The following is a 53,129-nucleotide window of genomic DNA, read 5'->3' as shown; positions in this document are numbered from 1 at the left end:
CCTGGCTGCACGCGGGCCAGCCCATCACGCCCGAACGCCTGCTGGAAATCGGCTGGCGCCTGAATGGCTGCCCCGCCGGCGGGCCACGGGCGCGCACGCGCGAATTCCAGCGGCTGGCTGCCGGCACGGCCGGGGCCACGGTCTTCGGCGACCCCGGCGTGCCCACGCCCAGCTCCTTCCTGCCCGGCCCGGGCGAGCAGCGCAGCTATCCCATGGCGGCATCGCTGCCGCGCCATCTGGAAACGCTCGCGGCCTGGCTTTCGCCGGCCACGGCCGTCTATCCCGCACTCACCCGGCTGGAAGCCGTGGAGCGCGCCGCGCGCCTGTACCAGGCCCTGGTCAGCCTGCGCCCGCTCGACGAAGGCAACGCACCTGCCGCCCTCATGGCCATGGACTGGGCCCTGCAGCAGCATGGCCTGCCGCCTGTCGTGCTGGAGGAATCGGTGCTGAGCCAGGCCGTGGTATTTGCCGAAGAGCTGCCCCACCAAGGCCCGAATGCCCTCGTCACCGCGCTGGTGGAAGGCATGGAAGAACTGGTGAACACCCTGTGCCCCGGCAGCCTGCGGCTGCTCGCCTGACCGGGCGCTGCATCGCATGCCACGCGAGTGCTATTGAATGAATAGCAATGTCCCCTAGGGGAATATGCACTGGAGGGCTTTTTGGCCCTGCAATGCTTCGACGGGCCGGTGCGTTGCCCGCTCAGCCGCAGGCGCGCAGCGGCCGGCTCGCCAGCAGGGCGCGCATCTGCGTCTCGGCCTGCGTGCGCAGCGCCGGGGTCGCGGCTGGCAGCCGCAGCACATAGCCCGTGGCGTCGGTGCGCTCTTGCACCACCCGCGCGGTGCGAACGCCTTGCGTGCCCAGCGTGGCCAGCGCGCGCTCGGCGGCCTCCTCGGTCGAGAAGCGGCCCAGCGACAGGCCCGGCTCCAGCGCGGTGCCCGGCCGGTCGTAAGGCACCTTGCGGGCGCGCAGTTCGGTGCGTTTTTTCTCCAGCGCCTCCTCGTCGGCGAAGCGGCCCATATAGACCATCCAACGGCCGGTGAGCGAAACAGGCTCCAGCACCCAGCTGCCCTGCGGCAGGCTGGCAGCCGCCATGCGCAGCGCGTCGAGCTGGCCTCTGTCGAACGTGCCGGCCTGCAGGCACGCGGCCGGCTCGGCCGGTGCCGCCGCCACGGAAGCGGGCTCGCTGGTGGCGGGCGCGGGCGCTGCCACCGGCGCGGCGGGTGACGCACCCGATGCGGCGATCTCGCTGCCCGCGCTGGCCGCGCCGGCACCGCCTGCGCCACTCGCGCCGCCGTTGCCGGGGCCATTGCTGGCGGTGCCGCTGGCACGCCCCACGCGCAGGTTTTCGGGCTGGATCTGCTGCTCCAGGCGATGCGGCTCGGTCTGCTCGGGCGGCGCCCAGCCCCACGAGCGCAGCAGCCCCTGCGCCCACGCGTAGTACCCGGCATTGGCGAGCAATAGAACCAGAACGGCGGCGCGCAGCATGGCGGTGGGCTTTCTCGTTCAGCGCGGCAGCGGCTGGCCGGCGGGCCGCACGCTGACTTCGGAGCTGGTCACGGCCTGCATGCCGTGCGCGGTGTGCACCAGCAGTGCGCCGTCTTCGCCCACGCCATGGGCCGTGCCCGTGGTGCCGTCGGTCAAGACCACCGCGCGGCCGCTGAGCACGTCGCGCTGGTGAAAGCGCGCCTGCACCGGCGCGAAGCCATACGCCTCGAAGTTCTGGAGCATGGCGATCAGCGGGGCGGCGATGCGCAGCAGCGCGGCGGGCGCATCCAGGCCCGGCTCCACGTCCTGCAGGCTGCCGGGCGGGGTGTTCATGCCGTCCGCCTGCGGCGGCTGCACGTTGATGCCGATGCCCGCCACCACATAGCGCGTGGCGGCCGGGACGTCACCGCCCGGCGCAACGAGGCTGGCGGTCTCCACCAGGATGCCGCCCAGCTTGCGGTCGCCATCCAGCCACAGGTCGTTGGGCCATTTGAGGCCGATGCGCGCGGCACCGGGGTGCACCGCAGGCTGCAGGCTTTCGGCCACGCTCACCCCCACGGCGAGCGACAGGCCCGACCAGTCGGCCGGCGCCAGCGGCATGCCCAGCGAGAACATGAGCGCATCGCCCACTGCGCCACGCCAGGGCCGGCCCAGCCGACCGCGCCCGGCGGTCTGCAGCTCGGCCACGAGCAGCGTGGGCTCGGCCAGGCCCGCACGGGCACGGCGCATGAGTTCGGTGTTGGTGGAGTCCACGCTCGGCAGCACCTCGACGGTGAAGCCCGGCAGCACCGGGGCCACGGCCTCCCAGATGGCCTCGGCGGGCCAGCGGATGGGGGCGGCGGGGGCGTGGCCGTTCACCGGCGGGGGCTCCGCGCCTTTCGGGCCGGCGGGGGCGGCAAGGCGGTTTCGGTGGCGGGCGATGCCTTGGCCCTGCGGGCGGACTGGCCGCGCTTCGCGTCCTTGGCCGTCTTGCCTGCCTTGCCTGCCCTGGCCGGTTTTTCAGGCACCAGGCCCGGCGGCGCCCAGCCGCGCTTGGGTGCCAGCAGCGTGCCGCGGCAGTTGGCGCTGCCGCACCAGCAGGGGTATTCGGCCTTAAGCTTGGGGGTGTAGCGCTCTTCGATGATCAGGCCGTAGTCGTAGTTCAGCTCGTCGCCTGCGGCGATGTCGCGCAGGGCGGTGATGAAAATGCGGCCGTCCTGCTCGTCGGCGAAACAGTTGGGGGCGCAGCTGTGGTTGATCCAGCGCGAAGAGTTGCCGGCGAACTTTGCGTCGATCACGTGGTCTTCATCCACGTGGAAGTAAAAGGTATGGTTGGGCTGTGCGGGATCGTGCGGGTGCCGGTCCTGGGCCTCCTGCCAGGTGATGACCTCGCCGGTGTATTCGATCAGCACCTCGCCTTCGGCGATATCCTGCACGGCGAAGACGCCCTTGCCATGCACGCCCGAGCGCCGGGTCTGGAGGCGGCGCCCCGGTGCGGACGGGGGGGCTGCGGGCGATGCGGTGCGGGGCATGGCAAAACTCTGTTAGTTTGAATAGGCACACAGGCGCATGCGCGTGTACGCGTGTGAAGAAGCGGATTGTAGAAGCGCCTTTCAATGGCGAAACCCACAACATGACCAAGACACTGGTAATTGCAGAAAAACCCTCGGTGGCCCAGGACATCGTGCGCGCGCTCACTCCCGTGGCGGGCAAGTTCGACAAGCACGAGGACCACTTCGAGAACGACCGCTACGTGGTCACCAGCGCGGTGGGCCACCTGGTGGAGATCCAGGCGCCCGAGGAATTCGACGTCAAGCGCGGCAAGTGGAGCTTCGCCCACCTGCCCGTGATCCCGCCGTATTTCGACCTGAAGCCCGTGGACAAGACCAAGAGCCGCCTGTCGGCCGTGGTGCGCCAGGCCAAGCGCAAGGATGTGACCGAACTCATCAACGCCTGCGACGCGGGCCGCGAGGGCGAGCTGATCTTCCGCCTGATCGAGCAGTACGCCGGGGGCTCCAAGCCCGACGGCAAGGGCCTGGGCAAGCCGGTCAAGCGGCTGTGGCTGCAGTCGATGACGCCGCAGGCCATCCGCGACGGCTTCGAATCGCTGCGCTCCGAGCAGCAGATGCAGGGCCTGGCCCACGCCGCGCGCAGCCGCTCCGAGGCCGACTGGCTGGTGGGCATCAACGGCACGCGGGCCATGACGGCCTTCAACTCGCGCGACGGCGGGTTCTTTCTCACCACCGTGGGCCGGGTGCAGACGCCCACCCTGTCGCTGGTGGTCGAGCGCGAGGAAAAGATCCGCAAGTTCGTGAGCCGCGACTATTGGGAAGTGCACGCGGGCTTCCATGCCGAGGCGGGCGAGTACCTGGGCAAGTGGTTCAATCCCCAGTGGAAGAAAAGCGAAGACCCCGAGGCCAAGGCCGACCGCCTGTGGAACCACGCCGATGCGCTGGCCATCGCCGAGGCCGTGCGCGGCAAGGCGGCGAGCGTCACCGAGGAATCCAAGCCCACCTCGCAGGCATCGCCCCTGCTGTTCGACCTGACCAGCCTGCAGCGCGAGGCCAACGGCAAGTTCGGCTTCAGCGCGAAGACCACGCTGGCCCTGGCGCAAAGCCTGTACGAGCGCCACAAGGCCCTGACCTACCCGCGGACCGACTCCCGCGCGCTGCCCGAGGACTACCTGCCCGTGGCGCGCGACACCTTCGGCATGCTGGCCACGAGCGGCATGGGCCACCTGGCGCCGTTCGCCCGGCAGGCGCTGGACGGCAACTACGTGAAGCCGACCAAGCGCATCTTCGACAACAGCAAGGTGAGCGACCACTTTGCCATCATCCCCACGCTGCAGGCGCCGAGCGGCCTGTCCGAGGCCGAGCAGAAGCTGTACGACCTGGTGGTGCGCCGCTTCATGGCCGTGTTCTTCCCGAGCGCGGAATACATGGTCACCACGCGGGTGAGCCAGGTGCTGAACCACAGCTTCAAGACCGAAGGCAAGGTGCTGGTGCGCCCGGGCTGGCTGGCCATCTACGGCAAGGAAGCGGCCGACGAGGTCGAAGGCGCCAAGGACGGCGACAAGGGCCAGAACCTCGTGCCCGTCAAGCCCGGCGAGATGGTGCGCACCGAATACGCCGAGCCCAAGGGCCTCAAGACCAAGCCGCCCGCGCGCTACTCCGAAGCCACGCTGCTGGGCGCCATGGAAAGCGCCGGCAAGCAGATCGACGATGAAGAGCTGCGCTCTGCCATGCAGGAAAAGGGCCTGGGCACGCCTGCCACGCGCGCGGCCATCATCGAAGGGCTGCTGACCGAAAAGTACATGCTGCGCGAAGGCCGCGAGCTGATCCCCACCGCCAAGGCCTTCCAGCTCATGACGCTGCTGCGCGGGCTCGAAGTGGAAGAGCTGTGCCGCGCCGACCTCACGGGCGACTGGGAGTTCAAGCTCTCGCAGATGGAAAAGGGCCTGCTCAGCCGCGAGGCCTTCATGGCCGACATCGCCAAGATGACCGAGCGCATGGTCAAGAAGGCCAAGGAATACGACCGCGACACCATTCCCGGCGACTACGCCACGCTCTCCGCGCCGTGCCCCAACTGCGGCGGCGTGGTGAAGGAAAACTACCGCCGCTACGCCTGCGTGGGCAAGGCCGGCGACGGCTCGGACGCCTGCGGGTTCTCGTTCGGCAAGTCGCCCGCCGGCCGCACCTTCGAAACCGCCGAGGCCGACCGGCTGCTGCGCGACAAGAAGATCGGCCCGCTGGAAGGCTTTCGCTCCAAGGCCGGCTGGCCGTTCACGGCCGAGGTGGGCATCGTCTATGACGACGAGGCGCACAACTACAAGCTGGAGTTCGATTTCGGCGACGACAAGAACGCTGAAGAGTCGGGCGAACTGGTCGATTTTTCGGATCAGGAAAGCCTGGGCGCCTGCCCCGTGTGCGGCGCGCCCGTGTACGAGCACGGCAGCAACTACGTGTGCAGCAAGGCCGTGCCCACGGCGGCGCAGCCCACGCCCAGCTGCACCTTCAAGAGCGGCAAGATCATCCTGCAGCAGCCCGTGGAGCGCGCGCAGATGAGCAAGCTGCTCGCCACCGGCAAGACCGACCTGCTCGACAAGTTCGTGAGCATGCGAACGCGCCGCGCGTTCAAGGCGTTCCTCGCCTGGGACAAGGAGGCCGGCAAGGTGAACTTCGAGTTCGAGCAGCGCGACAGCAAGTTCCCGCCGCGCAAGACGTTCGCTGCAAAAACAGGAGCAGCCGGCGCAGCGAAGACGGCGGCAGCGGCCAAAAAGACCGCAAAGCCCGCCGCCAAGACCACGGCCGCGCCCAAGTCGGCTGCGGCCAAGAAGGCCCCGGCCGCGCCCAAGGCGCCGCGCAAGCCCGCTGCCGGCAAGGCGCCCAGCGCCGCGCTGGCCGCGGTGATCGGGCCGGAACCGGTCTCCCGGCCCGAGGCCGTGAAGAAGATGTGGGACTACATCAAGGCCAACGGCCTGCAGGACGCGACCAACAAGCGCGCCATCAACGCCGACGCCAAGCTGCGCCCCGTGTTCGGCAAGGACCAGGTCACCATGTTCGAGCTGGCCGGCATCCTGGGCAAGCACCTGGGGGGCGAGGCATGAGCGCGCTCGCCCGCATCGGCCGCCGTCTGGCGGCGGTGGTGGCCCTGGCGCTGCTGGGTGGCCTGGCCGGCTGCGCGGGCGGTGCGCCGTCCGAAGCGCCAGCACGCGGCACGCACGGCATCGGCGGCCAGGGCGCGAACGGCGTCACCGTCTTCGGCGAGATCGACGTGAGCGCCGAGCGCCGGCGCTGAGGCCCGCCCCTTTCCTTCGCTTTGCGCCTGCGCTGCGCGCCCCGGGGCCTTTCGGCCGGGGCCGGGGCGCGGGCCACGCCTGAAAAGAATCCCTTGGCGACCACCCCCGCTCCCCTGTTCCAGGCCAAGCAGATCGTGCCCACGGCCGAGCAGCAGGCGATCCAGCAATCCGCCGCGCGCACGCTCGTCATCGAGGCCAACGCCGGTGCGGCCAAGACCACCACGCTCGCCCTGCGCATGGCAGAGGCCTGGGCGCGCGGCGTGGCGCCCGAGCGCTGCCTGGCCCTCATGCACACGGCCACCGCCTGCCAGGCGCTGCAGGCCGCGCTGCGCAAGATCGGCGTGCCCGCGCCCGTGGCGCAGCGATTTCGCATCGCCACGTTCGACGCCTTCTGCGCCGAAATGCTGGCCGACCAGTACGAAGCCGCCGTGCCGCACTACCGCCACCTGGAAGAGCTGCGCCCCTTCGTCTGGCAGGCCGTGCAGCGCGTGGAAGACAACGAGCACGAGCGCTGGCGCGACGAGCTGCTGCTGCCCACGCTGGGCGATGCCGGCTTCGTCGAGGAATTCCTGTCCACCAGCGTGTGGCTCAAGGGCACGATGAAAGACGACCTGGAGCGCGACGGCAGCCCTGCATCGCCCGACCATGCCGGCAACATCGGCGTGGGCTACACGCCGCTCAAGGTGTTTCTGGCCTACGAACGCATCCGCCGGCGCGAACTGGCCGACGAACCGCTGTTCCGTGGCCCGTTCGACGCCACCTACGACCTCGCGCGGCGCCTGCACGGCGGCGACACAGCGGCCAGCCTGCCGCGCTGGCCGCGCGCCGTGCAGGCCGTGCTGGTCGATGAGATGCACGACATGAACGAGGCCGCCTTTCGCGTGCTGCGCGAACTGCTGGACACCACGCAATGCACCTTCTGCGGCGTGGGCGACCGCGACCAGGTCATCTACGGCGCCCACGGGGCCGACGCGGCCTTCATGGGCGATGCCATCGCCGCGCACACCGGCCGCCCCGTGGCGCGGCTGCGGCTCACGCCCAGCCACCGCTTCGGCAAGAAGCTCGCCGCCAAGGCCGGTCGGCTGGCCGCCAAGCCCTACGACTCGCTCGCCGGGCACGACACCGCGGTGGAACTGCTCTCGTATGCCGATGCCGCCGACTGCGTGGACCAGGTCGCGCAGGCCGCCGCGCAGTGGCGCGCCCGGCCGCGCGCCAAGATGGCCGGCTTCGCCGTGCTGCTGCGCCACTCCAACCAGTCGGTGGGCATCGAGAACCGGCTGCTGGCCGACAACGTGCCCTACACCGTGAGCGGCTTCGACAGCTACCTGCTGCGCCCCGAAGTGCTGCTGGTGCGCGGCCTGCTGGCCGTGGCCACCGACAACTTCGACAGCGTGGCCGAGCCCCGCACCCGCGAAAAGCTCATGCGGGCGCTGGTGTTCTTCTGCGGCGCGCGCATCGTCGTGGCCGGGCGCGAGCACGAATCGCAGCAGGCCCTGCTGGAAGACGCCATCCGCAGCGTGACCGACAACCCGCTGTTTCTGCAGAACTTCTTCACCCACCAGATCGTCGCCAACGTCGAGCCCGCGATGCAGCGGCGTCTGCGCAACGCGCTGGAGGTGGCGCGCGAGGCCGGCGGCCAGGGCACCCTGGCGCGCCTGCTGGAGGCGCTGCAGATCGACGCCGTGATCCGCGAGGTGTTCGTATCGCGCCAGCGGCGCGAAGACGCCCTCGCCAATCTCGCCGGCCTGTGCAGCGCGGCCGAAGGCTTTGCCAGCGCGCGCGATTACTTCCTGCACCTGAACCGCGCCGAGCAGCGCCAGCGCGAACTGCGCAGCACCGCCAGCCTGGTGCTGGCCAACATCGAAGACGTGAAAGGGCTGGAGTTCGACCACGTGGTCATCCCGTTCCTGGAGCAGGGCGTGTTCCCCGTGCCCCAGGCGCCCTACGCGCAGGAAAAGAACACGCTCTACGTCGGCATGACACGGGCGCGCCAGCAGCTCACCCTGCTGTGCCACCGCTCGCGGCCGGGCGTGTTTCCGGGGCAGCTGGGGTACGCGCCTTCGGCCTGAAGGGGCGGCCTTCGTGCCCGCGCACGGCCCTCGATGCCACCGATCCGTCCGTCCCCTATCCATCCACTCATCCATCCAATCCCATCCCTTCAGCGAGCGACACCACCATGCAACTGTCCGAACAATGGGTCCTGGTCACCGGCGGCGCCCGGGGCCTGGGCGAATCGATCACCCGTGCGCTGGCGCGCGAAGGCGCCGGCGTGGTCATCAACTACCTCACCAGCGACACCGCCGCGCAGGCCCTGGCGCAAGAGTTGGGCCCGCGCGCCATCGCGTTGCAGGCCGACGTGACCGACGCCGCCACCGTGCAGCGCCTCTTCGCGCAGGCGCACGAGCGCACCGGCCAGCCCATCAGCGCGGTGGTTAACAACGCGCTGGCGCAGTTCCGCTTCGACGGCGACGCGCGCCCGCAGATCGGCACCATCGCGTGGGAGCGCTTTCAGCAGCAGATCGACGGTGCGGTGAAGGGCGCGCTGAACACCCTGCAGGCCGCGCTGCCCGCCATGCAGGCCCAGGGCTTCGGGCGCATCGTGAACGTGGGCACCAACCTGTTCCAGAACCCCGTGGTGCCCTACCACGACTACACCGCCGCCAAGGCCGCGCTGCTGTCGCTCACCCGCACGGCGGCCAACGACCTGGGGCCGCACGGCATCACCGTGAACATGGTGTCCGGCGGCCTGCTGCGCACCACCGACGCCAGCCGCGCCACGCCCGAGGCCGTGTTCGACCTCATCGCCGGCATGACCCCGCTGCGCCGCGTGACCACGCCGGCCGAGTTCGCCGACGCGGTGCTGTTCTTCCTCTCGCCCTGGTCGCGCGCGGTGACCGGGCAGAACCTGATCGTGGACAGCGGCCTGGTGAAGGGTTGAGGGGCTGAACCGAAAAATCCCTAGCCGCAGATGCCGCGCTGCGAACGGTCGGCGCCGGATGGGCCGAATCGCGCAGGGGTTACTGCCCGCCGGGCTGCGTCCCGTGGAGCCAGGGGGTTTAATCAAAACCCCTTTCGCTTCCCCCCGGCCGTTCGCCTGCGGCCCAAAGACCATGACCCCGCAAAACCCCGCCTCCGCTCCTGCCGCCGCTTTAGCCATCACCCGCCCTATCACCCACCCCATCGCCGCCAAGTGGCCGGCGAGCCACCCCGAGCGGCTGCAGCTGTACTCGCTGCCCACGCCCAACGGCGTGAAGGTCTCCATCCTGCTGGAGGAACTGGGCCTGCCGTACGAGCCGCACCTGGTGCGTTTCGACACCAACGACCAGCTCTCGCCCGAGTTTCTCTCGCTCAACCCCAACAACAAGATCCCCGCCATCCTCGACCCCGACGGCCCGGGCGGGCAACCGCTGGCGCTGTTTGAATCGGGCGCCATCCTGTTCTACCTGGCCGAGAAGACCGGCCGCTTCCTGCCGAAGGACCCCGCTGCGCGGTATGAAACGCTGCAGTGGGTCATGTGGCAGATGGGCGGCGTCGGGCCCATGTTCGGCCAGCTCGGGTTCTTCCACAAGTTCGCCGGCAAGGACTACGAGGACAAGCGCCCGCGCGACCGCTACGTGGCCGAATCCAAGCGCCTGCTGGGCGTGCTGGAGCAGCGCCTGTCCGGGCGCGCATGGATCATGGGCGACGACTATTCCATCGCCGACATCGCCGTCTTCCCCTGGGTGAGCAACCTCATCGGCTTCGGTGAGGCGCGCGATCTGGTGGGCTTCGGTGACTTTCCGCAGGTGCAGCGCGTGCTGGATGCCTTCGTGGCCCGCCCCGCCGTGGCGCGCGGACTGGAGATTCCGCAGCGCGGGTAACCCGCGCGGGGCAAGGCGCTGCGGCTTCATTCGGGGCGGGGCGCCGGCCCCGGGCGGCCCCGTGTCGCCGGCCTGTCACGCACTTGCCACGGGTTTGCCATGCGCCACTTCTAGAGTGCGGCCTTCGCTCCATCGACGCTGTTGTCGACACAAGAAAGAAGACGCCCCCATGAAACGAATCTCCCTGCTGGCCTCCGCCCTGTGCCTGTCCGCCCTGTCCGCCCTGTCCCTCACGGCCTGCGGCGGCAACGACGACGCGCCACCCGCCCAGCCCCAGGTGATCGCCCACCGCGGCGCCAGCGGCTACCTGCCCGAGCACACCCTGGCCGGCTATGAACTGGCGATTCGCATGGGCGCCGACTTCATCGAGCCCGACCTGCAGATCACCAAGGACGGCGCCCTCGTCGCCATCCACGACGACACGCTCAACCGCACCACCAACATCGCCACGCTGTTCGCACAGCGCAACGGCGGCTACAAGGTGGCCGACTTCACCCTGGCCGAAATCCGCACGCTGACCGTGGTGCCCACCGGCACCGGCAAGACCAGCTACCCCGGCTTCGCGCCCAGCGCCGCCAACCCCTTCCAGGTGCCCACCTTCCAGGAAGTGGTGGACTTCGCCAAGAAGCAATCCACCGCCGTGGGCCGCGAAGTGGGCCTGTACCCCGAGGCCAAGCAGGCCGACCCGGTGATGGAAGACGGCATCCTCAAGACCCTGAAAGACAACGGCTACAACGCCGACAGCAAGGTCTTCATCCAGTCGTTCAGCGACGCCACGCTGCGCAGCCTGCGCACCAAGCAGAACGCGCAGAACAGCAAGATGCCCCTCATCCTGCTGGGCGTCGCCGCCAAGGCCGCCGACGGCACGCCGCGCATGGGCGTCATCTCCGGCAGCACCGTCACGCAGCTCACTTTCAGGGAAGTGGCCGGCTTCACCGAAGGCATCGGCGTGGTCATCAGCACCGCCGCCTACCCGATCACCAAGGACTACATCGACCAGGCCCACGCCGCCGGCCTCAAGGTGCACGGCTGGACCTTCGCCCAGGCGAGCGCCACCACGGCCGCCACCGAGTTCCGCAGCTACCTGGACATGGGCATGGACGGCATGTTCGCCAACTACCCCGACCTGGCAGTGGCGGCGCGCAACGCGTTCGTGAACAAGTAAGCCAGCCGGTCCTCATGGCAAGCTACCAACAGGCAGCGCTGTCTGTGGTGGCCTGCTCGACTGTTTGGAGTCTGTCGGATGTCGGCGGTGGCGCCCACCGGTGCGGCGAAGCATGGGCCGCCTGTCTGGGCAGAATATGGGCTGTATTCCTGTTTGATGCATGGTCCCAGGAGGTGCCGCTTTCAGGTGCTTTCGCAGAGCGCGAGCGCAGCATCCAGCCGTGGATGACTGATTTCTAGATAGCTGCCACATAGCCCTCGGGACGGTCCTTTTGGGACCTGCTTGACCATTTCGAAACTGCGCGACATGACATGGCCAGTCGCACCATCACGCTCACTGGCGCTTGACTCTCAAAGCGCTCCGGCAATCTTTCCACATCCGTAGGCCTTCCCCTTGCTCTTTAGAACGCAGAGGTCGCTTCTTGCCGCCGGCAACATGGATGAATCTTAGAATCACGAGAAATGGAGGAGAAGCATGTCCAATCTGACACCCGTGCAGACCGCACAGCCTGCGCCCGGTGCCGCCGCGGCAAGCACCTTTCAGCTAACCCCACCCGAGGTGGTGCAGCCCGTCAGCAACGAGGTGGCCAGCACGGCCGTACCCCTGCCCCCCGAAGTAGCGCGCGCTGTAGAGGACCAGGTGAGCCGTTTTGTTGACAGCCTTATGGCCGAGGACGTGCAGAGCGAAGGCTTTCGCGCCAAGCTCGACAGCGCCTTTGCCCTGGGGCGTGAAGAAATTTCGGTGGCGGCCAGCCTGATGCAAGGGCGCTTCATGGAGCGAAATTTTGTGGGCGTGGAAGACGGCACCGCTTTTCGGGCCATCCAGGACATGCGCCGCCAGCTCGATGCGCTGAACCCTGGCAAAGAGGGCGACCTGTTCCAGCCGCAAAAGTTGCTGGGCTTCATCCCGTTTGGCAATCGGCTGCAGAACTACTTCCGCCGCTTTGAGGGCGCAGGTAGCCAGCTGCAAAAAAGCATGGAGCAACTCTACGCCGCGCGCGACGACATGCAGCGCGATGTCGTCGAGATCGAGGCCACCCGGACCAAGCTGTGGGATGCCATGCAAAAGCTCACTGGCGCCATGCACTTTGCGCAATTGCTGGATGAGCGGCTCATGGCCAAGGTGGATGCCCTCAAGGCCAGCGACCCGCAACGCGCCAAGGCACTGGAGCAAGAGGTGCTGTTTTACGCGCGTCAGAACCTGCAAGACATGCTGACCCAGCAGGCCGTTTGCACCAATGGCTACCTGGCGTTGGACGTGCTCAAGAAGACTGGGCGAGAGATCATGAACGGTTGTTCACGCGTTGCTACCACCGGCATGAGCGCCCTGACCGTGGCCCAAACCGTGGCCCGCGCCACGGGCAACCAGATCAAGGTGATGGACATGCTCACGGGCGTGAACAGCACCATCGAAAATCTGATTGCCGAAACCGGCCGCCAGCTCAACAGCCATGTGGACAAGACTACGCAGTTTGCGCAAAACCCCATGGTTGGCATCGACAAGCTCAAGGAAATGTTCGAACAGACCTTCAAGGCCATGGATGCGATGGACGACTTCCGCTCCAAGGCCATTGTGGTCATGGGGCAGAACAACGCCATGATCGCGTCCGAAATTCAGCGGGCCGGGCAATATATCGACAAGGTGCGCATGGAGCAGGTCAAGAAGGCCACTTCTATGGAGCTCAGCGGCCCCGTGAAGCTGTGAGCATGCTAGTCATCCTGCGTACCTTGGCTTTTAACTTGATGAAGGAAAACTGAAATGGCATCCCGTTACATGGTTCAACGCGACACCACCGCGTGGCGTCTGCAAGTACGAATCTCTTTTGCCCTGTCTGTGCTTTGCACTGCCATTGGCGTGATCAACCTTCCCGGCCAGGAGCTAGACCGTGCCTTTCTCGCCATCGGCATGTTCTTCTGTCTGTTCAGCACCTTTTCCGTGGCCAAGACTCAGCGCGACAACCGCGATGGAGTCGTGGACACTTCGCAGTGGATCATCACCGTGTGGGTGGCGTTTGCGGCCGCTATTTTGCTGACTGGCTGGGGCCTGTGGCGCATGAAGATCGAGGAGTGGCAGCGGTATTACATGCTGGTGAGTTGGCTGTTCTTGGTCAGCTCTACCTTCACGCTATCCAAGACCGTGCGTGACGGACAAGAAGCCGATCTGCTGGAGCGCCGCGCCGCGCGCGCCCGTGAAGGAAGCGACGCGTCCTGAACCACAGTGCAGCCAGTCTTCAGTGAATAGGCGGGCGCTGCTCTCAGCGCGATTTCTTGGATTCGAGAAACCGCTGCTGCCTTGTCAGCACCTCGGCTGCACTTCGGCCGATTTTGTTTTCCCGGACCTGAATTTCAGTTTGCAACAGTGCCAGTTGCTGTAGCAACCCGTCGTCGGCCGAAAGCTGGCCGTCGTGCAACGTTTGGCGGCGTTGCGCGGGGGGCACACGAAGATAAGCCTGCAGGGTGTCGGGAAGGTAGCGGCGCAAGCATTCGCGCAGAAACAGGCGGTCCTCCACCGTGAAGTGCTCGTCGTGCGTGGGACGCTCGTGGCCCATGCGTTTGAAAGCCATCTTGATCTCCAGCATGCGCTGCGTGGCTTTCTCGTCCAACTCGGGCGCGGCGGCCTCCAGGCAGCGATCAAAGGTTTGCAGGGCTTCCGTATCGAACAACGCAGCCGCTGGTGGGGAATTACGGGCGGGTTGAGCGGGGCGTGTACGCCACCAGCCCACGGCACCCAGCAGGGTGACGCCCGTACCCGCCGCCAGTGGCAGTAACGCGGATTGGATCAAGCCCAACAAGGCCACGATCGCACCGCCTGCTGCCAGCACGCTTGTGGCGATATGCAGCGACGATGGCGCCACATGCGCCTGTGGTGGCGTGGCAAAGTACTCAGCCAGTGTCGTGCCCAATTGGGTGCGGGTATGCGCTCTGTGCAGCCGCTCGGTCAGTTGGGTGTCGGCTTGGGGCTCGTCGGTGGCGCGGGCTTGGCGCTCCTGCAGCAGCGCCGTGCGCCGGTTGACAGGACCGTCACCGGCCACAAAGCGCGAATCGTTGTTGGGAGAGTTCATCAAAAGGGCCCTGACAGGTGGAAGCGGGCAGTTGCAAGAGCGAAGGGTACAAGAGCGCCGGACTGTAAACGCAAACACGACGCTTCAGAGGGTTTGGTCTTGAATCAAATCGCCCCGGAGGATTGATGTGTCAAAGGCCTGTTGGGCTTCCCGATTTGCCGGATAGTCACAATTGCGTTGCGATAGTTGCACCAGAGCCTTTCCAAAAACCTAACAGTTCCCGTTATTGATCCGGCAATAATAATCTTGAAGTTTTTGAATGCGCCATCATGTATGGATGTTGGAAGCAACCGACATGAGATCGCTGTCGCGCGAAGCGCGGCATGAAAGACGCGTGCAAGTGATTCGCCTGCGCAAGGCGGGTCGCACGTACGACGAAATTGTGGCGCAAAGTGGACAGGCCGCCACTGGAAGTACGTGCTGGAGGCCAACCACCACGCCATCGGCGACTTCAACATGATCGACGAGACGGCCTCGGCGAACGGCACCAGCGCCATGGGTCTCATCATCGAGCGCGACAACGGCGAGGGCACGGCCGCCAAGGCCTGCCCCGAGTGCCAGAAACGCACGGACTGCTTCCATGACCTGGCGAAATTCAAGCGCGTGTACAAGGTCGAGCTGACCGACGCCAACACAGGTGCCGAGCTGCGCAAGGTGGGCTACATCGACCTGCTGAACATCCAGGACCCGCAGCGCCTGGCGAAGAAGCCGCTGGACAACGGCGTGCTCACCTTCCCGTTCTTCACCATCGAGAACGTGGACGTGGTGGACAGCAGGCACATCGTGGTCGGCAGCGACAACAACCTGCCGGTCAGCAGCAGCCGCGAGCCCAACCAGGCGGACGACAACGAACTCGTGCTGCTGGAAGTGGGCGAGCTGCTGCGCGCGCGCTGACCAGGCCGCGGAAACCCCGCGGTGCGAGGGCCGGAGCCCGGGTGGCAAAATTGCCGCCACCCCGGAGCGCCCCGGTTGCGCGGCGCTCCTGTCGGGGGCCTTCTTTCCACGCACCGGGAATCCACTCGCATGTTCACTGGCATCGTCCAAGCCACGGCGGCCCTCGCCGCCATCCATGACCGCGAAGGCCTGCGGACCTTCATCATCGATTTTCCGCCCGGCTTCTGCCAGGACCTCGCCGTGGGCGCGAGCGTGGCGGTGGATGGCGTGTGCCTCACGGTGACCGAGCTGCTGCCGCCCAACGCGGCGGCGTTCGACGTGGTGCTGCAGAGCCTGAACGTGACGACCCTGGGCAGCTACGCCGTGGGCGACCGCGTGAACGTGGAGCGCGCGGCCAAGGACGGTGCCGAGATCGGCGGGCACCCGCTGTCGGGCCACATCGACTTCGCCACCACGCTGCAAAGCGTGCGCGAGTCGGACAACAACCGGGTGTGGCGCGTGGACATTCCGCCCGCCTTTCGCAAATACGTCTTCGCCAAGGGCTACATCGCCATCCATGGCGCGAGCCTCACCGTGTCGGAAGTGAACCGCGCCGAGGGCTGGTTCGAGGTCTGGCTCATTCCCGAGACGCGCCGCGCCACGGTGTTCGAGCACAAACAGGCGGGCGACCGGCTCAACATCGAGATCGAACGCAGCACCCAGGTGGTGGTGGACACCGTGCGCGAAGCCGTGCACGAAAGCCTGGGGCGCCTGCAGCCGGTGCTGGAAGCGCTGCTGCGCGACAAGGGCCTGTCGCTGGAAGACTTCGTTCAGCCTCCGGTGCTGCCGCGCTGATCGCTCCGCCCGGTCTGGACGGTCTGGGCAGACTGACCACCGGGCCGGGCTCCATGCTCCCCGGCACGATGGAGCCTTGAGCCAAAAAGGCCTCCAGCGCAATATCCACTAGGGGATATAGCTATTAAAAATATAGCAAACAGCCCTCGGCCATCACCTCGGCCATCAAACCACGGCCAGCGTCCCGGCACCGGTATCCACCTTGGGCTCGGCCAGCACCACCCGGTTGCGCCCGGTTTCCTTGGCGCGGTACATCGCCGCGTCGGCCTCGGACAGCAGCTGGTCCAGCACCAGGCCGTGGCGGCCTGAATCCGCCACGCCGAAGCTCGCCGTCAGGCGCAGCGGCTGCGGGGAGGCGGGCAGCAGCAGCTGCAGGTCGGCCACGGTCTCGCGCAGGCGCTCGGCCAGGCGCACCCCGTGCGCGGGATCGCAGTGGCTGAGCAGCACCACGAATTCCTCGCCGCCGAAGCGGCCGACCAGATCGCCCAGGCGCAGCTCGGACCGCAGCGTGCGCGCCACCGCCACCAGCGCCTGGTCGCCCACCGCATGGCCCCACTGGTCGTTGAGCAGCTTGAAACGGTCCACGTCCAGGATGACGATGACCACGCCGAAGCCGTGGCGCCGGGCCTGCGCGAGCACGCTCTCGGCCGCATCGAAGAAGGCGCGCCGGTTGGACAGGCCGGTGAGGAAATCGGTGTTGGACTGCTCGCGCAACTGCGCGATCAGGCTGTTGCGCTCGCGCTCCAGCGATTCGCGCTGGCGGGTTTGCAGCTGCAACTCGCGCGCGGCGCGGATCACCGCCGCCATCTCGTCGTTGGCGGCGGGCTGTGGCAGCGGTGCATCCAGGTCGTTGGCGGCCAGCGCCTTCAGGGCCCGCGCGGTCTGCACCAGCGGGCTGAGAACGCGGCGATGCACCATCGACAGCGCCGCGGCCAGCAGGGCCAGCAGCACCACGGAGCCCGCCGCCACCAGGCCCAGCATGCGCACGGCGCGGGCGTATTCGGTGCTGGCGCGTTCGCGCAGTTGAGTGAGCAGCGTGTCGCGCACCTCGAAAATGGTGTTCATGTCGGGCACGTACAGCGCGGCAAAGCCCGCAGCGTCCATCCCGTAGCTGCCATCGCTTTCGCCGGCGGTGATCATCCGGTCGATGAGCGGGCCGGTGTCGCGAAAGTAGCGCTGCTGCACCGTCTGCCATGCCTGCGCGATGGGGCGCGGCTGCTCGGGCACCGACAGCCGCAGCTCGATCAGGAAGCGCAGCTGCGCGATGCGCCCGCGCGTTTGCTCGATGGCCCGGCGCTCTTCGGCCGAAAAAGGCTGCTGGCGCGCAAGCGCGGCCGTGAAATGCGAGCCCAGCAGGCCCGCGAACTCCCGCAGTTCGGCCGTGAGGCGCGCCACCTGCACGTCGTCGGCCAGGGCAGGGTAGTTCTGCCGCGCGGCATTGGCCAGGCTGCTGGTGACCGGGGCGAGCAGCGGCACGATGGCCACCATGCCGTAGACGGCCGAACGGATCGATTCGGGCGCGCGCTCCGCCTTCGGGTGGGCCACCACCTCGTCCACGGCGGCGCGGGCGATGGCCAGCGCCAGCTTGGCGGCCGCCACGCGGCGCGTGGCATCGGCCAGCGTGGCATCGCCCGTGCGCGACGACAGCACGCCGTGCAACGCATCGAAGGCACGGTCGGTGCGGGTGCGGGCCTGGGCCAGCGCCTGCTGCAGTTCAGCCGGCAGGGGCGAAGCGCCGCCCAGCGCTCCATTGGTGGGGCCGCGCTCGCGCGACACCATCTCGGCGGCCAGCAAGCCCGCGCGCAGTTGGTCGATGGCCTCCACGCTGGCGGCCGATGCGTGCACCGATTGGTACTCCGTCGTCGCGATGCGGCCGACCAGCAGCATCGTGGCCAGCACCACGAGGGCACCGAAAAGGCGAAGTAATCGGCTCAAGGACATGGTGGTCTGACATCAGTACGGCGAAGCAACAGTGCAAAAATTGTCTCATCAGCGGCGCATCCGGCGGCCTGCGGTGGCGAACGAATGCACCAATTGCCGACGGTACGCCCTGGCGACCCGCCCTGATCCGTGCAAGAAATGCGCCCGGGCCAGGATCTGCCAACTCAACCGTAGTATGAACATCCCGGGTGTCGCCAGGGGGCCCCGCCCTCCGATGCGCAAGGTTTCGCGCTCAAATGCGCCTTGGGCCCTCCATGGGCTTCATGCGCTCCATTCGCTTATCGCAGTCCGGACCATCGCCCACCCCTTCGCCTGCCTCCCTGCTCTCCATGCCGACCCGCACACCCGCTTCTGATCGCCCGTCACCGGTCTCCCGGCCCATCCCGCGCCCGCTCGCCGTGGCGGACCTGCCCGGGTTGCTGCAGGTGCAGCGCGCCTGCTATGGCGAGGGCTTCGAAGAAAGCCACGCGGTGTTCCTGCGCCGCCTGACGAGCCCGGCCCAGTGCTCGCTGGCCCTGGAGCAGGGCAGCCAGCTGTGCTCCTATCTCGCGGCCTACCGCTCGGTGCTCGGCAAGGTGACGCCGCTGCACGGCGACTTCGAGGCCGTGGCCAGCGGGAACGGGCCCGACGCGCTGTACCTGCACGACATGGCGGTGTGGCCCGCCTTGGCCGGACAGGGCCTGGCGCAGGCGCTGCTGGCAGCCGCCTGGGCGACGGCGAGCGCGCAAGGGCTGCGGCACAGCGCGCTCGTGTCCGTGCAGGGATCGCAAGGCTACTGGGCACGGCACGGCACGGCTATGCACCGATGCCGCTCGCGGATGCCGCGCAGCAGCAGCGCCTTGCCAGCTACGGCGAGGGGGCCGTGTACATGGTGCGCACGCTGCCAGCAGCGTAGAGCGCTACGCTACCCCGCGCCGCCGCCGCGCTCCGCTCCCGCCTGGGCCACGATCCAGTCGCGAAAGCGGCGCAATTCGGGATCGATCAGCGCCGGTGCCGCGTACACCAGGTGATAGGCCAGCGGCGTGGCGAGGGTGCCGGCCTGCACGCCCATCAAGGCCCGCGTGGCCAGTTCGCGCGCGATGAGGGCGCGGCGCACCAGCGCAAAGCCCCGGCCCGCCACCGCAGCTTCGATCGCGCCGTTGGAATCGGCGAACACCACGCCCTGTTCGGTGTTTACCCGTGGCATACGGTGCGCTTCACACCACAGCCGCCAATCGCCGCGGTGCTCGTCGTGCAGCAGGCGCGGTCCGTCGATGTCGCGCGCCCGTGCGATGCGGCGCGGCGCCACCAGGCGCGGGCTGCACACGGGCACCAGGTCGTCGGCCAGCAGCGCTTCGGCGCGCAACCCGGGATAGCGGCCCATGCCGTGGCGCACCGCGAAATGCACGCCTTCTTCGGCCAGATCGACGGTGCGGTTGGTCGTGCTCACATGCACGTCGAGGCCCGCGGCGTGCTGCTGGAAGTCCTGCAGGCGCGGCACCAGCCACTGCACCGCAAAGCCCGGCGTGCAACTCACCAGCACCACGCGCCGCGCGCCCATGGCGACCCGCGAGGTGGCATGGCCGATCACGGCGAGCGCATCGCTGCAGGCGGCCTGGTATTCGGCGCCTGCGCGGGTGAGCGCCAGGCCGCGTGGCAGGCGTTCGAACAATGCGCAGCCCAGAAACTCTTCCAGCTTGCGCACCTGCTGCGAGACGGCGCCGGGCGTGACGTGCAGCTCGATGGCAGCACGCCGCACGCTCAGGTGGCGCGCGGTGGCTTCGAAGAAGCGCACGGCGATCAGGGGAGGCAAGCGCATGACCGTTCAGTAGAAATAAACAGTCGCGCAGCATAAATGGTTTGCACGGCCCCGCCGGATTTCGAAGAATGGCACTCCAGCGCCGGGCCCTGCCAGGGGCCTTGCCGAAGGCCTCCGGTTTCGTTTTTTCTTTTCGTCGTTGCCGATTCGGCGGGGTCCGCGCCCCGCCCGCCCCGCCCATGTCCCTCGCCAGCCTGATCCGCCTGTTCGCCCTGGCCGCCCTGTGGGGCGGCAGTTTTCTGTTCATGCGCATCGCCGTGCCGGTGCTGGGCGCAGTGCCCACGGCTTTCGGGCGCGTGGCGCTGGCGGCGGCGGGCCTGATGGCATTGCTGGCGTTCGCGCGGCTGCGGCCGGCCTTTCAGGGCAAGCTCACCGCGGCGTTGGTGCTGGGCGTGGTCAATTCGGGCGTGCCCTTTTTGATGTTCGCGTTGGCCGCACGCTCGCTGCCCGCGGGCTACAGCGCCATCCTGAATGCGACCACCCCGCTCATGGGCGTGCTGATCGGCGCGGCCGCGTTCGGCGAACGCATCACGGCGGCGCGCACGGCGGGCGTATTGCTCGGCATGGCCGGGGTCGCGGTGCTGGCGCAGACCGGCCCCGTGGCCCTGTCGCCGCAGGTGCTGGCCGGCATGGGTGCGTGCCTGGTGGCCACCGCGTGCTATGGCGTGGCAGGGTTTCTCACGCGGCGGTGGATCACGTCGCGCGGCGGGCTGGACAGCCGCCTCGTCGCCGTGGGCAGCCAATGGGGCGCCGTGCTGGTGCTGACCCCCTTCGCGGCCTGGGAGGTGTGGCGCCAGCCCGGCCTGCCCGCCACCTGGCTGGCCGCGCCGCCCGTGGTGTGGGCCGCCATGCTCGCCATGGGCCTGCTGTGCACGGCCCTGGCCTATGTGCTGTATTTCCGGCTCATCGCCGACGTGGGACCGCTCAAGGCGCTGTCGGTCACGTTCCTCGTGCCGCTGTTCGGCGTGGCCTGGGGCTGGCTGATCCTGGGCGAGGCGGCCACGGGCGCGCACGCGGCCGGCGGCGCGCTGATCGCGGCGGCGCTGTGGCTGGTGCTTCGGCCGGCGGCCCCGGCAGTGGCCCCGAAGGGGCGTTAGCCAGGCGGCGCGCCGCCGTGCCGCTGCAGCGCAGCGGCACCGTGGAGGAAGTCGCCGCGGCCATCGCCTTCCTGGCCTCCGACGGAGCGGCCTGCATCAAGGGGCAAAGCTGGTGGTGCAGGCGGCCTACCGGGTCGGGTCCCACACGCTGAAGAACCGCTGGCTGTGGGGCATCGCCATGGCGGCGTTCGTGGCCATCTTCGCGTTGCAGGTGCCGTTCCCCGCCATCGTGCTGCTGGCCGCCGCGGTCGGCCATGTCGGCGGCAAGGTGGCACCGCAGGCGTTTACCGGCGGCGGCCATGGCGAGTCGGCGGCGCCGCAGCGCCCAGGCGCGCTCATCGACGACGACACGCCCGCGCCGGCCCATGCGCTGTTTTCGTGGGCACGGCTTTGCAAAGTCGTGGCCATCGGCCTCGGCCTGTGGCTCGTCGCGCTGGGGAGTCTCTGGGCCCTGTTCGGCTGGAATGCGGTGCCGACGCAGATGGGCAGGGCTCTGACCCGCGTCGGCGGCGCCCGACTCAGTCGGGGTTCACCAGCTTGATGGCCCGCGTTCCGAGCGCCGCGCCCGTTACCGCATCGATCGCCACGGGCTCGATGTCGGTGCCGTTTTCGACGTCCACGAAGCGCACCAGCCGGCCCGTGCCGCGGTGCTTGCGGCCCCACGCGCCGATCATGAAGAGCACCGGCAGGTAGTCCAGCCCCGCAGCGGTCAGCACGTATTCCTCGCGCGGAGGGCGCTCGGAGTACTGCCGCTTTTCCAACAGCTTTTCCTCGGTCAGGGCGGCCAGGCGCTTGGTCAGCATGGTGGGCGGGATCCCGAGACTCTTCTTGAACTGGTCAAGATGCTGCGCCTGGACATCGATGACGACGAGTCCATTCAACATTTCACCGAAGCGCTGTTCGCCCAGACCCAGCAGCTGGACGTGCTGCTCAACAACGCGGGATACATGGTGACCGGCCTTGCCGAAGAAACCTCCGTGGACGTGGGACGGGAGCAGTTCGAGACCAACTTCTGGGGCACGGTCAAAGTCACGAATGCCTTGCTTCCGCATTTCCACCGCCAAAAGCACGGCCAGATCATCACGGTGAGTTCGATCGTCGGCTTGATCGGCCCCCCCAATCTGTCTTACCACACCGCCTCCAAGCATGCCGTCCAGGGGTTCTTCAAATCCCTGCGATTCGAGTTGGCCCCCTTCAATATCAAGGTGAGCATGGTGGAGCCCTCGTGGTTCAAGACCCATCTGGCCCACAACGCCGTTTCGGCCACCACCGGCCGCATCGCGGACTACAACGCCTACCGCAAGCAGGCCGACGCGGCGACGCAAAAGGGCATCGACGAAGCGGAGGCACCCGATGCCGTCATTCAGACCATCACCCACCTGATCGGGAACAAAGAACCCCGCTTCAGCAACCCGGTGGGAAAGATGACCGGAATGATCCTTTTGTCCAGAGGGCCGCGGACCGCAAGTGATTCACCCGCGCTGCAGCGCAGGCATCAACCCGCCAGCGTTTCCTTGGCTGGCGCGACCTGCATCTGCCGTGGAATCGCCACCCCGTTTCTCACGCTCAATACCTCCGCCATCACGCTCACGGCGATTTCGGCAGGGGTCTTGCTTCCGATGAACAGGCCGATCGGCCCCCTGAGGCGCGCCAGCTCATCCTCGGTCAGGTCCAGTTGCGAGATGCGCAGCGCCGTGTAGCGGTGGGCCCCGGCATACAGCAGCCGCGTCTGCGCGATGGCGTCCTCGGGATCGCCGCCTGGCAGGTTGCCCGACCAGCTCTCGTGGCCGATGGCGGTGATGCGGCCGTCCTTGCCCGCCCCGATGCGGATGCGCTGCATGGTGGCGGGCCGGTGCGTGCCGTTGTTGGCCATCAGCGGGCGCTGCATGGCCACCTTGACCGGCCGGCCGGCCGCCCGCGCGCCCAGTGCCGCCAGCACGGTGTCGGCCCGCAGGAAGAGCTTGCCGCCGAAGCCGCCGCCGATGAAGGGCGACACCAGCAGGCAGAGCTTCTTGCGTGACCGGCATGCCCTGTTCGCCGCACCCGAACGGGTAGCGCGCCACGGGGTGCAGGCGGCCCGGCTGGCTGCCGCTGGCGCAGCAGGGCTGACGGGCTCCGCTGCGGCCGGCTGTGGCTTTTCGCGCCACACCCACGCATTTGCCTGCATCGCGCCCTATGGCACGCCATGCCCCGTCGTCATAATGGCCGCCATGCCGAACCGCTGGAAACCCAACGCCACCGTGGCCGCCATCATCGAACAGGACGGCCGCTTCCTGCTTGTGGAAGAAGACACGGCCGACGGGCTGCGGCTCAACAACCCGGCGGGCCACCTGGACCCGGGCGAATCGCCCATCGACGGCTGCGTGCGAGAGGTGCTGGAGGAAACCGCCTGCGACTTCACGCCCGTGGCGCTGGTGGGCGTGTACCTCAACCGCTTCACCCGCACCCGCACGGGCGACGACATCACCTACCTGCGCTTTGCCTTCACCGGCTCGGTCGGCCCGGTGCATGCCTGGCGCACGCTGGACGACGGCATCGTGCGCACGGTGTGGATGACGCTGGACGAGATCCGCTGCTGCGCCGACCGGCACCGCAGCCCGCTGGTGCTGCAGTGCATCGAGGACTACCTGGCCGGCAAGCGCTACCCGCTGGAGTTGATCCACACCGACCCGAGCGTGCTGCAGCCGCGCTGACCCCGGCGGGTCGCGCGGTGCCGGATTCCATTCCCCATTGGGGCCTCCATGCCCCAGGAAATGCTGAATCGCCTGCGATGAAAACTGCGCCGTCACACGCCGCCTGCCCGCCGCAGGCGCCAGCCCATCGGCCGGGTGGTTACGTGCCGTCACCACAAAACCGCTCCATCCCTCGGCCCGAAACGCCCTTTCCCCGAGAATACGGCCCTTGAAAAACAAGGGAACACCAGGGGGGAGAAAAAGCCCATGAACGACATCGTCCCTATCGATGGGGAGCGCCTGCGCTCGCAACTCGAGAAGAAACTGCCGCCCAAGGTCCGGCGCTTCCGGCTCGAGGACATTCCCGGCGTGATGCGCTCGCGCCTGGGGTGGCCGGCGGCGGCGGCGCTGATGGAGCGGTGGTTCAGGGGGGGACGGGGTTTGCGATCGGTCTGCCGATCAAGCGCAGCGAGCAACCCAATCAGCTACACCAGCTACCCGCCTCGCAACTGGAAGAAAACGCGGTCACCATGCAATGGGCCTTGGGCTTTGCCCGGGTGCGGGCGGTGGTGTCCCAGTTGCAGGTGCGATGGAATAGTCCTGCCGGAATACAGCGGCTACAAAGGCAGGTCACACGACAAACATTGGGACAGACCCGGCCCTGGCGTTTCGGCGATCTGAACCAGCCGGCCAAGATCCTGGACGACACCTGCCAGGTGAATTTCCTAAAAGTAGGCCGATTCAGCGACCCCGTGGACGACTTCTACGGCGCCATGGGCGAGGCCACGCTCAAGATCGCGGTGTCGGGCCTGGTGACGCCCAAGGGGCCAGGCAAGGTTGCCATTGCGGTCAACGAACTGGCCTTCTACCTGCGCGACGCCTATGACTTCAACGACGATTCCTTCCTGTCGCAGCCGCTGGGCTTCTGGGGGCCCGGTGGCGTGGAGCGCACACCCCGGTCCGCCATGGACATTCCCCTTGACGAGCAATGGATGTACGCCGATGCCGACGAGGCAGGCCGCCAGAGCTATCTGGTGCAGAACAAGCATTTCAGGCAATGGCGCGCCCTGCATGGCCGGGGTGGGGACTTCATGATCGTCTCCGACGTGCACCGCGTGCGCCTTCCGTTTCCCGTCACGCTGGAGTGGTGATGAAGCTGTCCAATCTCAAAAAGGTTCCCTGCATCGTCTGGTGCCTGGCCTTGAATGCCTGCGTGCTGCTGGGCTGGCGTGCGACCACGCCCACGCTCTTCAACAGCTACAACAGCCCCCACTATGTCTATCGGCTGGAGATGTACAACGCATCGCTGTGGCAGCGCATCGTGCATTACGACCAGAAGGACCCCGCCCTCTTCCGCCTGTACCGGGTGGACCCCAGGGAACTGCTGGGCGAAAGCGAGGTGGTCGATCTTTCAGGCGGCAGTTCGATCGACTGGCAGCTCGACCCACCCGTGCAAGCCAACAAAGTCTATGCTAGCCCTGGGGTCGTCTTTGAAAACATCCCATCGGAATGCACGGAGGCCGCGCAAATACCGGGCTGCCCTAATACCAAGCCGCCGGAGTGATCGTCTCCGACGTGCACCGCGTGCGCCTTCCGTTTCCCGTCACGCTGGAGTGGTGATGAAGCTGTCCAATCTCAAAAAGGTTCCCTGCATCGTCTGGTGCCTGGCCTTGAATGCCTGCGTGCTGCTGGGCTGGCGTGCGACCACGCCCACGCTCTTCAACAGCTACAACAGCCCCCACTATGTCTATCGGCTGGAAATCTACAACGCATCGCTGTGGCAGCGCATCGTGCATTACGACCAGAAGGATCCGGCCGTCGTCCGCCTGTACCGGGTGGACCCCAGGGAACTGCTGGGCGAAAGCGAGGTGGTCGATCTTTCAGGCGGCAGTTCGATCGACTGGCAGCTCGACCCGCCCGTGCAAGCCAACAAAGTCTATGTTGGCCTGGATGTCATGTTTGAAAACATCCCATCGGAATGCACGGAGACCGCGCAAATACCGGGCTGCCCCAATACCCGCCCCTGAAGCACGGCCGCGGCGGCATAAAAAATACAATCCCGGGCATGACAGCAACCCCCAAGCACCGCATCGTCGTCGGCCTGTCCGGCGGCGTGGATTCCGCGGTCACCGCCCATCTGCTGAAAGCCATGGGCCATGAGGTCGTCGGCATCTTCATGAAGAACTGGGAAGACGACGACGACAGCGAATACTGCTCCTCCAACATCGACTTCGTGGATGCGGCCGCCGTGGCCGACGTGCTCGGCATCGAGATCGAGCACGTCAATTTCGCCGCCGAGTACAAGGACCGGGTGTTCGCCGAGTTCCTGCGCGAATACCAGGCGGGCCGCACGCCCAACCCCGACGTGCTGTGCAATGCCGAGATCAAGTTCAAGGCCTTCCTGGACCACGCCATGCGGCTGGGCGCCGAGAAAATCGCCACGGGCCACTACGCCCGGGTGCGGCAGAACGCGTCGTCGGGACGGTTCGAACTCCTCAAGGGGCTCGACCCCGCCAAGGACCAGAGCTATTTTCTGCACCGCTTGAACCAGGCGCAGCTGTCCAAGACGCTGTTTCCCGTGGGTGAGCTGCACAAGACCGAAGTGCGCCGCATCGCCGAGGCGATCGGCCTGCCCAACGCGAGGAAGAAGGATTCCACCGGCATCTGCTTCATCGGCGAGCGGCCGTTCCGCGACTTTCTCAACCGCTACATCCAGAAGGAACCCGGCGCGATCCGCGACGACAAGGGGCGCGCGCTGGGCCGCCACCAGGGCCTGTCGTTCTACACGCTGGGCCAGCGGCAGGGGCTGGGCATCGGCGGGGTCAAGGAAAAGGGCGCGCAGCGCGGCGCGGGCGACCATGCGCCCTGGTTCGTGGCCCGCAAGGAGCTGGACACCAACACCCTGCGCGTGGTGCAGGGGCACGACCACCCGTGGCTGCTGTCGCACACCCTGCAAGCGGCCGATGCCAGCTGGGTCGCGGGCGAGCCCCCGGCACCGGGCGTCCTCGCCGCCAAGACGCGTTACCGCCAGCAGGACGCCGCCTGCGCGGTGACCCAGGCCGCAGGCACCGATTTCGCGCTGCAGTTTCCCGGCGCGCAGTGGGCCGTCACGCCCGGGCAGAGCGCGGTGCTGTACGACGGCGAGGTCTGCCTGGGCGGCGGCGTGATCGCGGCCTGCCGCTGAGCGAAGCGGGCGGGCGGGCGGGCGGGCGGGGCACTGTCCCGCAGGCGCGCGCCTGCAGCGCTGCGGGTTTTGAAATCGGCTCAATCCTTCGTAGACTGAATTTCACGCACGGCGCGGAACTTTGTTCCTACGGTCGTGCTGACCCGTGTCAGCCGAACCGTCAGGGCACGCACAGAACGATAAAGAACGGATCGCTGCGCACTCCTTCCCGACATCACTGGAGACAAACCAATGACCTGGCAGCAAATCTACGATCCGTTCGGCAACATGGTCTTTTCCACCGCGCTGGCCGCGATTCCGGTGGTCGTGATGCTCGCCGCGCTGGGCTTCTTTCACATCAAGGCGCACATCGCTGCCGGGCTGGGCCTGATCGCGGCGCTGCTGGTGGCCATCTTCGCCTACGGCATGCCGGCCGACATGGCCGGCCGGGCGGCGCTGTACGGCGGCTTCACCGGCCTGCTGCCGATCGGCTGGATCGTGCTGAACATCATCTTCCTGCACCAGTTGACCGAGCAGAACGGCAGCTTCAAGGTGCTGCAGGATTCGCTGTCGGGCATCACCGGCGACCGGCGCATCCAGCTGCTGCTGATCGCCTTCAGCTTCGGGGCGTTCTTCGAGGGCGCGGCGGGCTTCGGCACCCCGGTGGCGGTGACGGCGGCGATCCTGATCGGGCTGGGGTTCTCGCCGCTGGCCGCCTCGGGCCTGTCCCTCATCGCCAACACGGCCCCGGTGGCGTTCGGCGCGCTGGGCACGCCGGTCATCACGCTGGCCAAGGTGCACGGCTACGACCTGATGGAGGTGACGGCGATGGTGGGGCGGCAACTGCCGTTCTTCTCGCTGCTGGTGCCGTTCTGGCTGATCTGGGCGTTCGCGGGGCGCAAGGGCATGTGGGAGATCTGGCCGGCCATCCTGGTGACGGCGGTGGCGTTCGCCGTGCCGCAGTACCTGGTGTCCAACTTCATCGGGCCGGAGCTGGTGGACATCATCGCGGCCATCGTCTCCATGGCCTCGCTGGTGGCGTTCCTGCGCGTGTGGAAGCCCAGGACGGTGTGGACCTCCGCCTCGCTGCGCGGGCGCGACGTGAGCGCCTCGGAGGCCAAGCCGCCCCAGCCCGTGGCGCAGCACAGCCGCAGTGCGCTGATCGCCGCATGGATGCCCTGGGTGATTCTGTCGGTCTTCGTCTTCGTCTGGGGCCTGCCGCCGGTCAAGGCCTGGCTCAACGGCCTGTTCGCGCCCGCCTTCCCCATGGCCGGCCTGCACGACCTGATCGAGAAAGTGCCGCCCGTGGTGCCCGTGCCCACCAAGGAAGGCGCGGTGTACACCCTGAACCTGCTGTCGGCCACCGGCACCGCCATCCTGCTGTCGGCGGTGGTGAGCGCCATCTTCATGAAGTACAACCCCGTCGCCATCGTGCGCACGTTCTTCAAGACGATCTGGCTGGTGCGCTTTTCGCTGCTGACCATCGTGCTCATGCTGGCCCTGGGCACGCTCACGCGCTATTCGGGCACCGACACCACGCTGGGCCTGGCGTTCGCCAACACGGGCGTGTTCTACCCGTTCTTCGGCACGCTGATGGGCTGGCTGGGGGTGGCGCTCACGGGGTCGGACACGGCCTCGAACGTGCTCTTCGGCGGCATGCAGAAGGTGGCGGCCGAGCAGCTGGGGCTGTCACCCAACCTGATGGGCGCGGCCAACAGCTCGGGCGGGGTGATGGGCAAGATGATCGATGCGCAATCGATCGTGGTGGCCTCCACCGCCACCCGCTGGTTCAACCACGAGGGCGACATCCTGCGCTACGTGTTCTTCCACTCCATTGCGCTCGCGTGCCTGGTGGGGCTGTACGTGACGCTGCAGGCCTACGTGTGGCCGTTCCACTTGATGGTGGTGCATTGATGCGGGGCCTGAGGAGGCCAATGGTCTTTTCGGCCTCCAGCGCATATTCCCCTAGGGGACATAGCTATTAAAATCATAGCAATTGAAAAAGGGCGCCTCGGCGCCCTTCGCTTTTGCGGTCGTCGCTGGCGGCAGGGCCTTCTCCTCGAAGGCGCGCTGCAGCGCGGAAATCATTCGGTGCGCTTGGCGTCCGGATCGCTCGGGCCGTTGCGGTCGGACAGCAGTTCGGCCGGTGGCTCCAGGTCGCCGCTGTCGCTGCCTTCGGCCTCCCAGGTGCCGCCATCGCGGCCGGTCTTGCCACGGGGGTGGGCCATGTCGGTGCCGTCGTCGAAGTTCAGCGGGCCGCCGCTGCGCGGGTCGTCGAACGGCTGCACGGAAATCTCGGCCAGGCCGTCCGAGACGTCCTGCTCGGCCTCCAGATGGTCGTTGATGTCATCGCCTTCCGGCATTTCGGCCGTGGGGTCGTCGGTCGGGTCGATGGCGGTATCGGGCAAGGTGGGTGTGCGCATGGAAAGCTCCTTGGGCTGGGGATGTTGCGGGGTGTCGCGGGCGCGGTCCGGAACGGGAGCGCCGTGTGGTCACAGCTTCACCCAACCCGCGCGGCGGGGCGGTGGGCGCGGCACCTGTCCCCGGGTAGGAGCGATCCCGCACGCCGGCACCGTTCAAGCCGGGGTGGCGAAGGCGTTCAGCGGAATGCGCAGGTAGGCGATGCCGTTCGCCTCGGGCGGCGGCAGTTGCACGGCCCGCACGTTGACCTGCAGCGACGGCAGCAGCAGCGCCGGCACGCCCAGGGTGGCATCGCGGGCGCGGCGCAGCGCCACGAAGGCCGCCTCGGTCACGCCGCCGCCCACGTGGAGGTTGTGCCGGCGCTGGGCGTCCACGGTCGTTTCCCACTGCGGTGCGCGGCTGGCCGGCGGGTAGTCGTGGCAGACGAGCAGGCGCGTGTCGCCCGGCAGCGCCAGCAACCGCTGGATCGAGCGGTAGAGCGTGGCCGCATCGCCCCCGGGAAAGTCGGCGCGCGCCGTGCCCACATCGGGCATGAAGAGCGTGTCGCCCACGAACGCCGCGCCATCCACCAGGTACGCCATGTCGGCCGGCGTGTGCCCGGGCACCCACAGCGCGGTGAGCGGCGTCCGGCCGAGGTGAATCGTTTCGCCATCGCGCAGCAGGTGGTCGAAGGGGCTGCCGTCTGCGGCGCCGGCCTGCGCGGGAAACAACCGGCCGAAGGCGGCCTGCACGGTGCGGATGTGCTCGCCCACGGCGATGCGGCCGCCCGCCTGCGCCTGCACATAGGGCGCGGCCGACAGGTGGTCGGCATGCACGTGGGTTTCCAGAATCCACTGCACCGCCAGCCCCTGCGTGCGCACATGGGCCAGCACCGCATCGGCCGAACGGGTGGATGTGCGCCCCGCCGCCGCATCGAAGTCGAGCACCGGATCGATCACAGCCGCGCAGCGGGTCGCCAGGTCCCAAACGAGGTGGGTCACCGTGCCGGTGGCGGGGTCGAAGAACGACTGGAGAGCGGTGGAGCGGGACATGGAAGCGGCTTTCATCAGGGATCAGGGCAACAATCTAGCGACAGATATTATGTAATTTGATATATTGAAGTCAACGCCGCCCATCCCATCGGTTTTGCACCGTTTCTGCACGGTTCTCCGGTTCTTCGCGGTTTTTACCGAATCTCCATTCATTCATGGACCCCCAGGCCACCCCCATCGACCCCGAACGGCTTCGCCAGGCCGCCACCCAGGCCGTGGCGGCCCTCAAGGCCCTGGCCAACGAAGACCGCCTGCTGCTGCTGTGCCAGCTGTCGCAAGGCGAGCAGTGCGTGAGCGAGCTGCAGGCGCGCCTGGGGATCCAGCAGCCCACGCTGTCGCAGCAGTTGGGCGTCCTGCGCACGCAGGGCGTGGTGGAAACCCGCCGCGAGGGCAAGAACATCCACTACCGCGTGGCCGACGCCTCGCTGCTCGAAATCCTGGCGGTGCTGTACCGCCTTTACTGCCCCAAGGAGTGAGCCGCATGGCCATCGACTGGAACGTCTTCACTCCCGGCACCGCGTTGGCGGGCGGCGCGCTCATCGGCCTGGCGGCCGGGGGCTTCTTCCTGCTGGCGGGGCGCATCGCCGGCATCAGCGGCGTGGTGGGTGGCCTGCTGCGGCCCCGGCGCGGCGATGCCGCGTGGCGCCTGGCCTTCGTGGCGGGCCTGGTGGCCGCGCCGCTGGCGTACGCGCTGGCCGCACCGCTGCCGCCCGTGCGCATCGATGCGGGGCCGGGCCTGCTCGTCGCGGCGGGGCTGCTGGTGGGCGTGGGCACGCGCTACGGGGCCGGCTGCACCAGCGGCCACGGCGTGTGCGGCCTCTCGCGCTTTTCGGGGCGCTCCCTGGTCGCCACGCTGGTCTTCATGGCGGCCGGCATGGCCACGGTCTTCGTGCTGCGGCACCTTGTCTGACGCCAGGCAAAGGAGCGCTTTCATGGCTGTCCTGATCGCTTTCGGCGCGGGCCTGGTCTTCGGGCTGGGGCTGCTCGTCTCCGGCATGGCCGACCCGGCCAAGGTGCTGGGGTTCCTGGACATCGCCGGCCCCTGGGACCCTTCGCTCGCCCTGGTGATGGGCGGGGCGGTGGGCGTGGCCCTGCTGGCGTTCGAGCTGGCGCGCCGGCGGGGCACCACGCTGCGCGGCACGCCGCTGCAATGGCCCACCGCTCGGGGCATCGATGCGCGGCTGGTGGGCGGCAGCGTGCTCTTCGGCATCGGCTGGGGCCTGGCAGGCCTGTGCCCTGGCCCAGCCCTGGTTCTGCTGGGCATGGGTGCGCCTGAGGCCTGGCTGTTCGGCGCTGCCATGCTGGCGGGCATGGCGGTGTTCGAAGGCATCGAGCGCTGGCGCGGGCGCCACTGAAGCGCCGAACCAGCCACGTGGCCACTCGGCATTGCGGCACCTCGCCGCGGCCCGAAGCCATGGAATGCGGGCCGATGTCCTGCGCCGCGATGGCGTTTGGCCGATACGCCGCTGCCGGTGCGGCCCCTAGTTCGATGCCGTGCTGCTGCCTCGCGGCGTGGTCAATGCCGATGCCCTGCGCACCGACGCCAAGGCCCAGGCCTTCGTGAAGGCGATCGATCAGGCCGGCAAACCCATCCACCGTGATCTGCCATGGCGCCTGGCTGCTGGTGGACGCGGGCCTCGTGCGCGGCAAGACGCTCACGAGCTGGCCCAGCCTGGCCACCGACCTGCGCAACGCCGGCGCCACCTGGGTGGACGAAACCGTGCACGTCGAAGCGCACTGGGTCAGCAGCCGCAAGCCCGACGATATTCCGGGGTTCAGCGTGGGCGCCTGAGAGCGCAGGGCAACGGTACGCCGCCATAAAAAAGCCCGACTTCTTCCGAAGCCGGGCCATTGCACCGTACCAAGCCGCCGCAGCGGCCCCATCCTCAAAACGGAATGTCGTCGTCCATGTCGTCGAAGCCCGAGGCCGCACGCGGGGCCTGGGCGACGGGTGCCGGTGCCGGACGGGGCGCGGGGGCTGCAGGCCGCTGCGCAGGGGCCGGGGCCGGGCGGCGTGCCGGTGCGGGGGCTGCGCTGTTGTCGTAGCCGCCGTCGTTGCCACCGCCGCCGTAGCCGCTGTCTTCGTAGCCGCCACCACCGCCCTGGCCGCCACCGCCCATGCCCTGGCGGCTGCCCAGCATCTGCATGCTGTCGGCCCGGATTTCGGTGGTGAATTTTTCCTGGCCGGTTTGGTCGGTCCACTTGCGGGTGCGCAAGCTGCCTTCCACGTAAACCTGCGATCCCTTGCGAAGGTACTGGCCCACGATTTCCGCCAGGCGGCCGTTGAACACCACGCGGTGCCACTCGGTGGATTCCTTGTTTTCGCCGGTGTTCTTGTCGCGCCAGCGGTCGGTCGTGGCGATGGTGACGTTGGCGACCTGGTCGCCGCTGGGGAACGTGCGCATTTCGGGGTCGCGCCCGAGATTGCCCACGATGATGACTTTGTTGACGGATGCCATGGTGCGTAAGGGCCTGTAGAGAATGGTGGAAGAAAGGCACTACGGCCTGCGCAGCTCTGCCGGAGCAGCCTGCGAAGAGAGGCGTCGATTGTGCCCGATTCGCCCCGGGCGCGAAGCACCCCGCCCGCAAGCCCGTGCCACAATAAAAACGCCTTTTCCAACGCCCCAACGCCGGCCCCGGCCTTCCTGCCCATGCACCGCCAACCCGATTTTCTTCACAACCTGCGGCAGGAATTCGCGGATGGCTGGCGGTGGGTGGAACGCGCGATCGTGCTGGCCTACGCGGCGGTGGCCGGGCTTTTCGTGGTGGCGTTCACGCTCATGGCGGAATGGGCGTTCGAGCGCTTCGAGCAGGTGCTGCATTGGCAGGGCGGCTGGGCCGTGCTGCTGTGGACCCCCGCGCTCACGGCCGGCATCGTGTGGGCCACCCGCCGTTTCATGCCGGGGGCCGCGGGCTCGGGCATTCCGCAGGTGATGGCGGCGCTCGAACCCGGTCTGCAGCCCAGCCAGCGCGGCTACTTCGTCTCGCTGCGCATGTCGCTGGCCAAGATCGTGCTGGGCAGCGCGGGCTTTCTGGCCGGGCTTTCCATGGGGCGCGAAGGCCCGTCGGTGCAGGTGGCGGCCGGCGTGATGCAGCATGCACAGCGGTGGCTGGGGCCGCGCTCGGGCATCACCAGCCATGCGCTGCTGGTGGCCGGCGGGGCGGCCGGCATCGCGGCGGCGTTCAATGCGCCGCTGGCGGGCGTGGTGTTCGCCATCGAGGAGCTGTCGCGCAAGCTCGAGTCGCGCAGCAGCGGCCTCATCATCGCGGCCATCGTGCTGGCCGGGCTGATGGGCGTGTCGTTCTTCGGCAACCTGAGCTACTTCGGCGTGATCCGCGTGCCCCGGCTGGGCTGGGACGCGTTGCTGCCGGGCCTGTGCGTGGCACTGGTGTGCGGCGTGCTCGGCGGCCTGTTCGCGAAGCTCATCACGGCCTCGCTCACCGGTGCGCCCAGCCGGCTGAACGCGCTGCGGGCCCGGTTCCCCGTGCGGTTCGCCGCTGCGGGCGGCCTGGGGGTCGCGGTGATCGGCCTGGCCACCGGCGGCGCCACCTTCGGCGCGGGCTCGGAGGCGGTCAAGCACATGCTGATGGGGCAGGCCGATGTGCCGGCGTTCTACGTCACGCTGAAATTCATCGCCACGTGGCTCACCGCATGGTGCGGCGTGCCGGGCGGCTTCTTCGCGCCGGCCCTGTCGATCGGCGCGGGCGTGGGACACAACGTTTCGCTGCTGGCGAGCCCGGACATCGCACCGGCCCTGATCGCCATGGGCATGGCGGCTTTCCTGGCGGCGGTGACCCAGGCCCCTTTGACGGCTTTCATCATCGTGATGGAAATGGTGGACGGCCACGCCATGGTGCTCAGCCTCATGGCCTCGGCCATGCTGGCCAGCCTGGTGTCGCGCATGCTGGTGCGGCCGCTGTATGAAACCCTGGCCATGCACCTGCTGGACAAGGTCGGTGCAGCCCACCAGGCCTCTGCGGCGCAGGCACCGCCGGCGCCACCGCGCTGAGGCTTCGCCGAAGGGTTTTTGCAGCACATCCGTTACCCTCGGCGCATGCGCGCATCAGTCTGCCTTGCCCTGTTGTCCACCGCGCTGGTGCTGGCCGGCTGCGGCACCACGCCCCAGCCGCAGGCTTCGCGCGGCAGCGTCCAGTATTCGCAGCTGTCGCCCGATCAGTCGAGCGACATCGCCATCCATGCGCTGGGCCTGGTCGGCACGCCTTACCGCTACGGCGGCAATACGCCCGAAGGCGGTTTCGACTGCAGCGGACTGATCGGCTATGTGTACAAGAGCCGCGCAGGCATCGCGCCGCCGCGCACCATGGCGCAGCTGAGCGATTTCGGGCAGCCGGTGGATGGCAGCGAACTTCGCACCGGCGACCTGGTGGTCTTCGGCGCGGGCCGGCCGACCCATGCCGGGATCTACGTGGGCGACAACCGGTTCGTGCATGCCCCCTCCACCGGCGGCGAGGTGCGGATGGACCGGCTCGATTCCCGCTACTGGTCCCGGCAGAAGACGGCGTTTCGCCGGCCCTGAGGCCCCAAACCCGCTGCGGCCGCGCGAAAGCCCCTGGCAGGCCCGCGCGACAATCGCGGCCATGACGACCACCGCAACCCCCCACGTGCACCGCACGGCCACCCCGCTTTCCACCCACGACACGACGCGCATCGACGACACGCGCATCAAGGCCGTGCGCCCGCTGATCACGCCCGCGCTGCTGCAGGAATGGCTGCCCACGCCCCCTGCCGCGCTGCAGCTGGTCGAGACCAGCCGCGCGGCGATCTCGCGCGTGCTGCACGGGCAGGACGACCGGCTGGTCGTGGTGGTCGGGCCCTGTTCGATCCACGACCATGGCCAGGCCATGGAATACGCCCGCCAGCTCAAGGCGCACGCCGATGCGTTCGCGCAGGATCTGCTCGTGGTCATGCGCGTGTATTTCGAAAAGCCCCGCACCACCGTGGGCTGGAAGGGTTACATCAACGACCCGCACCTGGATGGCAGCTTTGCCATCAACGAGGGGCTGGAGATGGCGCGCGCGCTGCTGCTGGACGTGCTGGCCCTGGGCCTGCCGGTCGGCACGGAATTTCTCGACCTGCTCAGCCCGCAGTTCATCAGCGACCTGGTGAGCTGGGGCGCCATCGGCGCGCGCACGACCGAAAGCCAGAGCCACCGGCAGCTGGCCAGCGGCCTGTCGTGCCCGGTGGGCTTCAAGAACGGCACCGACGGCGGCGTGAAGGTGGCCAGCGACGCCATCCTGGCGGCAAAGGCCCCGCACGCCTTCATGGGCATGACCAAGATGGGCCAGTCCGCGATCTTCGAGACGCGGGGCAACAACGACTGCCACGTGATCCTGCGCGGAGGCAAGCAGCCCAACTACGCAGCCCCTTCGGTGGAAGCCGCCTGCCAGTTGCTCCAGGCGGCGGGCCTGCGCGCGCAGGTGATGGTGGATGTCTCGCATGCCAACAGCAGCAAGCAGCACAGCCGGCAGATCGATGTGGCCGCCGACGTGGCCGGGCAGGTTGCGGCAGGCGACCTGCGCATCATGGGCGTGATGGTCGAAAGCCATCTGCAGGAAGGCCGGCAGGACATCGTGGCCGGCCAACCCCTGGCGCACGGGGTGTCCGTGACCGATGCCTGCATCAGCCTGGCGCAGACGGTGCCGGTGCTGCAGGGCCTGGCGCAGGCCGTGCAGGCCCGGCGCGCCATGAGATAGATAGACCCGGCGATAGGCCAGGAAGCAACACCGGCTGCCGCGTTGCCGGTGTAGCATTGCCCGTTACGATTTGTATTCAATTTCGCTGAAGCCTTCGACCCCGAATGTCCATGCAGGTGTTGCCGCCAACCGATCCATGCCACCGGCCGCTTCCCGGGCTGCAGGCCTCTTGGGCATGACGCTGAAGGCCGCTCCCGTGGGAAAACGCCTGGAAGCGCTGCGTTCCTGCGCTGTCCTGGACACCCCGGCGGAAGAGGCCTTCGATCAACTGGCGCGGCTGGCGGCACGCCTTTGCGGAATGCCCATGGCGGCGATCGGCTTCATCGACCAGGGCCGCGAATGGTTCAAGGCCAGCACCGGCGTCGAACTGAAGGCGCTGGATTCGGCGCATCCGCTGTGCGGCCTGGCAGTGGACGGCCGGGTGGTGCAGGTGCCGGACACGCATGCGCATGCCTCGCTGCGCCGCCATCCGCTGGTCATTGCCGATCCCCGGGCGCGTTCCATCGTCTGCATGCCGCTGGTGACGGCCGAAAAATGGGTGCTGGGCGCCGTGGTGGTGATGTCCACCGAACCCGGCACGCTGCAGCCGCCCCAGCTCGAATCGCTGCGCGCGGTGGCCGGGCAGGCGGTGGCCCTGCTGGAGCTGCGCCGCAGCCAGCGCAACCAGGCACGCATGGCCACCGAGCGCGCCGCCAGCGACGAGCGCTTCAACCTGGTGGCCCGCGCCACGGCCGACGCGATCTGGGACTGGAACCTGCACGACGACTCCATGTGGTGGAACGAGGGCATGCAGACGCTGTTCGGCGTGCCCATGCAGACGCTGCCGCACGACAGCACTTCCTGGACCCTGCGCCTTCACCCCGAGGACAGCGATGCGGTGCTGGAGAGCATCCACGCGGCCATCGAAGGCTCGGCCAAGCACTGGGCCGAGGAATACCGTTTTCGCCGCTACGACGGCAGCTACGCCTGGGTGCAGGACCGCGGCTTCGTGATCCGCAACGCCGAGGGCCGCGCCATCCGCATGGTGGGCGGCATGACCGACATCAGCGCGCAAAAGGACAGCGCGCTGCGGGCCAAGGACGAGGCCCGCACCCACGCCGAACTGGTGCGCGTGCAGCAGAAGATCTCGTCGCTAGAACTGTCCATGGACGAGGTGCTGCAGCTGGTGGCACGCACCGCCATGGAACTGGCCGATGCGGGCGGCGCCATGGTGGTGATGCGCGAGGGCGACCAGGCCCGCGTGCAGGCCAGTATCGGTGCGCGGGCGGTTCCGGTGAACGACGTGCGCGCCATCGAAGGCTACGAGCTGTGGCTGCGCATCGATGCCGGAGAAACCGTGTGCAGCCAGCCGGCCGTGCCACAGGCCACGGCATCGCTCGCGATCTTCGAGCCGGGGCCGGTCGCCTTCATCGCGGCGCCGGTGCGCGCGGGCGATGCGGTGGTGGGCATGCTCAAGGTGAACGGCGACCCGCTCGGTTCGTTCTCGCAGCGCCATGTGGCGCACGTGCAGATCCTGGCCGAATCGCTGGGCGCCGTGGTGCAGCTGCGGCGCTATGCCTCGCAGCTGCATGCCTCCGAGCAGCAATACCGCCTTCTGTTCGATGCGCATCCCCAGCCCATGTGGGTGTACGAGCTGCGCACGCTGCGCATCCTTGCCGTCAACCGCGCCATGGTGCGCTACTACGGGTACAGCGAGGCCGAGCTGCTGTGCATGACCACGCCCGCCCTCTGGCCCGAGGAAGAACGGGAAGCGCGCGCCGAACAGGCGCGCAGCATGGCCCCCGATGCCCACAGCGACGGGGTGCACCGCCGTCACCGCAAGAAGGACGGCACGGTGATCGACACCGAGGTGTATGCCGGCGGCATCGAATTCAACGGCGTGCCGGCGCGGCAGGTGCTGGCCACCGACGTTACCCAGCGCATGCGCGTGGAGCGGGAACTGGCGCGCGTGGGCAGCATCCAGCGCATGCTGGCCGCCTGCAACGAATCCCTGGTGCGCGCGACGTCCGAGGCCGACCTGCTGCGCGAGGTGTGCCGTATCGCCACCGAGGTGGGCGGTTACCGGATGGCCTGGGTCGGCATGGTGCGCGACGATGCGCGCCAGAGCATCGAACCCGTGGCCTGGAGCGGGCACGACAGCGAGCGCTATGTCGAAAGAATGCAGTTGAGCTGGTCGGCCGACCAGCCGGGCGGCCAGGGCCCGGCCGGACTGGCGGTGCGCAGCGGCCGCCCGGTGATCGCGCGCGACATCCGGCTCGACCCGATGTTTGCCATCTGGACCGAGCGCATGCTGCGCCAGGGCCTCTACTCGTTGATCAGCCTGCCGCTGCGCAATGCCGAGCGCTCTTTCGGCCTGCTGTACCTCTATCCGCCCGAAGTGCTGGAGATCGGCGCCGAAGAAACCGAGCTGCTGCAGCAACTGGCCAACGACCTCGCCTTCGGCATCGAGAGCCTGCGCACCCGCCAGGACCAGCAGCGCCTGCAAAGCGTGGTGCTCAAGGCAGCCGCTGCCATTCCGGCCAGCACCGGCACCGAATTTTTCAAGCAGCTGGCCAGCAACATGGCCGATGCCCTGGGGGCCCAGGCAAGCTGCGTGACCCGGCTGCTGCCGCCCGTGGAAGGACAGCCGCTGCGTGCGGTCACGCTCTCGCGCGTGCAGGACGGCGTCGTCCAGCCCAATGCCGAATATTCGCTCGAAGGCACGCCCAGCCTGCGGCTCGCGACGCAAGCGGAATACGTCGTCACCTCCGGGGTCTCGCAGCTGTACCCGCGCTCGCCCATCGCGGCGCTCGGGGCCGAGAGCTATGTGGGCCAGCAACTGCGTGACGCCGAGGGGCGGCCGATCGGGCTGATCTTCGTGATCTTCCGCGAGCCGCTGGAGCGGCCTGCACTGGTCTCATCGACGCTGCGCATCTTCGCGGCCCGTGCCACGGCCGAGATCGCCCGCCAGGCCTCCGACGCCCACATCCGGCGCCAGGCATCGCTGCTGGACAAGGCCCGCGACGCGATCATCGTGCGCGACCTGGAGCACCGCATCACCTTCTGGAACCAGGGCGCCGAACGCATGTACGGCTGGTCGCAGGAACAGGTGCTGGGCCGCACCATCGACATGCTGCTCTACCAGAACGCCACCGAATTCCTGCGCGCCACCGAGACGACGCTGGAGCAGGGCGAGTGGACGGGCGAGATCGTGCAGTTCCACCAGGACGGGCATGCGATCGACGTGGAAGGCCGATGGACCCTGGTGCGCGACGAAAGCGGCCAGGCCGAATCCATCCTGGCCATCCACACCGACATCGGGCACCGCAAGGCCACCGAGCGCGAAATCCAGCGCCTGGCGTTCTTCGACTCGCTCACCGGCCTGCCCAACCGCATGCTGCTCATGGACCGCATGCACCAGGCGCTGGCCACGGCCCAGCGCCGCCACCAGGGCGGGGCGCTGCTGTTCATCGACCTGGACAACTTCAAGACGCTGAACGACACGCTCGGCCACGACAAGGGCGACCTGCTGCTGCAGCAGGTGGCGCAGCGCCTGAATACCTGCGTGCGCACGGTCGATACCGTGGCCCGGCTGGGCGGCGACGAGTTCGTGGTGATGATCGAGGCGCTCAGCCCCCGGCCCGACGAACTGGCCCTGAGCGCGCGGGTGGTGGGCGAGAAGATCCTTTCGGTGCTCAGCGCCCCCTATGCGCTGGAAGGCTACCAGTACCGCAGCACGCCCAGCATCGGTGTCGCTCCGTTCACCGACGGCCAGTCCACCGTGGGCGAACTGCTCAAGCAGGCGGACCTGGCCATGTACCAGGCCAAGACCGCCGGGCGCAACACCCTGCGGTTTTTCGACCCGGGCATGCAGGCCGTGGTCACGGCCCGGGCAGCGCTGGAAGACGATCTGCGCGCCGCGCTCGCCAAGGAAGAGTTCCTGCTGCACTACCAGCCCCAGGTGGACACGCTGAACCGCGTGGTCGGGGTGGAAGCCCTGGTGCGCTGGCCCCATGCCAAGCGGGGCATGGTGCCGCCGGGCGACTTCATTCCGCTGGCCGAGGAAACCGGCATGGTGCTGGCCCTGGGCCGCTGGGTGCTGCACACCGCCTGCACCTTGCTGGCCAGCTGGCAGGACGAGCCTTCGCTGTCGCACCTCACCATGGCGGTGAACGTGAGCTCGCGCCAGTTCCACCACGCCGGTTTCGTGGACGACGTGGTCCGCGCGCTGGTGTTCACCGGGGCGCCGGCCGACCAGCTCAAGCTGGAGCTGACCGAAAGCCTCTTCGTGGAAGACATGGAAACGACCATCGCCACCATGTCGGCGCTGCGCGCCCACGGCGTGGGTTTCTCGCTGGACGACTTCGGCACAGGCTATTCCTCCCTGAGCTACCTCAAGCGCATGCCGCTGGACCAGCTCAAGATCGACCAGAGCTTCGTGCGCGACCTGCTCAGCGATCCCAACGACGCGGCCATCGTGGACACCATCATCGCGCTGTCGCGCAGCCTGGGCCTGGACGTGATCGCCGAAGGTGTCGAAACCAGCGCCCAGCGCAACCGCCTGGCGCAGGCCGGCTGCCAGCTCTACCAGGGCTACTTTTTCAGCCGGCCGCTGCCAGCGGACGTGCTCGAACGGTTCCTGCGGCAAGCGCCGGTCTGACCTGCGGCGGCGGCTGCTGCCGCACCGACCCCTGTTTCATTGCTACCCCGTTTCACTCCTCCGGTCCCGCCGATCCCGATAGGGCCACGAAGCCCCTGACGATGCCCCAGAGGCCCGATGCGCGTCCGGGCGTGGGCTCCCCCTTGCCGAAGACCTGGCGGTCTCCTGCGCTGTCTGCTGCGCGCACCTCCTCCATCGACCGCCCTCAGCGCCTTCCCGGGCGGCGGCTGTTTTCCTGTCTTTCCCTTAATGTCTTTATCAATCCATAGTCGTAGTAGTAAGCAACGGCCCTTTTTGTGGATAACCCCTTTTTTCCGTTGCGCATCAAGGCACTTGCTGCGGCGCCAACCCTGTGCGCCGAGCCCTGCTCCCGCTGTCGCTCCAACGGGGACAAAACCCGCGAAGGGCGCCAGGCTGTGGACAAGTGCCCGGTTGTGCCAGAACTATCCCCAGACTTGTCCTTCAGCCACCCCAGGCGGGGCGGGTGCCGCCAACGACAGCGCCGATGCGGGAGCAGAGCGAATGCTATTGAATTGATAGCTATATGCCCTAGTACCATATGCGCTGTAGGGCTTTTTGAGGGATTGCTAAAGAAGTCTTGCGTGCCTGCTGCAAAAGAGAGATGCTTCGGAACATGACACTGCAATGCACACACTGCCAAAGCCAAGAGGTTCGCAAATTCGGCATCAGCCGCCATGGTCACCAAAGATGGATGTGCAAGGCTTGCGGGCGCACGTTTGGCGAGAAGAACCACTGGGCAATCGACACAGAGACGCGAGAAAAAGCGCTGGCGCTGTATGCACAGGGCATGTCTGCACGGGCGATAGAGCGGGTGATCGGCGTGAGTCACAACTCCGTGCTGGGCTGGGTGCGCAAGGAGGTAGAGGGCAAGGCGGTGCAGCCGCCAGTATCTGGGCACCAGCAGATCGTCGAGATGGACGAGATGTGGAGCTACGCGGGTTCAAAAAAAACCCATCTGGCTGTGGTGGGCGATAGAGCGCAGTACGCACCGGATCGTGGCTTGGGCGTTGGGTGACCGGGGTACGTGCACGGCGCGGGTGCTGGGCCAGCAGTTGCAGCAGGCTGCGCACATCCAGTACTGCACCGACCATCACAAGCCCTACCGAGCGATCGTGCCGAAGGGGCAGCACACGGTGGGCAAGGCGCATACGCATCACATCGAGAGCATGAACAACAAGCTCAGGTGTTACCTGGCCAGGCTGAGAAGGAAGACACATGCGTACAGCAAGAGCGCTACGGCGCTCTTGCACTCGCTGCTGTTCATCTGGGGGCGTAAATTCGCAACTGAACTACGGCCACAGACCGGCTGCATCCTGAGCCAACGGCTGTGGGATAGCAACATTGAAATACCAATTTAGCAATCCCCTTTTTGATTCAATAGCCAATAGCCTGGCTGTTCTTGCGCCGCAGGGACCGCATGCCGAAGGCGGCCGCCAGCAGCGACATCAGCACCAGGCCCCATTCGCTCAGGGTGGGAATGGGCGAGGCGCCCACGGGCATGGCCGCTGCCAGCAGCATGGGTGCGAACGGGTCGCGGACGACGCCGGCGGCGGCATCCCGGTCAGGGCTGATCGATGCGCTGGACGGGGTTAACCAGGTGGGCGCCGCACCGAACGCCTGCGGGCCGTACTTGCGCAACTGAACGCCCGAGGCCAGCGGCAGGGCAGCCCGTGGCCTCGAAGCTGAACACGCCGTTCGGAAACGGTGGCCCTGCGGCCGGGCGATTCCACCACGCCACAGCGCAACAAAACGCGGGGCGCGGTTGTTCCTGGTTATCCCATTAATGGTTCTATCAATACATAGCAGTAGTAGTAGAGCAGCCCCTTTTCTGTGGACAAGGGACATTTCCTCAATGCTGCCAAGCACTTGGGTGCCGGCAAACCCTGTGGCGCGGGCCCGGTGAACCGCCACGCCGGGCGACAACAACTTCGGCACTTCGGGTTTCGCTGTGGATAACCCATGGGTTGTGCTTTTGATGTCCCCAGGCTTATCCACAATGCCTGATCGAACGCCGGGAAGCGGCCCGCGCCTGCTCTGCAGAGGTCCGGAACGCCCATGAAAAAAGGCCCCGAAGGGCCTTGGTATTTCCTGTGCATGCGCCGGCAGATGGCTGGCGGCAGGCAAGCGCTCAAACCCTCAGAAGTGGTACGCGTAGCGCAGCTGCACGAAGTTCTCGCCCGGGTTGGGCTTCTTGATGCCGGCGTTGGACAAGTGCTGTACCCGCACCACGATCTCGTGCTGGCGCTGCGCGCCCAGGCTGTAGCCCAGGCCCAGGTGGGAGGCGAAGTTGTAGCGTGTGCTGAACTCCTTGTCGGTGATGTGGTACTTGGTGTCCGCATACGTGATGCCCACGCCGCCTTCCCAGAACCAGTTGGCGCGGCCGTTGTCTGGGCGCATGCGGAAGGTGGGGGTGAAGCCGATCAGCGTGCTGTCGCTCGAACCGTCGACGCCGTTGAACGACCATCGGCTGGCATAGATGTCCCAGTAGCCCCGGACTTCATTGCCCCAGAAGGAACTTTGCCAGTCCCACGGCAGGGTCACGCCGACGGTGGCGCTGTTGGTCTGGTGGCGGGCCCAGCCGCCTTGCACGTAGACGGAAGGGCTGGTGCCCGAAGGCTCGGCCTGGACGGCGCCTGCGCCGGCGGCACAGGCCAGCGCCACAAAAAAAGCGTTCCCGTGCAGCAGGGCGCGGGAACGCAGGAGGTGTGTGATCGGCATGGAAATTCCCTCGATGGAAATACTGTGGAGTTGCACAAAGTGTGTAACCCACTGTATGCCGCCCATCGGGGGGTGCGTTGTAGGCAGTCGCCTCAACCGTACTGGCCGGTCGGGATCTGACCGGGGGGTATGCAGGGATTCCGAGACTGTGCATAAACCTCCCCGGAAACCGGCCGCTTACTGAGTCGCTGGAGCAGGCACGGGCGGCGTGGCCGGACGCTTGCCGCGCGGTCCGCCGTGGCGGCCATGCTTGCCGGGTTCGCCGTCCTTGGGACCGCCCATGCCGGGGTGGTGGCGGTGCATGCGGCGGCTTTCCTCGTCGAAGGTCTTTTGCTGCGCCGGGGTCAGCGCGGCGTAGAAGGCCTTGGTGGCTTCACCGCGGCGGTCGGCCTCGGCGCTGTGCTGGGCACGCATGGCGCGCATGCGGTCGATGCGCTCAGGGGTCGTCAGCTGGTCCAGGCCCTTGGGGTCCAGGCGCGCGCCGCGTTCGGCCGGTTGCATCGCCGCCTTGAAGGTTTCCCAGGCGGGTTGCTGGGCCGCTGTGAGCTGCAGTTTCTGCTGCAGGGCATTGGCGCGTTGCTCCATGCGGGCTTGGCGTTGTTCGGGGCTGGGCATGCGGTGGCGCGGGCCCTCTTGCGACTGGCCGGCCGCAGGCGGTGCGGAAGGTGCTGGGGTTTGTGCAAAGGCAGGTGCGGCCAGGGCAGCCAGCAGGGCGGTGGCGGCTGCAGCGCCGGCGATGCGTCGTTGGAAGAAGATAGCCATGGTGATTCCTTTCTTGCCCCAGGGGGCGAGTGGGTCCGCCGCAACGCCCGTTGCAGCGGTTGATGGCTAGTCTCTTCCCGCCGTGTATCGCCGGCGTGAGGGGTTCATGTGGCTGTGTAAAGTTGTGACAAGGGTTGGTTGACCGGGCAGGGTGCTTTGGGCATCGAATCGGCCGCCACCGCCGTATCGATGGCGCGGACAGCTATTGAAAACATAGCAAGACAGAAAAATGCCCTATCGGCCCTGCCGTGCGGCGATGGATGGGCCGACCGCGCCGCCGACGGCACCGCCGACAATGGCGACCCCGCTGCACCGCGCCGCCTGCGCGGCTTGCGGCGAAGGGTTGCCAATGAATGAACGTCAGAGCTGAAGGATTTCCGTGTTCAAGAACATGATCGTGTACCGCATCGCGCCGCAGTGGCAGGTGGACCTGTCGCAGGTCGAAGAGGCGCTGGCCAAGACGCCGTTCGTGGAGTGCGGCGCCTCGCAGGAAAAATCGCTGGGCTGGGTGCCCCCGCGCGGCGATGCGCATGGCCTGATGGCCGAATCCGTGGGCGGGCAATGGGTGCTGCGCTTCATGGTCGAGTCCAAGATGCTTCCAGGCTCGGTACTCAACCGCAAGGTCAAGGAAAAGGCCGCGCGCATCGAGCAGGAAACCGGCCGCAAGCCCGGCAAGAAGGAATCCAAGGAGCTGAAGGAAGAAGCCAAGCTCGACCTGCTGCCCATGGCTTTCACCAAGCAGGGGTCGATGTGGGTATGGATCGACCCGCAGGCCCACTGGCTCGTGCTGGACACCAGCAGCCAGGGCCGGGCCGACGAGGTCGTCACCCTGCTGGTCGAGGCGCTTCCCGGTCTGTCGGTGGCGCTGCTCGATACGCAGACCTCGCCCCAGGCCGCCATGTCGCACTGGCTCAGCACCCAGGAGCCGCCCGTCGGCTTCAGCGTGGACCGCGAGTGCGAATTGAAGAGCGCCGACGAGGCCAAGGCCGTGGTGCGCTATGCCCGCCATCCGCTGGACATCGACGAAGTGCGCGAGCACATCGCCGCCGGCAAGCTGCCCACCAAGCTCGCGATGACCTGGGACGACCGTGTCTCGTTCGTACTGAGCGAGGGCCTGCAAGTGCGCAAGATTTCGTTCCTCGATACCGTGTTCGAGGGCACCAAGGCGGACGATGGCGGCTTCGACACCGATGTGGCCATCGCCACGGGCGAATTGGCGAAGCTGATTCCCGATCTGATCGAAGCGCTGGGTGGCGAAGGCCGCACCGAACTGGGTGGCACGCCCCCTGCGGCACCGGTGGCCGACGCCTCCGCTTCCGCGCCCTCCGGCAGCTCCGCAGCCGTGGCGGCCGACGGAGCCGAGGACGACGACGCGCCGTTCTGAACCATCGGCGGAACCATCGGCGTGCCGGCGCGCGAACCCGCATGGCCGTAGGGCCTTCGTTTGGCGACAGGCCCCGCTGCGTGCAGGATGGCTGCCGCCCATGGGCGCGGCGCGCAGGCTCTGCGCATCGCGCCATCCCGTGAAAACAACGTTGCCTGGAGGTATCCCATGACCGTCATCACCCGTTCCGTTGTCAGCAGCGGCGCCATCGCCGTTGCCGCCCTGTTCGCGGGCCCCGCGCAGGCGCACCACGGCTGGTCCTGGGCGGAAGAAGCCCAGTCCGAACTCGCCGGCACGGTGCAGCGCGTGCAGATGGCGCCGCCCCATCCGACACTGGAGGTGAAAACCGCCGAGGGCGCCGTCTGGCGCGTGGAACTGGGCAATCCGTCGCAAACCGAGCGATCGGGTTTCAGCGAAGCGTCCGCCAAGCCGGGCGATGCCATCACTGCCACCGGCAACCGCGACCGGGACGCCTCCCAGTTGCGCATGAAGGCCGTGCAGATCAAGGTGGGCGGCAAGACCTACGACCTGTACCCCGAGCGCATTCAGAAACCCAAAAACTGAAAGCGCGTGGATCTCGCCTGGCTCTCGCCCCTGCTGGACACCCTGGCCGCGTCGGCACCGGCCGCCTGGCTGCGGCGTTCCGGCACGGCCTACCTGGTGGTCAATGCCTCGCACATCGCCGCGCTGGGCCTGGGCGTGGGTGCGGCGTTGCTGCTGGACCTGCGCCTTCTGGGAATCGTCGGCCGCCGCATTCCGCTCGCGCTGCTCGGCCCGTTCCTGTCGCGCGCGGCGGCGGCCGGGCTCACGCTGGCCCTGGCCACCGGGCTGTGGCTCTTCGCCACCCGCCCGGTGGACTATCTGGCCAACCCGGCCTTCGTGGTGAAGGTCGGCGTCATCGCCCTGGCGCTGGGTAACGCGCTGGCGCTGCACGCCAGCGGCCACTGGGGCCGCGCGCTGCGCGAGGGGCAAGCCGGCGGCCTCGTGCGCGCGCAGGCCGCGGTGTCGCTCACGCTGTGGCTGGGCGCCGTGCTGGCCGGGCGCTGGATCGGATTTTTGTAGCGCCCCCTGCGGCTACCATTCCCGTCCATGGCGCTCAACTGGGTCTGGATCGGGTTCTTCACCGTGGCCTTCGCCACGGCGGTCGTGCGATGGGTGCTGGGTGCGGACGGCATCTTCCAGGCCCTGCTGGCGGCGCTCTTCGATGCCGCGCGTTCGGGCTTCGAGATCTCGCTGGGCCTGGCGGGCGTGATGGCGCTCTGGCTGGGACTGCTGCGCGTGGGCGAACGCGCCGGCATGATCGAACTGCTCGCCCGGGCGGCCTCTCCGCTGCTGCGGCGGCTGTTTCCCGGCGTGCCGGACGGCCACCCCGCACAGGGCGCGATGACGATGAACCTCTCGGCCAACCTGCTGGGCCTGGACAACGCCGCCACGCCCCTGGGCCTCACCGCCATGCGCGAATTGCAGGCGCTCAACACCGGCCCGCCCGGCACCGCCAGCAACGCGCAGATCATGTTCGTGGTGCTGAACACCGCGGGCCTTACGCTCATTCCCACTTCGGTCATCGCCATTCGCCAGAGCCTGGCCCTCAAGCAGGGGCTGGGCGCGGGCTTCAACGCGGCGGACATCTTCCTGCCGACGCTGCTCGTCACCTTCGCCTCGCTATTGGCGGGCGTGCTGGCCGTGGCCGTGTGCCAGCGCCTGCCCTTGTGGCGCTGGCGTTTTCTGCTGCCCGTGCTGACCGTGGCCGGGCTGCTGGCAGCGGCGGTGACGGCGCTGGCCCGGCTGCCGGCCGAGCAGGCCGCGAGCGTGGCCGGCACCACGGGGGCGGCCGTCATCCTGGGCGTGGTCATGCTCTTCGTCGTGGCCGGCGCCGTGCGGCGAATCAACGTGTACGACGCCTTCATCGAAGGCGCCAAGGAAGGCTTCGGCGTTGCGGTGCAGATCGTGCCCTACCTCATCTCCATCCTCGCGGCCATCGGCGTGTTCCGCGCGGCCGGCTGCATGGACGCGCTGCTGGGCGCCATCGGGGCGGGCGTGGCCGCCATGGGCTGGAACACCGATTTCCTGCCGGCCTTGCCCGTGGGGCTGATGAAGGTGCTTTCCGGCGCGGGTGCGCGGGGCTTGATGATCGACGTCATGCAGACCCACGGTGTGGATTCCTTCGCCGGCCGCCTGGCCGCCATCGTGCAGGGATCAACGGAAACGACCTTCTACGTGCTGGCGGTGTATTTCGGCAGCGTGGGCATTAGGCACGCGCGCCATGCGCTGGCGTGTGCGCTGGTGGCGGATGCGGTGGGTCTGGCGGCGGCGATCGGGGTGGGGTATGCGATGCTGCGGTAATCGATGTGAAAAATTAAACGGGATTTTGATCAATGAAAATAATCATTGGGAAAGTGCTTGGCTGTTTTATTTTTCTCCTGGCCTCGGCAAAATGTTTTTCTCAAGAAAGTGATTGGCGGTTTGATTACAAGCCACTGGATGCGGGGTATGGATTGTATTCAGGAGAACTGAGCGACCCCCGGCCTGCTGAAAAATCCGGCTCCAGCATTTCCATCAAAATAGAGAAACAAGCGGCCAAGGAGATATTCGATCAGATGGGTAGCGATCTTCCCAATGCGTGCCCATCGGAAGCTGGTGAAAGAATGCGCAAGAACAATGATTTGGTCTGTTATAAAAAAAGATCGGCGCAATACATCTGCTACGTAGGAATCGACTTGAAATCGGGTAAAAGTAAAATCGGGGTTATTTGCTGACGGTCTGCATGATGAATTCAATCATATTGCTGTCTTTCATGCGCCTGCCGTAGCCGCTGCGTGTCCCAGGTTCCCTCGCGCGCTGCCACGAGAAGCATGCCCAGTGTGATGGGCAGCGTTGGCGCAGGTTTCTTGAACATGGAAAGCAGCCACAAACCTTCCGAGCCGAAGTAGTCCGATGACCGATAATCGCCCTTGTCCACGTTGAATTTCAAAGCGAAGGCCTCCATGAATTGAAAGGCATCGTCACCGGTCAGGCCCAGGTCTTTGACCAAATCCGTATTCGGCGTGTACTCGATTTTTTGACCCAATTGCCTGAATCCCACCGTATCGACATTCGAGGCAAGCTGAACCAAATCTTTCCAGATTTCTGAAGAGGCGATTACCATATGCGATCTTCTTTCATGGCAAGGGCGTTATAGGCAGTGATTTAAATTATTTAGGTGAACCAGCATGATGACTAGTTTTTAAATATATAAAAAACCTTTCGAAACTTGAATTCAATCAATAGGAAACCTCTCAAAACCCCGATCCCAGCCAATTGAAACCCTTATCAATCAAAGAGTTACGGCGCTCGAACTTGCAAATTCGGAGATTTTGAGAGGTTCCCAATAACCTTATGACCGACGCATCCCAACGCCCCGCCCTGCCTGACCACCTCTCCATCGACCCGCGCAGCCCGCACCATGTCGCGGCCGTGTTCGAGCACGACATCGGCATCCGCTTCAATGGCAAGGAGCGGTTCGACGTGGAGGAATACTGTGTGAGCGGCGGCTGGGTGAAGGTGCCTGCCGGCAAGACGGTGGACCGCAAGGGCCGGCCGCTGATGATTACGCTCAAGGGCGCGGTGGAAGCGTTCTACAAATAAAAAATACGCCACGCCGGCGGATTGATTGCCTGGTTTGCTATTAAAAACGTAGCAAACGCATGGTGGCAGTGACCATGGCCGGGGCGGTAGGCGCCCTGAGCCGAGGCCATCCGCCGCGCGCTGTCAGGCGCGGCTCAATCGCACTGGAACCGTGTCTGCAGCGTGGCCGGATTCTTGGAGGTGCTCGATTGGGCGGTACAGCGCTTCACTGCATCGTCCACACGCTGCACCACGCGCACGGCACCGCCGGCGTAGTCGCATGCGAGAAACTTGCCTTGGGGGTAGTCGCCCTCGAAGGCCCACACCGCCGTGGAACCGCCCTGGCCCTTGCCCCCTTTGGCCGGCTTGTCCGACTGCGGCATGAGGGCTGCGCCCTGCGCTGGCGGGCCGTCGAAGACGTTGTGGCCGGTCAGGCGCAGGGGGCTCTGGTCGAGCACGATCTCGGTGCCCGCCGGCAGGCCGGCAGCCTCAGCGCGGGGCGAGGTGAGGCGCACGGTGGCGGGGCATTCCAGCGATGCCGTGGCGGCAGTCGCTGGAGCGGACACGCCAGACAAGAGCGCTGCGGTGAGGGCAACCAGCGCCGCCGCTCGGGCTGCAGGGCGGCGCAAAAGGGGGGTGGAGCGCATGTGGGCCTTTTCTCGGTCGGTCACTCGATGACGGAATACGCGGCGGCGTTGTTGCTGGGATCGACGAAATCCCCGTTCTTGCGCTGGACCTGGGGGCGGATGTAGCGCATGGACACCTTGGGCTTTTGCGAATCGCTCAGCCACTGGTCCATGACCCAGATGCCGCCGGGGTCCTGCGAGATGAAGAACGCCGCGTGGTTGCCCGTGGGCAGGCTGCCATAGCGGCCCTTGCCGTTGAAGGTGGCGATCGCCGTGCCCTTCTTGATGTTGGCGTTGCCGAAGACGGTCTCGCCCGGTTTCCAGGAACTGGTGTGGGGCAGTTGCGCATAGTGCTGCAGCAGGGCGACGCAGTGCTTGCTGCCGACCTTGCTGGTTCCCTCCAGGGCTTCGGCATTCTGGTAGATGTAAGGCATCGTCGAGTGGGCGAGACAAAAGCAGCGATCCTAGTCGGTCGCATGCCTTTTGCCCCGGCTGTTTCCAACCGTTTCAAACCCGCTCGAAGATGGCCGCGATGCCCTGCCCGCCGCCGATGCACATCGTCACCAGCGCATAGCGCCCGCCCGTGCGGTGCAGCTCGGCAATGGCCTTGGTCGTGATGATCGCGCCGGTGGCGCCCACCGGGTGGCCCAGTGAGATGCCCGAGCCGTTGGGGTTGACCTTGGCGGGGTCCAGGCCGAGTTCCTGGATGACGGCGCAGGCCTGGGCGGCGAAGGCTTCGTTGGCTTCGATGACGTCCATGTCCTCGATCTGCAGGCCGGTGCGCTGCAGCACCTGGCGCGTGGCAGGCACCGGGCCGATGCCCATGTAGGCCGGGTCCACGCCCGCGTGCGCGTAGCCGACGAGGCGCGCGAGCGGCCTGGCACCCAGGGCCGCGACGCGGTCGCCGCCCACCAGCACCACGGCGGCGGCACCGTCGTTGATGCCCGAGGCATTGCCGGCGGTGACGCTGCCGCCGTCTTTCTTGAACGCGGGCTTCATGCCGGCCAGCACTTCGAGCGTGGTGTTGCCGCGCACGTGCTCGTCGGTGTCGAACAGCACGGTGCCCTTGCGCGTGGCGATCTCCACGGGAACGATCTGTTCCTTGAAGTACCCGGCGGCGATGGCCGCGGCGGCGCGGTGTTGGCTGGCGGCGGCCAGTTCGTCCTGCATGTCGCGGCTGATGCGGTAGCGCTCGGCCACGTTCTCGGCGGTGATGCCCATGTGCATCTTCTGCCAGGGGTCGTGAAGGATGCCCAGCATGTAGTCGATGCTCTTGGCATCGCCCATGCGCTGGCCGTAGCGCGCGGCGGTGTCGAAGTAGGGGCCGCGGCTCATGGATTCGCTGCCGCCGCCGATGGCCACGTCGCAGTCGCCCAGCATGATGGCCTGCGCCGCCGAAACGATGGCCTGCAGGCCCGAGCCGCACAGGCGGTTCACGTTGAAGGCCGGCGTCTCGATGGGGCAGCCCGCATCGATGGCGGCCACGCGGGCCAGGTAGGCGTCCTTGGTGTCGGTGGGGATGACGTTGCCCATGACCATGTGGCCCACCGTGTCGGGCGCGAGGCCGCTGCGTTCGATGGCGGCGCGCGTGACGGTGGTGGCCAGCTGGCTGTTGGGCACGTCCTTGAGCGTGCCGCCGAAGGTGCCGATGGCGGTGCGGGCGGTGCTGACGATGAAGACGTCGCGGTGGTTCATGGCAAGGGTCTCCTCAAGGAATGGACGGATGGGCGAATGGACGAAAGGGATGGCAGACAGCGGTGAAGGCGGGGCAAGCGGCCGGCGGGCGCGCGCGCCGCGCACGGGCTGAATGGTAGGCGTGCGGGCCGCTGGCGGATGCCGCGCGGGTGTCAGCCCGGGCGTGCCGGTGATTGGCGGTTCGCCGGATTCAGCGGCCCTCGAAGCGTGGCTTTTCCTTGGCGTAGAAAGCGGCGATGCCCGCAGGCAGATCGGCCGTGCGGGCGCAGTCGTCGAAGGCGCGGGCTTCGGCGGCCAACTGCTCGGGCAGTTCGCGGTCGAAAGAGGCGCGCATCAGCCGGCGCATGTGGCCCAGCGCCACGGTGGGGCCGGCGGCCAGGCGTGCGGCCAGTTCGCTGACGGCGGCATCGAGCTGATCGGAGGGCACCACCCGGTTGACCAGGCCCAGGCGCTCGGTGTCGGCACTGGTGAGCGTGTCGCCCAGCAGCGCGATTTCGAGCGCCCTGCGAAGGCCCACCTGGCGCGGCAGCGACCACGAGGCGCCCACGTCGCAGCAGGCCCCCAGGTTGATGTACGCCAGGTTGAAGCGCGTGCCCTCGGCGGCGAGGATGAAGTCGGCCAGCAGCATCAGGCTCATGCCCGCGCCCGCCGCCACGCCGTGCACCTTGGCGATCACGGGCGCATCGATGTTCGCGAGCAAGGTGGCGGCTTCGTTCAGCGGGCCCAGCAGGTCGGCGGCACCCTGGACGGGGTCTTCGCGCAAGGTGGCTCTTCCAGTGCGTAGAACAGTTGCTCCACGTTTTGCGGATCGAAAACGCCCTCGGCCCGGCTGGCGGCTTGCTCAGCGGCCAAATCGATAGCGGCAGGCCGGGGCAACCGGTCAGCGCGAAACTGCAGCCCCGCAGCGGGCCGGTCGGCCACTCGGCGCGCATAGTGCTGCGCCAGCCAGAAGGCCACGTGGAACAGTTCGCGCAGCGCGGCCAGTGCGTCTTGCTGCGGCACCGGCCTGGCTTGGTGCACTGCCTGGTTGCCCAGGCGGCGGATCACATCCATCTTGTGGGGACGGATGGGGCTACCAGTTGCTGAAAGCTGGGTTCGAACAAAAGGGCCGACAGATCTGCCTTGTAGGGCATGGGCGGGCAACCGCCCCGGCCCCCCTCGGCCTGGTACAGCCAGGCCACGGCAAGCTCCAGCGTGCGGCGGGCGTAGAAGCATGCAGTGCGCGGGCCGGCATGCGCGGCTGCCTCGGCACGGCGGGCCTCCAGCAGCAGGGCAGGCCAGTCGGGTTGCTGGAATGCGAAGTTACTGTCGGTCATCACACGTCTCCCAGCATCGACATCACATGACCCTGGTGCAGTTTGAACACCTCGGTCATCTTTTCCAACACGGCGCGTTCGGCGTCTGTGGGCTTGTTCTGCTGGGCGACGCGCGTGCGAACCTTGTCCCAGGCCGGGAGAAGGGCGTTGGCCATGGCCTTCAATTCCATCAGCGTCTCCTTGAGGGCAAAGCCGCAGTCCTTGCAAAAGGCTTCCCAGGAATGCAGACCCACGGCGTCGAACGTGTCCTCGTCGCCGATGAAAAGCGCCAGCCCTGTATCGCCATAGGCGCGCACACAAACCAGATCGTAGAAAGGAGCTAGCTGTGATGTCTCAATAGGTTGTTCACCCGAATGGGTCTGGGAAACTGGAGTTAACACGCTTCAGAGTCACAGAGGGATCCCACCGGATGAACAGCCATAAGAATGCCAGATTGACATTGGAAGGTCGC

General features: G+C 67.3%; 56 protein-coding genes and 8 pseudogenes (1 of these 64 running past the window's edge). 41 read left to right on the top strand and 23 right to left on the bottom strand.

Features of this window, described 5'->3' with window-relative positions:
* A protein-coding gene (gene xopAC, locus AVHM3334_RS12195) for a XopAC/AvrAC family type III secretion system effector (protein ID WP_284412630.1) crosses the window boundary here: on the top strand, window positions 1–578 show its end. It extends 1,057 nt beyond the left edge of the window; only the last 578 of its 1,635 coding nucleotides appear in the window; the start codon falls outside the window, past its left edge; it ends in the stop codon at window positions 576–578.
* A 121-nt stretch (window positions 579–699) separates the two neighbouring features.
* On the opposite strand, the gene AVHM3334_RS12190 is transcribed toward xopAC, so the two are convergent.
* The 3 genes from AVHM3334_RS12190 to AVHM3334_RS12180 are packed head-to-tail and all read right to left on the bottom strand — an operon-like array spanning window position 700 to window position 2,996.
* Window positions 700–1,485, bottom strand: coding sequence for an SPOR domain-containing protein (locus tag AVHM3334_RS12190; protein ID WP_284412628.1), 786 nt, complete (start codon window positions 1,483–1,485; stop codon window positions 700–702).
* 18 nt (window positions 1,486–1,503) lie between these two features.
* The gene (locus AVHM3334_RS12185; protein ID WP_284412626.1) at window positions 1,504–2,343 is read right to left on the bottom strand and encodes a biotin--[acetyl-CoA-carboxylase] ligase; all 840 of its coding nucleotides are present in this window, start codon (window positions 2,341–2,343) and stop codon (window positions 1,504–1,506) included.
* Window positions 2,340–2,996 (bottom strand): SET domain-containing protein, encoded by a 657-nt coding sequence (locus AVHM3334_RS12180; RefSeq protein ID WP_284412624.1) that lies wholly within the window; start codon window positions 2,994–2,996, stop codon window positions 2,340–2,342. Before AVHM3334_RS12180 ends, AVHM3334_RS12185 begins: the two co-directional genes overlap by 4 nt.
* A gap of 101 nt (window positions 2,997–3,097) precedes the next feature.
* Here AVHM3334_RS12180 and AVHM3334_RS12175 point away from each other — a divergent pair, with 101 nt between their 5' ends.
* From AVHM3334_RS12175 to AVHM3334_RS12135, 9 genes are all read left to right on the top strand, one after another.
* Window positions 3,098–6,070: a DNA topoisomerase III gene (locus AVHM3334_RS12175; protein ID WP_284412622.1), complete on the top strand. Its 2,973-nt coding sequence runs from the start codon at window positions 3,098–3,100 to the stop codon at window positions 6,068–6,070.
* Window positions 6,067–6,261, top strand: coding sequence for a hypothetical protein (locus AVHM3334_RS12170; RefSeq protein WP_284412620.1), 195 nt, complete (start codon window positions 6,067–6,069; stop codon window positions 6,259–6,261). Before AVHM3334_RS12175 ends, AVHM3334_RS12170 begins: the two co-directional genes overlap by 4 nt.
* Window positions 6,262–6,354: 93 nt before the next feature.
* Complete coding sequence (locus AVHM3334_RS12165) at window positions 6,355–8,331, top strand: UvrD-helicase domain-containing protein (protein WP_284412618.1); 1,977 nt, start codon at window positions 6,355–6,357, stop codon at window positions 8,329–8,331.
* A gap of 107 nt (window positions 8,332–8,438) precedes the next feature.
* Window positions 8,439–9,200, top strand: a complete 762-nt coding sequence (locus AVHM3334_RS12160; RefSeq protein WP_284412616.1) for a 3-oxoacyl-ACP reductase — start codon at window positions 8,439–8,441, stop codon at window positions 9,198–9,200.
* 172 nt (window positions 9,201–9,372) lie between these two features.
* Entirely contained in the window at window positions 9,373–10,122 is a 750-nt protein-coding gene (locus tag AVHM3334_RS12155) for a glutathione S-transferase N-terminal domain-containing protein (RefSeq protein ID WP_284412614.1), read from the top strand.
* A gap of 169 nt (window positions 10,123–10,291) precedes the next feature.
* A complete protein-coding gene (locus tag AVHM3334_RS12150) occupies window positions 10,292–11,287 on the top strand; it encodes a glycerophosphodiester phosphodiesterase family protein (RefSeq protein ID WP_284412612.1) in 996 nt (331 codons plus the stop codon).
* A 14-nt stretch (window positions 11,288–11,301) separates the two neighbouring features.
* Entirely contained in the window at window positions 11,302–11,526 is a 225-nt protein-coding gene (locus AVHM3334_RS12145; protein ID WP_284412610.1) for a hypothetical protein, read from the top strand.
* A 235-nt stretch (window positions 11,527–11,761) separates the two neighbouring features.
* Window positions 11,762–12,991 carry a toxic anion resistance protein gene (locus AVHM3334_RS12140; protein ID WP_284412608.1) on the top strand — a complete coding sequence of 410 codons (1,230 nt, stop codon included), beginning with the start codon at window positions 11,762–11,764 and terminating at the stop codon, window positions 12,989–12,991.
* Window positions 12,992–13,045: 54 nt separating this feature from the next.
* On the top strand, window positions 13,046–13,498 hold the full coding sequence (locus tag AVHM3334_RS12135) for a YiaA/YiaB family inner membrane protein (protein WP_284412606.1): 453 nt from the start codon (window positions 13,046–13,048) through the stop codon (window positions 13,496–13,498).
* 43 nt (window positions 13,499–13,541) lie between these two features.
* Here the strand turns inward: AVHM3334_RS12135 and AVHM3334_RS12130 are convergent, their stop codons facing one another.
* Entirely contained in the window at window positions 13,542–14,348 is an 807-nt protein-coding gene (locus AVHM3334_RS12130) for a hypothetical protein (RefSeq protein ID WP_284412604.1), read from the bottom strand.
* Between the two features lie 280 nt (window positions 14,349–14,628).
* On the opposite strand from AVHM3334_RS12130, the pseudogene AVHM3334_RS24065 reads away from it, so the two are divergent.
* From AVHM3334_RS24065 to AVHM3334_RS12120, 3 genes and pseudogenes are all read left to right on the top strand, one after another.
* Window positions 14,629–14,760 (top strand): annotated as a pseudogene (locus tag AVHM3334_RS24065) (IS630 family transposase); the annotation flags it as partial.
* Window positions 14,739–15,242, top strand: a pseudogene (locus AVHM3334_RS12125) (esterase-like activity of phytase family protein); the annotation flags it as partial. The pseudogenes AVHM3334_RS24065 and AVHM3334_RS12125, both read left to right, overlap by 22 nt.
* 129 nt (window positions 15,243–15,371) lie before the next feature.
* Complete coding sequence (locus AVHM3334_RS12120) at window positions 15,372–16,076, top strand: riboflavin synthase subunit alpha (protein WP_284412602.1); 705 nt, start codon at window positions 15,372–15,374, stop codon at window positions 16,074–16,076.
* A gap of 165 nt (window positions 16,077–16,241) precedes the next feature.
* On the opposite strand, the gene AVHM3334_RS12115 is transcribed toward AVHM3334_RS12120, so the two are convergent.
* The gene (locus tag AVHM3334_RS12115; RefSeq protein WP_284412600.1) at window positions 16,242–18,017 is read right to left on the bottom strand and encodes a GGDEF domain-containing protein; all 1,776 of its coding nucleotides are present in this window, start codon (window positions 18,015–18,017) and stop codon (window positions 16,242–16,244) included.
* Window positions 18,018–18,346: 329 nt separating this feature from the next.
* Between AVHM3334_RS12115 and AVHM3334_RS12110 the strand changes: the two are divergent.
* Window positions 18,347–18,912 (top strand): annotated as a pseudogene (locus AVHM3334_RS12110) (GNAT family N-acetyltransferase).
* 9 nt (window positions 18,913–18,921) lie between these two features.
* Here AVHM3334_RS12110 and AVHM3334_RS12105 read toward each other — a convergent pair.
* Window positions 18,922–19,815 (bottom strand): LysR substrate-binding domain-containing protein, encoded by an 894-nt coding sequence (locus tag AVHM3334_RS12105; protein ID WP_284412598.1) that lies wholly within the window; start codon window positions 19,813–19,815, stop codon window positions 18,922–18,924.
* A 179-nt stretch (window positions 19,816–19,994) separates the two neighbouring features.
* Here AVHM3334_RS12105 and AVHM3334_RS12100 point away from each other — a divergent pair, with 179 nt between their 5' ends.
* Genes AVHM3334_RS12100 through AVHM3334_RS12090 form a run of 3 tightly spaced genes read left to right on the top strand, consistent with a single transcriptional unit; the run spans window position 19,995 to window position 21,453 of the window.
* Window positions 19,995–20,912, top strand: a complete 918-nt coding sequence (locus AVHM3334_RS12100) for a DMT family transporter (RefSeq protein ID WP_284412596.1) — start codon at window positions 19,995–19,997, stop codon at window positions 20,910–20,912.
* Window positions 20,861–21,064 (top strand): SDR family oxidoreductase, encoded by a 204-nt coding sequence (locus AVHM3334_RS12095; protein ID WP_502869896.1) that lies wholly within the window; start codon window positions 20,861–20,863, stop codon window positions 21,062–21,064. The genes AVHM3334_RS12100 and AVHM3334_RS12095 overlap by 52 nt, the downstream gene beginning before the upstream one ends.
* Window positions 21,025–21,453, top strand: coding sequence for a hypothetical protein (locus tag AVHM3334_RS12090; RefSeq protein ID WP_349816618.1), 429 nt, complete (start codon window positions 21,025–21,027; stop codon window positions 21,451–21,453). Before AVHM3334_RS12095 ends, AVHM3334_RS12090 begins: the two co-directional genes overlap by 40 nt.
* Here the strand turns inward: AVHM3334_RS12090 and AVHM3334_RS12085 are convergent.
* Window positions 21,431–21,715, bottom strand: a complete 285-nt coding sequence (locus AVHM3334_RS12085; protein ID WP_284412594.1) for a winged helix-turn-helix transcriptional regulator — start codon at window positions 21,713–21,715, stop codon at window positions 21,431–21,433. The genes AVHM3334_RS12090 and AVHM3334_RS12085 overlap by 23 nt on opposite strands.
* Before the next feature lie 39 nt (window positions 21,716–21,754).
* Between AVHM3334_RS12085 and AVHM3334_RS24060 the strand changes: the two are divergent.
* A pseudogene (locus tag AVHM3334_RS24060) lies at window positions 21,755–22,111 on the top strand (SDR family NAD(P)-dependent oxidoreductase); the annotation flags it as partial.
* A 374-nt stretch (window positions 22,112–22,485) separates the two neighbouring features.
* On the opposite strand, the pseudogene AVHM3334_RS12075 reads toward AVHM3334_RS24060, so the two are convergent.
* Window positions 22,486–22,911 (bottom strand): annotated as a pseudogene (locus AVHM3334_RS12075) (molybdopterin cofactor-binding domain-containing protein); the annotation flags it as partial.
* Between the two features lie 211 nt (window positions 22,912–23,122).
* On the opposite strand from AVHM3334_RS12075, the gene AVHM3334_RS12070 reads away from it, so the two are divergent.
* The 6 genes and pseudogenes from AVHM3334_RS12070 (at window position 23,123) to AVHM3334_RS12045 (ending at window position 28,661) form a co-directional block, all read left to right on the top strand.
* Entirely contained in the window at window positions 23,123–23,605 is a 483-nt protein-coding gene (locus tag AVHM3334_RS12070) for an NUDIX hydrolase (protein ID WP_284412590.1), read from the top strand.
* 246 nt (window positions 23,606–23,851) lie between these two features.
* Window positions 23,852–24,735 (top strand): annotated as a pseudogene (locus AVHM3334_RS12065) (DUF6402 family protein).
* Window positions 24,735–25,148: a hypothetical protein gene (locus tag AVHM3334_RS12060; RefSeq protein ID WP_284412588.1), complete on the top strand. Its 414-nt coding sequence runs from the start codon at window positions 24,735–24,737 to the stop codon at window positions 25,146–25,148. The pseudogene AVHM3334_RS12065 and the gene AVHM3334_RS12060 overlap by 1 nt, the downstream one beginning before the upstream one ends.
* A gap of 55 nt (window positions 25,149–25,203) precedes the next feature.
* Window positions 25,204–25,611: a hypothetical protein gene (locus tag AVHM3334_RS12055; protein ID WP_284412586.1), complete on the top strand. Its 408-nt coding sequence runs from the start codon at window positions 25,204–25,206 to the stop codon at window positions 25,609–25,611.
* A gap of 38 nt (window positions 25,612–25,649) precedes the next feature.
* Complete coding sequence (gene mnmA, locus AVHM3334_RS12050) at window positions 25,650–26,768, top strand: tRNA 2-thiouridine(34) synthase MnmA (protein ID WP_284412584.1); 1,119 nt, start codon at window positions 25,650–25,652, stop codon at window positions 26,766–26,768.
* Between the two features lie 231 nt (window positions 26,769–26,999).
* Entirely contained in the window at window positions 27,000–28,661 is a 1,662-nt protein-coding gene (locus tag AVHM3334_RS12045; protein ID WP_284412582.1) for an L-lactate permease, read from the top strand.
* 51 nt (window positions 28,662–28,712) lie between these two features.
* On the opposite strand, the gene AVHM3334_RS12040 is transcribed toward AVHM3334_RS12045, so the two are convergent.
* The 3 genes from AVHM3334_RS12040 to AVHM3334_RS12030 all read right to left on the bottom strand — a co-directional run bounded on the left by AVHM3334_RS12040 (window position 28,713) and on the right by AVHM3334_RS12030 (window position 30,199).
* Entirely contained in the window at window positions 28,713–28,835 is a 123-nt protein-coding gene (locus tag AVHM3334_RS12040) for a hypothetical protein (protein ID WP_284412580.1), read from the bottom strand.
* Entirely contained in the window at window positions 28,832–29,170 is a 339-nt protein-coding gene (locus tag AVHM3334_RS12035; protein ID WP_284412578.1) for a serine/threonine protein kinase, read from the bottom strand. Before AVHM3334_RS12035 ends, AVHM3334_RS12040 begins: the two co-directional genes overlap by 4 nt.
* Before the next feature lie 153 nt (window positions 29,171–29,323).
* The gene (locus AVHM3334_RS12030; RefSeq protein WP_284412576.1) at window positions 29,324–30,199 is read right to left on the bottom strand and encodes an MBL fold metallo-hydrolase; all 876 of its coding nucleotides are present in this window, start codon (window positions 30,197–30,199) and stop codon (window positions 29,324–29,326) included.
* Between the two features lie 155 nt (window positions 30,200–30,354).
* Here AVHM3334_RS12030 and AVHM3334_RS12025 point away from each other — a divergent pair, with 155 nt between their 5' ends.
* The 4 genes and pseudogenes from AVHM3334_RS12025 to AVHM3334_RS12010 all read left to right on the top strand — a co-directional run.
* Window positions 30,355–30,675, top strand: coding sequence for an ArsR/SmtB family transcription factor (locus tag AVHM3334_RS12025; RefSeq protein ID WP_284412574.1), 321 nt, complete (start codon window positions 30,355–30,357; stop codon window positions 30,673–30,675).
* A 5-nt stretch (window positions 30,676–30,680) separates the two neighbouring features.
* Window positions 30,681–31,109, top strand: coding sequence for a YeeE/YedE family protein (locus tag AVHM3334_RS12020; protein WP_284412572.1), 429 nt, complete (start codon window positions 30,681–30,683; stop codon window positions 31,107–31,109).
* A 22-nt stretch (window positions 31,110–31,131) separates the two neighbouring features.
* Window positions 31,132–31,554 carry a DUF6691 family protein gene (locus AVHM3334_RS12015; protein WP_284412570.1) on the top strand — a complete coding sequence of 141 codons (423 nt, stop codon included), beginning with the start codon at window positions 31,132–31,134 and terminating at the stop codon, window positions 31,552–31,554.
* A gap of 130 nt (window positions 31,555–31,684) precedes the next feature.
* Window positions 31,685–31,991, top strand: a pseudogene (locus AVHM3334_RS12010) (DJ-1/PfpI family protein); the annotation flags it as partial.
* A gap of 94 nt (window positions 31,992–32,085) precedes the next feature.
* Here the strand turns inward: AVHM3334_RS12010 and ssb are convergent.
* Complete coding sequence (gene ssb, locus AVHM3334_RS12005) at window positions 32,086–32,658, bottom strand: single-stranded DNA-binding protein (protein ID WP_284412568.1); 573 nt, start codon at window positions 32,656–32,658, stop codon at window positions 32,086–32,088.
* Window positions 32,659–32,850: 192 nt separating this feature from the next.
* On the opposite strand from ssb, the gene AVHM3334_RS12000 reads away from it, so the two are divergent.
* From AVHM3334_RS12000 to AVHM3334_RS23910, 6 genes are all read left to right on the top strand, one after another.
* Entirely contained in the window at window positions 32,851–34,209 is a 1,359-nt protein-coding gene (locus tag AVHM3334_RS12000; protein ID WP_284412566.1) for a chloride channel protein, read from the top strand.
* A 45-nt stretch (window positions 34,210–34,254) separates the two neighbouring features.
* A complete protein-coding gene (locus AVHM3334_RS11995; protein ID WP_284412565.1) occupies window positions 34,255–34,737 on the top strand; it encodes a C40 family peptidase in 483 nt (160 codons plus the stop codon).
* 61 nt (window positions 34,738–34,798) lie between these two features.
* On the top strand, window positions 34,799–35,914 hold the full coding sequence (locus tag AVHM3334_RS11990; protein ID WP_284412563.1) for a 3-deoxy-7-phosphoheptulonate synthase: 1,116 nt from the start codon (window positions 34,799–34,801) through the stop codon (window positions 35,912–35,914).
* A 196-nt stretch (window positions 35,915–36,110) separates the two neighbouring features.
* Entirely contained in the window at window positions 36,111–40,553 is a 4,443-nt protein-coding gene (locus AVHM3334_RS11985) for an EAL domain-containing protein (RefSeq protein WP_284412560.1), read from the top strand.
* A 634-nt stretch (window positions 40,554–41,187) separates the two neighbouring features.
* On the top strand, window positions 41,188–41,589 hold the full coding sequence (locus AVHM3334_RS11980) for an IS1 family transposase (RefSeq protein WP_284412559.1): 402 nt from the start codon (window positions 41,188–41,190) through the stop codon (window positions 41,587–41,589).
* A complete protein-coding gene (locus tag AVHM3334_RS23910; protein ID WP_349816620.1) occupies window positions 41,528–41,932 on the top strand; it encodes an IS1 family transposase in 405 nt (134 codons plus the stop codon). The genes AVHM3334_RS11980 and AVHM3334_RS23910 overlap by 62 nt, the downstream gene beginning before the upstream one ends.
* Before the next feature lie 16 nt (window positions 41,933–41,948).
* On the opposite strand, the gene AVHM3334_RS11975 is transcribed toward AVHM3334_RS23910, so the two are convergent.
* The 3 genes from AVHM3334_RS11975 to AVHM3334_RS11965 form a co-directional block, all read right to left on the bottom strand.
* A complete protein-coding gene (locus AVHM3334_RS11975) occupies window positions 41,949–42,212 on the bottom strand; it encodes an IPTL-CTERM sorting domain-containing protein (RefSeq protein ID WP_284412557.1) in 264 nt (87 codons plus the stop codon).
* Between the two features lie 498 nt (window positions 42,213–42,710).
* The gene (locus AVHM3334_RS11970) at window positions 42,711–43,292 is read right to left on the bottom strand and encodes an acyloxyacyl hydrolase (RefSeq protein ID WP_284412555.1); all 582 of its coding nucleotides are present in this window, start codon (window positions 43,290–43,292) and stop codon (window positions 42,711–42,713) included.
* Between the two features lie 177 nt (window positions 43,293–43,469).
* A complete protein-coding gene (locus AVHM3334_RS11965) occupies window positions 43,470–44,054 on the bottom strand; it encodes a Spy/CpxP family protein refolding chaperone (RefSeq protein WP_284412553.1) in 585 nt (194 codons plus the stop codon).
* A 156-nt stretch (window positions 44,055–44,210) separates the two neighbouring features.
* Between AVHM3334_RS11965 and AVHM3334_RS11960 the strand changes: the two genes are divergently transcribed.
* The 6 genes from AVHM3334_RS11960 to AVHM3334_RS11935 all read left to right on the top strand — a co-directional run bounded on the left by AVHM3334_RS11960 (window position 44,211) and on the right by AVHM3334_RS11935 (window position 48,194).
* Complete coding sequence (locus tag AVHM3334_RS11960; protein ID WP_284412551.1) at window positions 44,211–44,411, top strand: hypothetical protein; 201 nt, start codon at window positions 44,211–44,213, stop codon at window positions 44,409–44,411.
* Window positions 44,412–44,433: 22 nt separating this feature from the next.
* Entirely contained in the window at window positions 44,434–45,438 is a 1,005-nt protein-coding gene (locus AVHM3334_RS11955) for a recombination-associated protein RdgC (protein WP_284412549.1), read from the top strand.
* Between the two features lie 168 nt (window positions 45,439–45,606).
* The gene (locus AVHM3334_RS11950) at window positions 45,607–46,002 is read left to right on the top strand and encodes a DUF6152 family protein (RefSeq protein ID WP_284412547.1); all 396 of its coding nucleotides are present in this window, start codon (window positions 45,607–45,609) and stop codon (window positions 46,000–46,002) included.
* A 6-nt stretch (window positions 46,003–46,008) separates the two neighbouring features.
* Window positions 46,009–46,500, top strand: a complete 492-nt coding sequence (locus AVHM3334_RS11945) for a DUF2214 domain-containing protein (RefSeq protein ID WP_284412545.1) — start codon at window positions 46,009–46,011, stop codon at window positions 46,498–46,500.
* A gap of 27 nt (window positions 46,501–46,527) precedes the next feature.
* Window positions 46,528–47,781, top strand: coding sequence for a spore maturation protein (locus AVHM3334_RS11940; protein ID WP_284412544.1), 1,254 nt, complete (start codon window positions 46,528–46,530; stop codon window positions 47,779–47,781).
* Between the two features lie 32 nt (window positions 47,782–47,813).
* Window positions 47,814–48,194 (top strand): hypothetical protein, encoded by a 381-nt coding sequence (locus tag AVHM3334_RS11935; RefSeq protein WP_284412542.1) that lies wholly within the window; start codon window positions 47,814–47,816, stop codon window positions 48,192–48,194.
* 17 nt (window positions 48,195–48,211) lie between these two features.
* Here AVHM3334_RS11935 and AVHM3334_RS11930 read toward each other — a convergent pair whose 3' ends face one another.
* On the bottom strand, window positions 48,212–48,583 hold the full coding sequence (locus AVHM3334_RS11930) for a DUF1493 family protein (protein WP_284412540.1): 372 nt from the start codon (window positions 48,581–48,583) through the stop codon (window positions 48,212–48,214).
* Between the two features lie 230 nt (window positions 48,584–48,813).
* Between AVHM3334_RS11930 and AVHM3334_RS11925 the strand changes: the two genes are divergently transcribed.
* Window positions 48,814–49,062 (top strand): DUF3297 family protein, encoded by a 249-nt coding sequence (locus AVHM3334_RS11925; protein WP_284412537.1) that lies wholly within the window; start codon window positions 48,814–48,816, stop codon window positions 49,060–49,062.
* Between the two features lie 134 nt (window positions 49,063–49,196).
* Here AVHM3334_RS11925 and AVHM3334_RS11920 read toward each other — a convergent pair whose 3' ends face one another.
* The 7 genes and pseudogenes from AVHM3334_RS11920 to AVHM3334_RS11890 all read right to left on the bottom strand — a co-directional run bounded on the left by AVHM3334_RS11920 (window position 49,197) and on the right by AVHM3334_RS11890 (window position 52,974).
* Entirely contained in the window at window positions 49,197–49,688 is a 492-nt protein-coding gene (locus AVHM3334_RS11920; protein WP_284412535.1) for an STY0301 family protein, read from the bottom strand.
* A 20-nt stretch (window positions 49,689–49,708) separates the two neighbouring features.
* A complete protein-coding gene (locus AVHM3334_RS11915; RefSeq protein WP_284412534.1) occupies window positions 49,709–50,101 on the bottom strand; it encodes a BPSL0067 family protein in 393 nt (130 codons plus the stop codon).
* 73 nt (window positions 50,102–50,174) lie between these two features.
* Entirely contained in the window at window positions 50,175–51,362 is a 1,188-nt protein-coding gene (locus AVHM3334_RS11910) for an acetyl-CoA C-acyltransferase family protein (RefSeq protein ID WP_284412533.1), read from the bottom strand.
* Between the two features lie 190 nt (window positions 51,363–51,552).
* A pseudogene (locus AVHM3334_RS11905) lies at window positions 51,553–52,128 on the bottom strand (enoyl-CoA hydratase/isomerase family protein); the annotation flags it as partial.
* A complete protein-coding gene (locus AVHM3334_RS11900) occupies window positions 52,077–52,415 on the bottom strand; it encodes a hypothetical protein (protein WP_284412532.1) in 339 nt (112 codons plus the stop codon). The gene AVHM3334_RS11900 and the pseudogene AVHM3334_RS11905, both read right to left, overlap by 52 nt.
* Window positions 52,406–52,678 (bottom strand): DUF4145 domain-containing protein, encoded by a 273-nt coding sequence (locus AVHM3334_RS11895; RefSeq protein WP_284412531.1) that lies wholly within the window; start codon window positions 52,676–52,678, stop codon window positions 52,406–52,408. The genes AVHM3334_RS11900 and AVHM3334_RS11895 overlap by 10 nt, the downstream gene beginning before the upstream one ends.
* The gene (locus AVHM3334_RS11890; protein ID WP_284412530.1) at window positions 52,678–52,974 is read right to left on the bottom strand and encodes a hypothetical protein; all 297 of its coding nucleotides are present in this window, start codon (window positions 52,972–52,974) and stop codon (window positions 52,678–52,680) included. The genes AVHM3334_RS11895 and AVHM3334_RS11890 overlap by 1 nt, the downstream gene beginning before the upstream one ends.
* Between the last annotated feature and the right edge of the window lie 155 nt (window positions 52,975–53,129).

Source organism: Acidovorax sp. SUPP3334 (genome assembly GCF_030159055.1).
GTDB lineage: Bacteria > Pseudomonadota > Gammaproteobacteria > Burkholderiales > Burkholderiaceae_C > Paracidovorax.
Note: the sequence above shows the minus strand (reverse complement) of the source record. Positions and strands in the feature narration are given on the sequence as shown.

What these genes read in the sequence shown, in the direction of transcription:
- AVHM3334_RS11925 (WP_284412537.1), top strand. Translation starts at nt 48,814, where the DNA reads ATGACCGACGCATCCCAACGCCCCGCCCTGCCTGACCACCTCTCCATC.
- AVHM3334_RS11965 (WP_284412553.1), bottom strand. Translation starts at nt 44,054, where the DNA reads ATGGCTATCTTCTTCCAACGACGCATCGCCGGCGCTGCAGCCGCCACC.
- AVHM3334_RS12175 (WP_284412622.1), top strand. Translation starts at nt 3,098, where the DNA reads ATGACCAAGACACTGGTAATTGCAGAAAAACCCTCGGTGGCCCAGGAC.
- AVHM3334_RS12000 (WP_284412566.1), top strand. Translation starts at nt 32,851, where the DNA reads ATGCACCGCCAACCCGATTTTCTTCACAACCTGCGGCAGGAATTCGCG.
- AVHM3334_RS12140 (WP_284412608.1), top strand. Translation starts at nt 11,762, where the DNA reads ATGTCCAATCTGACACCCGTGCAGACCGCACAGCCTGCGCCCGGTGCC.
- AVHM3334_RS12190 (WP_284412628.1), bottom strand. Translation starts at nt 1,485, where the DNA reads ATGCTGCGCGCCGCCGTTCTGGTTCTATTGCTCGCCAATGCCGGGTAC.
- AVHM3334_RS11940 (WP_284412544.1), top strand. Translation starts at nt 46,528, where the DNA reads ATGGCGCTCAACTGGGTCTGGATCGGGTTCTTCACCGTGGCCTTCGCC.
- AVHM3334_RS12070 (WP_284412590.1), top strand. Translation starts at nt 23,123, where the DNA reads ATGCCGAACCGCTGGAAACCCAACGCCACCGTGGCCGCCATCATCGAA.
- AVHM3334_RS12015 (WP_284412570.1), top strand. Translation starts at nt 31,132, where the DNA reads ATGGCTGTCCTGATCGCTTTCGGCGCGGGCCTGGTCTTCGGGCTGGGG.
- AVHM3334_RS12100 (WP_284412596.1), top strand. Translation starts at nt 19,995, where the DNA reads ATGTCCCTCGCCAGCCTGATCCGCCTGTTCGCCCTGGCCGCCCTGTGG.
- AVHM3334_RS12060 (WP_284412588.1), top strand. Translation starts at nt 24,735, where the DNA reads ATGAAGCTGTCCAATCTCAAAAAGGTTCCCTGCATCGTCTGGTGCCTG.
- AVHM3334_RS12020 (WP_284412572.1), top strand. Translation starts at nt 30,681, where the DNA reads ATGGCCATCGACTGGAACGTCTTCACTCCCGGCACCGCGTTGGCGGGC.
- AVHM3334_RS11930 (WP_284412540.1), bottom strand. Translation starts at nt 48,583, where the DNA reads ATGGTAATCGCCTCTTCAGAAATCTGGAAAGATTTGGTTCAGCTTGCC.
- AVHM3334_RS11980 (WP_284412559.1), top strand. Translation starts at nt 41,188, where the DNA reads ATGACACTGCAATGCACACACTGCCAAAGCCAAGAGGTTCGCAAATTC.
- AVHM3334_RS11910 (WP_284412533.1), bottom strand. Translation starts at nt 51,362, where the DNA reads ATGAACCACCGCGACGTCTTCATCGTCAGCACCGCCCGCACCGCCATC.
- AVHM3334_RS12135 (WP_284412606.1), top strand. Translation starts at nt 13,046, where the DNA reads ATGGCATCCCGTTACATGGTTCAACGCGACACCACCGCGTGGCGTCTG.
- AVHM3334_RS11970 (WP_284412555.1), bottom strand. Translation starts at nt 43,292, where the DNA reads ATGCCGATCACACACCTCCTGCGTTCCCGCGCCCTGCTGCACGGGAAC.
- AVHM3334_RS12025 (WP_284412574.1), top strand. Translation starts at nt 30,355, where the DNA reads ATGGACCCCCAGGCCACCCCCATCGACCCCGAACGGCTTCGCCAGGCC.
- AVHM3334_RS11950 (WP_284412547.1), top strand. Translation starts at nt 45,607, where the DNA reads ATGACCGTCATCACCCGTTCCGTTGTCAGCAGCGGCGCCATCGCCGTT.
- AVHM3334_RS12145 (WP_284412610.1), top strand. Translation starts at nt 11,302, where the DNA reads ATGGCAAGCTACCAACAGGCAGCGCTGTCTGTGGTGGCCTGCTCGACT.
- mnmA (WP_284412584.1), top strand. Translation starts at nt 25,650, where the DNA reads ATGACAGCAACCCCCAAGCACCGCATCGTCGTCGGCCTGTCCGGCGGC.
- AVHM3334_RS12120 (WP_284412602.1), top strand. Translation starts at nt 15,372, where the DNA reads ATGTTCACTGGCATCGTCCAAGCCACGGCGGCCCTCGCCGCCATCCAT.
- AVHM3334_RS12040 (WP_284412580.1), bottom strand. Translation starts at nt 28,835, where the DNA reads ATGATTTCCGCGCTGCAGCGCGCCTTCGAGGAGAAGGCCCTGCCGCCA.
- AVHM3334_RS12170 (WP_284412620.1), top strand. Translation starts at nt 6,067, where the DNA reads ATGAGCGCGCTCGCCCGCATCGGCCGCCGTCTGGCGGCGGTGGTGGCC.
- AVHM3334_RS11895 (WP_284412531.1), bottom strand. Translation starts at nt 52,678, where the DNA reads ATGACCGACAGTAACTTCGCATTCCAGCAACCCGACTGGCCTGCCCTG.
- AVHM3334_RS12030 (WP_284412576.1), bottom strand. Translation starts at nt 30,199, where the DNA reads ATGTCCCGCTCCACCGCTCTCCAGTCGTTCTTCGACCCCGCCACCGGC.
- AVHM3334_RS12130 (WP_284412604.1), bottom strand. Translation starts at nt 14,348, where the DNA reads ATGAACTCTCCCAACAACGATTCGCGCTTTGTGGCCGGTGACGGTCCT.
- AVHM3334_RS12180 (WP_284412624.1), bottom strand. Translation starts at nt 2,996, where the DNA reads ATGCCCCGCACCGCATCGCCCGCAGCCCCCCCGTCCGCACCGGGGCGC.
- AVHM3334_RS12035 (WP_284412578.1), bottom strand. Translation starts at nt 29,170, where the DNA reads ATGCGCACACCCACCTTGCCCGATACCGCCATCGACCCGACCGACGAC.
- AVHM3334_RS12150 (WP_284412612.1), top strand. Translation starts at nt 10,292, where the DNA reads ATGAAACGAATCTCCCTGCTGGCCTCCGCCCTGTGCCTGTCCGCCCTG.
- AVHM3334_RS12085 (WP_284412594.1), bottom strand. Translation starts at nt 21,715, where the DNA reads ATGCTGACCAAGCGCCTGGCCGCCCTGACCGAGGAAAAGCTGTTGGAA.
- AVHM3334_RS12155 (WP_284412614.1), top strand. Translation starts at nt 9,373, where the DNA reads ATGACCCCGCAAAACCCCGCCTCCGCTCCTGCCGCCGCTTTAGCCATC.
- AVHM3334_RS11995 (WP_284412565.1), top strand. Translation starts at nt 34,255, where the DNA reads ATGCGCGCATCAGTCTGCCTTGCCCTGTTGTCCACCGCGCTGGTGCTG.
- AVHM3334_RS11920 (WP_284412535.1), bottom strand. Translation starts at nt 49,688, where the DNA reads ATGCGCTCCACCCCCCTTTTGCGCCGCCCTGCAGCCCGAGCGGCGGCG.
- AVHM3334_RS11990 (WP_284412563.1), top strand. Translation starts at nt 34,799, where the DNA reads ATGACGACCACCGCAACCCCCCACGTGCACCGCACGGCCACCCCGCTT.
- ssb (WP_284412568.1), bottom strand. Translation starts at nt 32,658, where the DNA reads ATGGCATCCGTCAACAAAGTCATCATCGTGGGCAATCTCGGGCGCGAC.
- AVHM3334_RS12045 (WP_284412582.1), top strand. Translation starts at nt 27,000, where the DNA reads ATGACCTGGCAGCAAATCTACGATCCGTTCGGCAACATGGTCTTTTCC.
- AVHM3334_RS12160 (WP_284412616.1), top strand. Translation starts at nt 8,439, where the DNA reads ATGCAACTGTCCGAACAATGGGTCCTGGTCACCGGCGGCGCCCGGGGC.
- AVHM3334_RS11915 (WP_284412534.1), bottom strand. Translation starts at nt 50,101, where the DNA reads ATGCCTTACATCTACCAGAATGCCGAAGCCCTGGAGGGAACCAGCAAG.
- AVHM3334_RS12115 (WP_284412600.1), bottom strand. Translation starts at nt 18,017, where the DNA reads ATGTCCTTGAGCCGATTACTTCGCCTTTTCGGTGCCCTCGTGGTGCTG.
- AVHM3334_RS12105 (WP_284412598.1), bottom strand. Translation starts at nt 19,815, where the DNA reads ATGCGCTTGCCTCCCCTGATCGCCGTGCGCTTCTTCGAAGCCACCGCG.
- AVHM3334_RS11900 (WP_284412532.1), bottom strand. Translation starts at nt 52,415, where the DNA reads ATGGATGTGATCCGCCGCCTGGGCAACCAGGCAGTGCACCAAGCCAGG.
- AVHM3334_RS11935 (WP_284412542.1), top strand. Translation starts at nt 47,814, where the DNA reads ATGAAAATAATCATTGGGAAAGTGCTTGGCTGTTTTATTTTTCTCCTG.
- AVHM3334_RS12055 (WP_284412586.1), top strand. Translation starts at nt 25,204, where the DNA reads ATGAAGCTGTCCAATCTCAAAAAGGTTCCCTGCATCGTCTGGTGCCTG.